Here is a 57,671-nt window from a genome sequence, read left to right as displayed (position 1 = left end):
TTGATCAAGGCGTTGGCTGCTCAAAAGTACCCGACATTAACCATATCGGGCTAATGGAAGACAGAGCAACACTGCGTATTTCAAGCCAACATATAGCTAATTGGTTGCTAAATGGCGTGTGTTCACAGGCGCAAATAAAATCAACAATGGCTAAAATGGCCAAAGTAGTTGATGGTCAAAACGAGCATGACACTGCGTATACACCCATGGCAATAAACGAAGAAACCCTTAATAACAGCATTGCGTTTCAAGCTGCACTTGCACTGGTTTTGGAGGGTGTAACACAACCTAGTGGTTACACTGAACCACTGCTACATAGCTACCGTATAAAATATAAAGCACAAAAAACGAATACGCTTTAACCGCTTAAGCAAAGTTCAGATTAAGTGCTAAACCAGCTTTTAAGCTGGTTTTTTATCGCCTAAAATTAGAATAACATCACTTTTAAGGCATTTTAAAGGTATATAGATAATACACATGAATATCTAACATTTATTCAAACGTAAAAAAGCGTGTTTTGCATACACAAAACACGCTTTTTAAAGCTTTAGCTAATTAAATCTAATTTTTTACAATGGCATTGTGATAAATATTTTGTACATCGTCACAATCTTCAAGCATATTTATAAACTTATCAAAGTTAGCAATAACTTCTTCGTCTTCAATTTCAATATTAACTTGAGGAATAAACGTAATTTCGTCTACTTCAAAGTTAATGCCTTCAAATGCGTTTTCAAGGGCTGTTTTAGCTTTAAAGTATTCTGTTGGTGGTGCAAATACCGATATTTTACCGTCCTCGGCTTCAACATCGCTAACATCAACATCAGCCATCATTAATGCTTCTAATACTATTTCGTCGTCATCGCCTGCAAAGCCAAGTACCGCATAATGATCAAACATATGTGCTACACAGCCCGGAGTACCAATTTTTGAGTCTGTTTTAGTAAATGGCAAACGTACATCTTTAATTGTACGGTTCGGATTGTCAGTTAAACAGTCAACAATAACCATGCAATTACCTGGGCCATAGCCTTCGTAACGGGCAACAGAGTAATCTTCCCCTGCGCCACCGGCTGCTTTTTCAATTGCTTTATCGATAACGTGTGCGGGTACTTGGTCTTTTTTAGCTTTTTCGATTAGACGGCGTAGTGTTTGATTTACTTCGGGATCGGGATCGCCACTTTTTGCTGCAACGTAAATCTCTTTACCATACTTTGAGTTTACTTTTGTTTTTGCATTGGCTGTTTTGATCATAGAACTTTGACGAACTACAAATGCTCTGCCCATTTTGTGCCCCTAATGAATACGTTACGTTTTGCGGTATTTTACCAATTCAAAACGTATTGGGCTAGCTCCGCAATGGGCAAACTTGATTAATAAAAACTTTTATAACTACATACTCATTTCAGAATAAATGAAATAGCACGCTATTTAACATAACTCTATTTTTTCAGAATAACTCTCAACTAATGTCACTAATTCAACAAAGTCATGTAAAACGTAATCTGCCTGATCGGCATAAGCAGGCGTTGACTCTGGAGCGTATAAACACGCGCGCATATTTGCATTGTGCGCAGCTTGAATGTCGTAAAGGTAATCGCCTACATAAAGTAAATTTCTGGCGTTAATGTTCCAAAGTGTAGCAATGGCATTTAAAGCGCTGGGATCTGGCTTTGCTGGGGCATCGCTTCGCGTTAAAACTGTGCTGATAGGGAGTGGATTATTTTGTAATTTAATTGCCGCTGCTTTATCAAAATTGCGAGTAACAATCGCCATCGGAATATTTTTAGACTTTAAAGCATGAATAGCTTCACTCACACCAGGTAATATACTGGCATGTTGTGCATCTATTAATTCGTGTTGGTGAACTATATTCATTGCCTCTTCACGCATATACGGTGAGGGCAACTGAGCAATGTAATCAAGTAAGTCTTGCTCGCAAGGGCAACCTATTTGGGCCTTTATTAATGCAAAATCTAATTCTGATGAAACCAATGTTCCATCTAAATCAAAAATCACTCCAAAAATAGCCTCAACCTGAGTAGTCATATCATTCCCTGAATTTAGTTATTACTAAATGAAATTTAAACATAAAATTCTCTACTGCTTATGCCCTAGGCCGGTAAATACAAAGGGATAAATGAAACTAACTATATTTAAATATTAATACGCAACATTATCAATCTATTGATAACAAAGTAATTTAAGTGCTTGATATATCATGCGCAAAAAAAGGTAAATATACAAATTGAACTCACAAATTTTACGTAAATTTACAAATAACAGATCAAACATGAACGCAGTTTAAACGTATGAAGAAAACGCGCACATAAACAACTGCTGTGCGCGTCGGTTGGGGAAGTTTTAAATATTAATTTTGCTCAAAGTGGGCTTCGAGCCAAGTATCATCTTGAGCAAAGTTTAAAGTTTTAATCTTACCTTTGCCCTCAACGTTTACCATATTTACCTGAGATGGCCATAAATCACGAAGTGCGCCATTACTCATTTTAATTCCTTCAATGTTTTCAGGAATTGGTGCTTCTTGGTAAACCCAAAAAAACTTACCATCAACTTGTGCCCCTACAAAGCTAAGTGGTAAAGGTTCGCCACTTAACGTTTGTAGAGCAACATGCGATTCAACATACTTAGCAAAACGTTGTTGGTCGGCTTTATTACTAATAATATCAATTTTGCCTTTAAACAATGTTCCTACGGCGTGTTCGGTATCATGTAAATAAAAGCGATGCATTAATTCAACATTATGCGTTCGTTTATTAAAAAGCACGGTTGTAACTGACGACTTTAGTTGATGCGCCATACTTGGCGCAGCAACTAAAAGGCAAACAATAATAAGCAAAAAGCGCATTATTGCTGCTCCTCACCGTCATCCTTTTCGTCTTTCTTCTCATCAGTTTTAAGCTCAGTTTTAATATCTTGCATGATATCGCGACTAACTTTAGCTTTACTCTTTTCCTTTTTAAACACTTCAATACGTGAAGGAATAATACGACGAGGGTAGTTATTGTTTTCAACATCTACGTCAGCTGTTTCCCAGCCTGGGTCAACAGTAACTGATACAAGCGGTTTGTTTTTATCGGTAACAATCAGCTTTTGAACGTTTTTATAATTACGACGCCAAATTTCAGCAGGAATATAGCGCTCTTCTTTAGTGCCATCTTCATATGTTAGCTCTAATAAAATAGGCATTACCAAACCACCAAGGTTTGAAAATTCCATAACGTAATAGTTTTTATCTTCTTCTAAAGCACGCTCAAGCGTTTTACGCTCCCACGGCTCTAAGCCTTTTAAAAACTTATTGTACGAGTTACGTTCTTTATTGGTTACAGTAAAACGGTCGTTTTCGTCATAAAAATCGGTAACATCAGAGTTTTTCTCAACCCATGTTTTTTTACCTTGTGCGCGGTTACGCTCAACAAATAATGAAGTAGGTTTGTCTGCTTCAATATCACGTAAACGGCTGTAATCAATATCAGGGTTTTTAGTGTCTAAACGTAGTTGATATACTTTATCTAAAGAGATATCTACATGGTCTGTGGTGTAAAACCAGCCACGCCAAAACCAATCTAAATCAACACCAGAGGCTTCTTCCATTGTACGGAAAAAATCAGCTGGAGTAGGGCGCTTGTATTTCCAGCGTTGAGCATACTCTTTAAATGCAAAGTCGAATAAGTCACGACCTAAAATTACTTCACGTAAAATATTAAGGGCTGCTGCAGGTTTAGTATAAGCATTAGGACCTAAGCGTAATACACTGTCTGACTGAGTCATAACAGGTACTTGGTTTTCAGACTTCATGTAGCTCACTATATCGCGAGGCTCAACACCCCAAGGAATAGTAGGATCCCATTCACGACCAGCAACGCCATCTAAAAAGCTATTTAAGCCTTCATCCATCCACGTCCATTGGCGCTCATCTGAGTTAACAATCATTGGAAAGTAAATATGACCCACTTCATGAATAACTACGCCAAGTAAAAAGCGCTTTTCAGCTTGAGAATAAGTACGTGTACCATCATCTTGTAACTTAGTACGCGGGCCGTTAAAGGTAATCATTGGGTATTCCATACCGCCAACAGGGCCATTTACCGATTGCGCAGTTGGGTATGGGTAGTCAAAAGAATACTTAGAGTACACTTCCATTGTGTGTACTACCGCTTCAGTTGAGTACTTCTCCCATAAGTCACCACCTTCTTTAGGGAAGAACGACATTGCCATAACTAAAGGCTGAACGTCACCACCTTGCTGATAACCCTTTGCATCCCACATAAACTTACGAGACGACGCCCAAGCAAAGTCACGTACGTTTTGCGCTTTAAAGTGCCACGTTTTAGTTTTGTCGGTGCCTTCTTTTTCGTTTTCTAGCGCTTCTTCTGCGTTAACAATAAACACAGGACGCTTAGATGTTTCGGCTTGCTTTAAACGTTTACGCTGAGTACTTGTAAGTACTTTGCTCGCGTTATCAAGTTTACCTGTTGCCGATACAATGTGATCTGCCGGAACAGTAATCTCAACATCGTAATCACCAAACTCAAGCGTAAACTCACCAGAGCCTAAAAATGGCTTGTTTGTCCATGCTTCGTAATCGGTATAAGCGGCTAAACGAGGAAACCACTGAGCAATTAAGAATATGTCGTTGCCGTCTTCTTCAAAGTGCTCGTAACCAGAACGTGCACCCACTGCATCCTCTTCAACAATGTTGAAGGCAAAGTTCATGCTAAATTCTACTTCTTTACCTGGTTTTAATGGCTCGTTTAAATCGATGCGCATTAAGGTATCAACTACAGTTACGCGTAGCTCTTTACCATCGTCATCCTTTACGCCACTGATTGTATAACCCAGTTCGTTGTCGCTCATAAATTGCTGACGACGTAATTCACCTAAACTTAATTTAGCGGGCTTTTGAGCTGGTAGGCTTTCTAAAGTGCTTTTAAACGTTTTAGTTGTTTCGGCAATTGAATCGCTTTTAAAAATATTTTGATCTAACTGTAACCATAAATATTTAAGCGTATGTGGTGAGTTATTTTTATATTCAATGCTTTGGCTACCGGTAATGCGGTGCTTTTTTTCATCTAGCTTCACATCAATATCGTAATTTACACGTTGCTGCCAGTATTTTTCACCTGGTTCGCCAGCGGCACTACGATATACATTGGGTGTAGGAAGTGCTTCGTCTAATTGACGAAATTTATCAACAAAAGAACCTTTTGTTTGCTCAACCGAAGACGCCATAGCTGCACTCGATATTGCGAACGGCAATACAAAAGCACTTAGCGTAAGACCTATTTTTTTCATTGTTAGTCCTAATATAATTTTGTGAGCGTACTTTGACAAATATACCAGTTAGCTTCAATAAATTAGCGACCAAGTACCGTATTTTTAGGGTGATGTTCACTTAGTTTTTTAGATTGAAAAATACAATTATTTTGTAACAAAATACGAATAGATAAAAACTGTAAAGGGGGTTTACAAAATTGGGTTTTAATAATGGTTTTGATCAGTTAAATACAAAGTCCCAGAACTTAAAAAAATATCATTCACTTTATATATATTGCTAAAAAAGTATTGCTTTGGCATTACTAGGTAGACCATTAATCCTACGTATAAGTATTGCTAATTCGCAACAAGTAAAATGGCCTAAAAGCCCTTTCTACTGAACAAAAACACAGTGAAACGAGTAAATAATTGGCTCAAATATTGCCGAACTTCATTAATATTCGCTATTTGTACGATAAATGACAAATAGTGTAATTTTAGGTTGATCTTTAGTGCTGTTTATATTTAAAATCGCCAACCTTTTTATTTGAGGCAAATAAATTCGTCACATTTATCCTCAAATTAATATCGATTACTAGCAAGAAATGCGGTGGGCTTATGGATTTTTACATCCTAAAAAAACAACAAGAACTAATTGCGATTCCAGCAAGTGAGAATAACTGTAAGCAGTATCTCGATTCGGGTTATTTTTATATCGATAAAGTAGCAGCGTGCAACGAAACTAATGCACTAAAGGCGCTACACGCAAAACAAACTAAAACGTTAAAAATTCCATTATTAATGGCACTTTTAGCATTACCGGTTGTTTTTTCAGCTTGGTACAGTTTAACCTAACGTAATGCATGCCTTAGGCTTGCATCTTTAACAGCCTTGGGTATATTGGCGCTCTTACGGTTTTATTAAGAGCGCGACATGAAAGTCCTCCACACCTCAGATTGGCACCTTGGCCAACAATTTTACGAACACGATCGCCGTGTTGAACATCAAGCTTTTTTTACATGGTTATTAGCCACTCTTGTTGAACAACAAATAGACTTACTTTTAGTTGCTGGCGACATTTATCATACAGCGACTCCAAGTGCTAGCGCTGAAAATCAGCTTTATCAATTTATTAAAGACGCCAAAAAAGCATGCCCACTATTACACGTAGTGATTATTGCGGGTAACCACGACTCTGCAAATCGTATTTTGGCAGCTCAGCCATTACTTGCACAGTTTGATACTCACGTAGTAGGGCGCTTTGATGTCGCAACACCCGATGAAACTGTTATTACCATAAATACCAATGGTAAACGCGCTGTAATCGTCGCTATGCCATTTTTACGCGCAAGTGATGTAAGTTTACTTAGCCAAACCGAAAACGGTCCTAGTTATGCTCAAGGCGTTTCAAAAGCTTACGAACTTGCACTAGAGCAAGCTACTAATATAAACGAGCAAAACTCATCATTAATAGTTATGGGGCATTTACACGCAAAGGGCGGGGACATCTCAAGTGATTCTGAGCGTAACTTAGTAATAGGTGGTGAAGAGTCTATTTCAGCCAATGTATTTGGTAAACAAGCCAACTACGTTGCCCTTGGGCACTTACACAAAGCGCAACAAGTCGCTAAAAGTGATGTTATTCGCTACAGCGGCACACCTATCCCTATGTCGTTTTCAGAACGTAACTACACGCACCAAGTAAATGTTGTTGAGTTTATTATTGATGAAAAACAACATATTAGTACAACTGTAAACCCCCTTTACATTCCGCGCTCTGCCGATGTAATTATTTTACCAAAAGGGGAGTGTGTACCATTAAGCGAACTATGCGAGCAAATTAAAGCGCTCGACACTGCACAAAATACAATAGCGCCTTATTTACGTGTAAAGCTTAAATCAAGCGATACCGACACCACCTTCAGAGAACAAATAGAACAAGCACTTGAAGGTAAGCATATTAAATTTTGTGGTATTGAACGTGTACGTGAGCAATCAGCGCAAAATGACGACAACACCGTATTTGAAGATTTAAGCGAAGTTGAAATGCTCAATCCACTAAACCTATTAGAACAAGCGTTCGCAAACGATAAAGACATGGCAGGGCAAAGCGTACCCGATGAGCTAAAAGCACTTTTAAGTGATGTGATAAACGAGCTTACGGAGCAAGAACAACTATGAAAATAACCGCAGTTCGTATTCATAATTTAGCCTCAATAGTTGACGCTGAAATAGATTTTACTAAAGCCCCATTAAAAGATGCAGGATTGTTTGCGATAACAGGCGATACTGGCGCTGGTAAAAGTACCTTTTTAGATGCCATTTGTTTAGCCCTTTATACAAAAACAGCGAGGCTGCGCGGTGATAAAGGTAACTTAATTGAGTTTAACGGCGACAGCATTAAGCTTAATGATGCGCGAAACTTGCTACGCAGAGGTACATGGGAAGGCTACGCCGAGGTCGACTTTTTAGGACAAGATAAACAGCTTTATCGTGCGCGCTATACAATTGCACGAACCCATAAAAAAGTAACAGGCAAACTTAAAGTAGCAGAGCACACTTTAGTAACCCTGCCAGACGAAACCCTTATAGCTGACAAAAGCCACACAATAAAAGAAGTCGAGAGCAAAATAGGGCTTAACTTTGAGCAGTTCTCCCGTGCCGTACTTTTAGCGCAACATGAGTTTGCTGCGTTTTTAAAAGCCACTGGCGATGAGCGAGCGCAACTTTTAGAGTGCTTAACAGGTACCGATAAATTTAGCCGTATTGGCGTGCGTATTTTTGAACGTCATAAAGAGCAAGTAGCAAAGCTTGAAGCGCTTAAAGCTGGTCTTGAAAGCTATACTTTGTTAACGAGCGATGAACTTGAGCTACAACAAACCAAGTTAACCGATTTAAAAGCGCAAACCGAACACACTAAAAAAGAGCTATCCAAAACCGAAAAAGCACTTAACTGGTATCAGCAAGCTACAGTGCTTGAGCAAAACTTACTGCAAGCACAGCAAACACAAAAACAAGCAAGCTCAGCGCTTGAAAGTATCGTTGAGCAAAGCGAGCAGGCAAAACAAGCCAAGCAAGCGCTTGAAATAAAAGATAACCGCAGCCGCTTTACTCAGTTAACTGATCAAAATACGGCGCAAAACCAGCAAGTTTCATCGCTTAAAAGTGTTGATCATTTAGCGGTAATTAACGAGCGTAATACCGCGCTTACTAAGCATACCGAGCTGCTTAATAACGCCAATGAGCAAAAACAAAATGCAGCGCCCGTTATAGCTAAAGCGCGAGAGCTCGACAGCAACATTGCCTTGCAAACTCAAGCTGTAAAAGGTACTGAGTCGCAAATAACCAAAGAGCAATCTCAGTTTGATGAGTTCACACAGCAGCTTAAACAAAGCAATAGCGAGCTTGAACTTGCTAATACCGACTCAGCTAAAAGCCAGCAATGGCTTAATGAGCATGCACAGCTGCATGTTTTAGCAAAAGACTGGAGCTACTATCAGCAAAGCTTTAATACTTACTTAAATGCACAGCAGCAATTAACCGCAAACCTTGCACAAAGCCAAACTCTTAATAGCGAGCTTGCAAGTCAGAGCGATCTTTTAAATGCGCAAAATAATAAAGTGCAGCAGTGCGAGGTAGCACTTAGTGGTGAGCAATCAACTTTACAGGCATTAAATACTCAGCTTAATGAATTTAATGCAGAGCACTGCGACGCGCAGCTAAAAAGTATTGATTACTTAAAAGAGCAGCGAGAGCGCTACGGGCAATTTAACGCAGAACTAAAACAAAGTACTCAACGCCAACAAGTGCTTAATCAGCAGTTAAATGAAAGCCAGCAAGCCCATGCTTTACTTAATCAGCATTTAATAACCAGCGAGCAAGCGCTTAAAGGCAACGAGTACGCACTTAACCAAGCGCGCTTAAGAGCCAGCGAGAACGTAGAGCATTTACGCACTGAGCTTCGCCCTAATGAACCTTGTTTAGTGTGCGGTGCAACTGAGCACCCGTATGCGGTAAATCAAAATCAGCAATTAAATAACTTAATTACTGATTTTGAAAATGATTTTAATATAGCTAAAAAGCAATTTGACCATGCACAAAGCGAGCTGCATAAGCACCAAACTCAACATGCCGTATTAACTGCTGAACACGGACAACTTGAGCAAATAATACAAACAGCAAAAGCCAAACAGCTCGACATTAAAAATACCATGCAAGGCGCACGCACAGAGCTTAATGACTTAACGCCTGATCAGCTTGAAGTAACTTATAAGCAGTTAACGGAGCAAAAAGCGCAATACTTTGAGCAGCAAAAACGCCAGCGTACACTGCAAACTAAAGTAAATGAGCTACTAGCAGCACTTAAAGCAGAGCAGCAAGTACAGCAGCAACTTAGTAATAAACACCTTGAGTTTACACATCAGCAAAACCAGTTAACGAGTAAGCATAGCGAACTAAGTGCGCAAATTAACGAGCTTGGTACAACGCTCAATAATCAATTTGAAAACAGTGATTTTTGGCAGCAACTACAAGCCAATACGCTTGAACTTAGCGAGCTGAACGAGCAGGTTACGCAGTATCAGCAAACTCAAACGCAGCTTGAGCAAAGCCAAAAACGTCAAGACACAGCTAATGAACAAATAAAGCAGCTTACCCCGCTTTTAAGTAACAACGATCAATCGTTAAAAGTACTTAATGAAGAGTTTGTAAAAGCTAAAGCGCTATTAAACGCTACGCAAAGTGAGCGCTTAGCTTTATTTAATAACGAGCAAATAAGCGCAGACGACTACCAAGCAAAACTTACAAGTGCGCAAGAGCAAATGCAATCGCAGGTTCAAGCGAGTCAAAAAGCATATGACGACGCTATAAAACAACGAGATGAGCACGCCATAACGCTTAAAAATGTAGAGCAACGCTTGCTTGAAAACAGCCAAGAGCTAGCAACGCTTGAGGCACGTTATAACCAGTGGTTTACTGACTTTAAAGCGCAATACAGCAATACAACGCACGAACAGGTCAAAATTTTACTAACGCTTAGTAGCGAGACTATTAAAGCGCATTTAACTCAGCACGAGCAGTTAACTCAAGCGCTAACAGATGCAAATGCCGCATTAAAACAGCAGCAACTTACGCTTGAAAAACACAACAGTAGCGATAAACCAACACAAAGTGCAGAGGCTTTAAGTACGCAATTAAGCAGCTTAAATGAGCAACAAACGCAGCTGCAAAATTCATTACTAGCAACTAATACCGCTATTGAGCAACACAACCAAAACGCAAAGGCGCTTGAAGGCAAACAAGCCGAGTTAACTAAACTTAAAACGCTGGTTGAACAGTGGCATTTGCTTAATAAAGTCTTGGGTGATGCAACGGGTAAAACCATGCGTAACTTAGCACAAACGCAAACGTTAAAAATATTACTGCACTATGCCAACAGCCATTTAAAAACACTCAACAAACGCTACGAATTAACCGCCATAGCGCAAACGCTCGACATTGCGATTATCGATCGCGACATGGCCGACGAGCAACGCTCTGTTAATACACTCTCAGGCGGGGAGTCATTTTTAGTATCGCTCGCACTTGCACTTGGTTTAGCATCGCTTTCGTCAAACAAAGTACAAATCAATTCTTTGTTTATTGACGAAGGGTTTGGTACGTTAGACAGCGAAACCCTAAGCATTGCAATGGACGCTTTGGATTCTTTGCAAGCACAAGGCAGAAAAGTAGGCGTTATATCGCACGTAACACAAATGAGCGAGCGTGTAGCCACTCAAGTGCATGTAGCCAAAAAGCCAGGTGGATATTCCACAGTTGAAGTTTTATAAGCAACATTACTGAAAACAAGGAGATACAATGCCAACGTTTACAGGCGAGCAAGCAACACAATACGATAGCCGTATAACCCGTTTAGTTCCTGGTTATGAATTATTACATCAGCTCACTAACGCGCAGCTAAAAGCAACGCTAAGCGATAATGCGCATATTTTAGTAGTAGGGGCAGGCACAGGCAAAGAAGTGCTTGCACTGGCTGCACTAAACCCTACATGGCAATTTACCGCGCAAGATACATCAGCCGATATGCTTGCTATCGCGAAGCAGCAATTTGATGAGCAAGGCATAGCAAGCCGCGTTAATATTCATAGTGGACCTGTTAATAAATTATCGGTTAAAGCCGATGCCGTTTTATGTTTATTGGTAATGCATTTTGTACAAGATAACGGCGATAAAAAAGAGTTACTAAAAGCGATTAAAGGAAGCCTTAAAAAAGACGCCAACCTTTATATTGCAGATTTAATGCGCCCTGAAACTTCATTTGAGCGCGAAGCCCAGCTTACAACGTGCGCGCAATTGGGTTTAACCGAAACAGGTAAAACACAAACAGGGCACGACTTAGAAAATGAGTTTTACCCGCTTGATAGAATGCGCTTTAGCGAACTGCTAAATGAGTGCAAATTTGGCATTCCGAAGCTGTATTTTAAAGCTCTAGGTTTTAGCGGATATGTAGTTTAAGTTTTACAAGCTAAACAAGCACCCGCTATTTAGCACCAATAAAAACACCGAGTGAACAAACTCGGTGTTTTTATACGTAGGTCGGTTAAGCGAAGCGCCACCCGACGATCTAATATCCACATCACTCAAATCGTTGCTGTGCCAGCAATCCTAACCAATCTCTCCAAGTGCTTTAATTGCAGCTTGTGCTTTATCTGTTTGTACAAAAATATGATCGTGATAAAACGCAGCAACCACATTAGCGCTAATGCCATGCTCAGTTAGCTTTGCAGATACCGCAGCAGTTAGCCCAACGGCCTCTAAACTTGAATGTACGTTAAGAGTGATTAAATTATATTTACCCTCGTAAGTAATACCTGCTTTATCGGCGGTTTCAGCTTTTAAAATAAGGGTTAGCCCTTCCTCTTCAACATAAGTGGCAAGTGGCTCTAAATGAACATAATCGGCAAGTGAGCCTGCTAAGCAACAAAAAATATACTCGCCTTGCTTAAGCGCTGGCTGCATTGATTTTAATAATTCGTTTAACTCTAAAATTCCGGCCATGGTCGTTCCCTACAATGTGTTATTTAGTGATTTTTAGCTGCGCGACTAGCTCGCTTAATCTCGCAATTTTTATATTACTTAGTTGCCTGTAATCAAAATATGGGCACACAATAATGTTGTTACTGGTGTCTATTGCAAACTCGTCGTCAAGCCAATCAAACTGAGCATGTAACTTACCTTGTTGTAATAAGTTTTTAGTGTGCGTACGACCGGCAATTATGTGTAACTGGTTTTTATTGCTAGTAGCTTTATTTGCGCACGTAATAGTAGTGTTAGGCGCGCTAAATAGCAGGGCAGTTTTACTGTTTTTTTGCAGTAAATACTCATCGCGATATTGTTGCCAAGTAGGGGCTTGTTTAGCAAATGAATAATGCTCACTTGGCAGGGCAAATAGCACTTTTGCGTACACGTTAAACACTTTGCGCCAACCATTACCACAGTGCTGGTTTATGGTATTTATTTGCTCATTTATAACCGGTTCTAGGCATTCAAGTGTTTCAAAAAACGGCATTGGCGGCGCTTTTGCTACGTATACTGCCACGCTAAATTGCGTATCACCTAAGCCAACTAATTGGGTATTCAAGTTAGTTAGCCTTGTTTTGCGCTAAAATACGGTCGAGGTTATTTGCAAAGTTTTGGCGATCGGTTTGGCTAAGTGGCGGTGGCCCACCACTCATTTCTACGCCACTTGAGCGCATGGTATCCATAAAGTCGCGCACGTTAAGTATTGAGCGGATATTCTCGGTGGTATAAAGCTCGCCACGCGGGTTGAGTGCTTGCCCGCCGTTATCAATTACTTCACTTGCTAGCGGAATATCGCCCGTAATAACTAAATCGCCTTTTTCAATACGTTTTACTATTTCGTCGTCGGCTACATCAAACCCCGACGATACTTGAACGCGGCTTATGTATTTTGACGGCGGAATACGCATTGCGTGATTAGCCACTAAAATAGTCTCGATTTTCATACGCTCTGCAGCTCTAAAAAGTATTTCTTTTATAACAACAGGACACGCGTCTGCATCTACCCAAATTTTCATGCTATGGTCATTTTTATTGCTTTAGAATTAATATGATCCTATAGCAAAATTTTTTAATCGGCTAGCAAACTTTATATCCATCTATATTTAGATAATACGTACTATTTATGTAATTTAAAAAGGAGCTTACATGAAGGCTATTAAATACGGTTTACTTATTACAGGGCTATTTTTTCTTAGTGCTTGCACCAGCCCTCCTGAGGGAATAACACCCGTTAAAAACTTTGATATACAAAAATATAAAGGAAAATGGTTTGAAATAGCGCGGCTCAATCACTCATTCGAAGAAGGTATGGAGCAAGTTACCGCTACTTATTCAATTAACGACGACGGCACAGTAAAGGTCCTTAACAAAGGGTATTTAACGGATGATAAAAAATGGGATGACGCCGAAGGCTTGGCCAAGTTTGTTGAGGGCACTGACACCGGGCATTTTAAAGTTTCGTTTTTTGGTCCATTTTATGGCGCTTACGTGATTTTTGAACTTGACCAACCCGATTATCAATATGCATTTATAACCAGTTACAACAAAGATTACTTGTGGTTTTTGTCGCGTACACCAACGGTTAGCAAAGAGCTTAAAGAACACTTTTTAACTAAAGCTAAAGAGTTGGGCTTTGCTACTGATGAAATAATTTGGGTTAAGCAATAAACAATGTAAAGCCCCTTTACAGTAGTAATAAAACAGTCACCTAACTGTAAAGTAACTTAAATATATTATGGTTATATTGTGTGTACTTGCCGTGAGACAGTAAGTATTGGAAACACTGAATATCCCCTATTGTTGGCAAGCTATATAGCTTGCCATTTTTTTGCCTAATCTATGGGAAAGTAACGGATCACGTTTTTACTAACTAAGGCTAGTTTAATGCTAAAAACAACCCACTTAGTACAACTAACACGCTATTTAAAACACTAAACCACTTTACGTAGCCTACTAAAAAATTATAAAAAACCATTATAATTAAGACACTTAGGCTCATAAACCCGCAAAATAGTAATGTTCCATATCCACCTTGAGTAACTATACAAAGCACCAAGCTTAGTAAAATACTGATCCAAGCAGCTAATAGCAGCTTTTTACGTTGGGATTCTGTAGGGCGTTTTTTAAATACATCTTTAAAATGATTATACTTAGCCAGCGCAAAACAGTTAAAACTGAGCAGGCATAGGCTAAACCCAAGTAAATCAATCATGGTTTTTGCCTTTTAAGGTTATTAGATTGACTAGGGCTGATTATTTTTGAGTTGTTTTTAGCAGTACGTAATTTTTCGGTTTGTATAAAAAATAATATACTAAATAACAAAAACAGTGCATCAAAAGTAAATAAAGCCCACTGTTTGTGCATCAAATAGCTAACTATATTACCGTTAGTTGTAAGTGCATTAATAACCGGTACGCTTAAACATGCAACAGCATTTATAGCTGCCATAACTCGCCATTGCAGTGTGTCGCGCTTTATAAGTGCTAAAAGAGCAACCGCTAGCCATGTTAAAAAGAACGCGAGTATTTCTTTATCGGCGCGCTCTGCGGTAGTTGGGCTAAGTAGTCTGTTAGCAATAAAAAATGCACACGTTGCCAGTGGAAGTCCCATAATAGTGGCTAGGTTTAACCCTTCAACTAGTTTTAAACCAAACGAAGGTTTAACGTTATTTTTAGTTCGCTCGCGAATTCGCTTAGCCCACATAATACAGCCAGAGCCAATCATTACACAGCCTGCAATACCGCCTAATACGTATAACCAACGCAGTAACCACGTAGCTAAACGCCCTGTATGCATTGAATTAAGTGATTCGTAAAGCGCTTTGCTGCTAGTTAGCTCGTCATCAGTTTTAGCAACCATTTGCCCTGTAGCACCACTAAATATTAAGCGTGGTGCTTGGTCACGCAGTGTTTTACCTGCGCTTACCAATACGGTAATTGTTGAAGCTGCCATATTTGGTTGGTTAACTTGTACGCGAGTAATATCTGCATGAGGCCACTTAGTATAAACCTGATCCAAAATGCTTTGAATCGGCACCATTGACGATTCGCCTTGGGCTTTATCGGTCATGGTGTTGCGAGGGGTTACATCGTTAAAAAAGCCACGCATGCCGTTATCGTAAGACGTTTGCGCAGGGTAGGGAAACAACATAAATATGAGCGTAATCATGCCCGTGTAAGTAATCATTAAATGAAAAGGCAGGGCAAGCACAGAGCTTAAATTGTGGGCATCTAACCACGTACGACTACCTTTATTACGTCTAAAACTAAACATATCTTTAAAAATACGCTTATGAATAACCACGCCCGATATAATAGCAATTAGCATAAAAAAGCTAGCAAAGCACACAATCCAGCGTGCGGTTATTGCATCCATGTAATGTAAATCATAGTGCAGCCGATAAAAAAAGTTACCACCTTTAGTATCTACAAAGGGTTCAAGCTCTTTCATGGTATTAGGGTTTAACTGTGTGTTTTTAAACTGGTTGCGGCGCTGGCCTGGCTCTTTTGGCTTTGCATAACCATAAATTAAATAAGGAATACGCGGCTCAGGTAATGTAATACGCCAGCTTGATGAGTTAGCTCCATGGTTAGCTAAGTAATCGAACCCTGTAATTATTTGTTGTTTTTGCGCTTCTATACGCTGTGTTTGGGCTTGTACATTATGTATGGCAGGTTGATTCCACAGCGTTATTTCGTCTCTAAAAAAGCTAAGTGTTCCTGCAAAAAATATTAAATATAATAACCAACAAACGAGTAACCCTACCCAAGTGTGTAACCAAGTCATCGATCTAAAAAAGCTGTCTTTCATACCCAACCCTTTAGTAATACAAGCAATCCGATAAACGCACCTGTACTTAGTAAAATACTGATCCAAACTTTTCTTAATGATTTAACGCTAAAGGCATAAATAAATACTACGGCATAAATTAAAATGCTGATTGAAACACTAAACAGTACAGCGTCTTGCTTAGCTATTGGCAATACAAAACTTAATAACGCAGTACTTGCAGAGGTAAAGGCATAGCCACCAATTATGGCAATAAAAAAACGTAAAAATACCAAAACTCGATAACTGCTTACGCTTTTTACTATAAGCGCAATTACGTTAACCTTATCGAATGGCGCACTGTGCAAAGGTGCCTGCATAGTTAATTAATCCCTTTATTTAAAGCTGAGGATAAAACAAAGGCGCTATTATATATGTTACAAATACAAAAGATAGCTATTCTCATTTACGGCGACTAACTTTTAGTAAATTATCCTTCTTACTTAACCTGAACCTTGGTTAAGAGGTTTTATACGTATTGAATTATGGTGATATTTAAATTTATTTTCTCTAGCGCTGAAAATAGCTGCTCGAGATAGATTTATTATCCAGAGTTCAGATTACTTAGTAAAATACTGATCTGTTATTGTTTAATGATATTGCACAGGCTGCATGTAAAGCTTAAGGTTAATAAACTGAGTAAAAATAAAGAGTGAAATAACGATGAGCGATCACGAAAAACTAAATTACGTAGAGTTTCCTGCATGCGACTTACCCGCAACTAAGGCCTTTTTTAGTCATGTATTTAATTGGCAGTTTACTGACTACGGCCCAGAATACACGGCGTTTAGTGGGCAGGGGTTAGATGGTGGGATTTTTCAGGCTCCATTAAAATCACTAACTCAGCATGGGGCAGCATTACTTATTTTTTATAGCGACGACATACACGCAACCTTTAAAAAAGTAGAGACATTTGGCGGAGTAATATTAAAACCTATTTTTGAGTTTCCTGGCGGTTGTCGGTTTCACTTTACAGAACCAAGTGGTAACGAATTTGCGGTATGGGCGAAAGAACACTAGGTACTATAAGGGCTGTAGGGCATTTAGGCTTAAAGATCAGGATTTTACTAACTAATCGCCATTTTAGATAAAATAAACCGATTTTTTACCAACTCATTTATCCTAAATGGCCATTTAGGATAAAAATTAAGCATTTAAGGCCAAATAAACATGAATAGTCACCAATTAATAGACCAAGTTAGTAAATGCGTGATCTGTGATCCTCATTTACCTTTAGGGGCTCGACCTGTAATACAATTTAACCCAAACGCACGTATTTTAATCGCGGGCCAAGCACCGGGTATAAAAGTTCACGAAACAGGCGTGCCGTTTAACGATGCAAGCGGAAACCGCCTACGAGAATGGCTTGGGCTAACAAGGGATGAATTTTACGATGCTAATAATATAGCAATTTTACCTATGGGCTTTTGCTACCCGGGTAGGGGTAAGTCGGGTGATTTACCACCGAGAAAAGAATGTGCCCCAGCATGGCGCGAGCAATTATTGGCTGCACTACCAAATATTGAGCTGACAATAGTATTAGGTAAATACGCGCAGGCGTACCATTTACCGGAGACTAAAAAAATGCCACTTACGGAGTTAGTAAAATCGTGGCGTGAGTATTGGCCAAATTATTTAGTGCTTCCACACCCCAGTCCGCGCAATAATATATGGCTTAAAAAGAACCCATGGTTTGAACAAGATGTACTTCCAGAACTGGGTAAACGCATTGCTACTATTTTAAATAAGTAATGCTTCTAGCACTAGGATTTATTGTAAAGGGGCGTTATACCAATCCGCAATAATACTTAATCATTTTGCGGGGCTAAACGTGTCGCTACCTGTGTTAAAAAATTCTCATTTAGAACAACTAAATAGCGAATTTTTTGCCTAGCTATCAACACGTTTTTCCATCCTCAAAATAGATCACTTAATTAAGCGAATTGGTATACAGTTAACTTAAAAATTAACACTCCAATTAAAAACAATAACAAACGAGGCTGTCTAATTTGAATGCATCTATATTAACCGAAGTAATACTTCCGCTCGCTCTTGCACTTATTATGTTTGGTATGGGTCTTGGGCTCACAACAAACGATTTTACTCGTCTATTTAAAAGCCCGCTTGCCATTGTTATGGGTTTAATAGGCCAACTTGTAGCAATGCCTTTATTAGCATTAGGGCTGTGTTATTTACTTAACCTACCAACGCCTATCGCTATTGGTTTAATGATATTAGCTGCCTGCCCAGGCGGTACTATGTCAAATGTAGTAAGCCAGCTTGCTAAAGCTAATTTAGCGCTTTCGGTAAGTTTAACCGCTGCCTCTACCGCAATTAGTATAATAACCACACCGTTTATTATTGGCTTTGCTATGAGTCAGTTTGCCCCAGCAGACGATGCTACTTTCTCTATTTTAATTACTTCATTAGGGCTATTTTTTATTACCTTAGTGCCAGTTGCTATAGGCATTTGGTTACGTCACTTTAAAAGTGATTTTGCCATTAAAGCAGAGCCGTTTTTTAGACGCTTCTCGTTGTTTTTTATGCTTATGATGATTGCAGCACTAGTAATAAAAGAGCGCGATTTATTAGTTAGCTCATTTAACGATGTATTTTGGGCGTGCATAGCACTTAATATTGGTTCAATGGTTGTTGGTTGGTTAATTGCTAAGTGTTCAAAATTAAATTTAACTGATTCGCTGACGCTTTCAATTGAGGTTGGAATTCAAAATGCATCGTTAGCTATTTTAATTGCTATTAGCTTTTTGAATAAACCAGAATACGCGGTTACCGGTGGCGTGTATGGACTTGCTATGTTTATAGGGCCACTGCTATTAATTGGCGGGTTAAAGCTTAAAAATAAACGTACCGCTAGGGCTGTTAACTAGGACTTTTAATTAGGGCATGTTGACCAAGTTACTTTAATTTATGGCTGCGGATAACGTAGCCGTAAACTCCAGTCTAAAAATACCACCTGTTAAATGTATGCTCAGCACCCATCGCGTCAACAAATTGTAGGCTCACAAAAGACTCTCAAGCTTGAATATTGCACTAGGCGCTGAGCTTGCTCGCGCACGAAGCGAAGCTTCTAATTACTAAGGCGCATTTTAGGATGGGATAAGAGTGTAAGTAATACGGTGAAAAGCAGTTAATTATTTGGTTACGAAAATAGCGCCTCACAATATGAAGCGTTATTTTAAAACTTACTACTTGGTTTGCATGTTTTTAGCGCGTTCTTCTGCATCTATTAAAGCTTGTGATTTAGGTGCGCGTTTTTTCTCTTCTATTTTTGGCTTTTCAGTCGAGTCTGGATCCCAGCTTGAGTCTAACGATAAGTTAGCAAATGGATTGTTACTGTCCGCTTTTTTAGGCTCAATTACTGGCTCATCAACTAGCGGTGTTGTTTGTGCTTGCTCAGGTATCGCGTCTTCTTTTTTAGGCATCGGCTTTTCACCAGATAATAGTGCATCTGGGTTAAATGTACGCACCTCTGGTTCTTTAAAGTCTTGCTCGGTTGTATACGTAGTCGATTGGGCGTCAGATATTTGCTCTGGAGCGTGTAAATCTATAACCGGCTCACTCGCTGTTACTGGCTCGGGAGTACTAATAACCGGCTCTACAGTGTTATGTTCAGCTTCTATTGGCGCAGATTCCGTTACTTGCGCTGTATGGTGCTTACGTTGTTTTTTTACTGGCTTTGCATCTGGGTCAAAGTCGCGTACCTCTGGCTCATTAAAGCTGCTGGCATTTTTAATGCGCTCTAAGGTTGTTTTAGCGGCGGCTTCAAACTCGGCGGTATTAGGCTCTGGTTTTTGTTTTACTTCGTTAAACGTAGCGGTACTTGTTTGCTCTAAAGTATCTGCTGGCTCCATTTGTGCAGACTCAATTTCACTTGTTTGCGATGGAGTAACTACGTTGTTTTGCTCATCTGAGATCTGCGCTGTGTTAGTAGGTTCCACTGGCTCTTCATTTGTCGCTACGCTGCTCTCAACTGCTTTATTATTTTGAGTTGCTTCGTTGATGGCGACAGGCTCAATCTCTGGCTCTTTTGTTGTTTGTACTGGCTTTGTTGCTTTAATTTCAGGTTTAGCTGGCGTAGCAATTTTTTCTGATTTAACTTCAGGTGGAGCCGCTATAGTCGGTTCTGCCATCGCTTTACTTTGTTTTGCACGGCGCAGGCGCACGACTACCATAGCGCCAATAAGTACCACTATAACAAGTATTAAAGTGGGTAAAAGTAACGAGCTTGGGCTCTGCGCTACAGGTTGCGGCGCAATTACTGGCGCTGGTTTAGTTAACACAGGTGCAGGTTTTACAGGTACAGACTTTTCAGGCGTAGGTTGAACGTTTTGCTCTGGCGTTGCCGGTTTTACTTGCTCTATCACAGCTTCGTTTATTTGTTGTTTTTGATCATTAGTTAAATTAAGGGTTTGCTCGTTGATGCTTTCTTTAACAGCTTCTTCAGTAGGTTTAATTACAGGGGCAGGTTCAACAGTTTTAGGTTGTGGCTGAGTAATAATAGTCGGCTCAGGCTCTATTATTTGGGGCTTAGGTTGTGCTTGAATTTCTTTTGGCTTATTACAGTTATTTTTGTAATCACGCGCAGCTTTACGATATTTTTGACTCGCTTTATTATTACTATTTTGCTGCATTTTTTGTTTAATTAAAATGCACATAGCTTCGTTGTATGCAGCACTTTGCGCACTATAAAATAAGGCAAAGCAAAGGGTAAATCTAATTAGTTTTGATATCATGAAGTTATGCGCGCTTAAATATTAATAGTTTGATTTTAAGCGCAAAATTAAAAATTATCCAGAGTAATAGAACTAATCAATCACCATAAGGCTACGATATTCATCGTAAGCAAATTGGTCGGTCATACCGCTTATATAATCTTGGATTAATCTACAACGATAATAAAACTCGTATGCCGCAAAGTGATCGGGCTCTTCTTGCATCGCATCTATTGCGTGTTGGTAACTATTTAAGTGCTTTTTAGAGAGCTTTTTAACAAGTCGCGACTCTATTAATAAACGTGAATCGCCATTTAGTGCACGCTTAAAGTCATCCTTGTTTAGTAGCAGTAATGGTTTATAGCAATCGAGCAAACCATTAATTATGCGATACCCTTGTAGCTCTAATTTTTCGACTTCTTTGTTTGAAAATACATGCTCAAGCGCTACCTGCTTTAGTGTTTTAGTTACTGCATGTAGATGGCTTCTATCTTCTAAAAGCGCTTGGTTAAAATCGCCATGATAAATAGGTTCTATATTTTCGATAAAGCGTTTTGCGGCGTGATTTACTAGCGGATGTAGCAATGCAACCCGCAGGTATATAAAAAATTCACTATTAAAATTATAGGGTTGTGCTTGTGCACGCTCTAGTGCGTAGTCTACGGCTTTGTCTACAAAATTTTGATGTTGAGCGTCGTCGATTAACAGATTTATTAATACTTTTTTGTAACTACTTTTAAGTTTTTCGCACAGCAACTCAGTGCTTATTATGTCTTTTTCTACGGCGTCTTCTATGTCGGCTAGGCAATACGAAATGTCGTCGGCGGCTTCCATTATGTAACTTGCAGGATGGCGGCAGTAAGGCTCAATAGTGAGCTCTTTTTGTAGCGCTTCAACAAAGTTTTTTTCGCTGTAGTAGTAACCTACTTTTTTCATTAAATAGTTTTTATTTTGCGGAATGTCTTTTACATCAAGCCCAGCAGGGCGAGTGTATTTTAAAATACCAGCACTTTGGCTGTAGGTTAAATTAAGCGTTTGCAAAGAATGAATTATACGTATGCCTTGGGCGTTGCCCTCAAAGTTACAAATATCAAGCGCAAGGTGTTTAAAAACAACACCTATACCGGTGTTTGGTTCTTTACAGCGCTCGGGTGTTACGCTTGCTAGGTTGTTATTAAACCAGTGGTTAATAGCAGCTTCGCCAAAATGCCCAAACGGTGGGTTGCCTATGTCGTGCATTAGGCAGGCCATTTCTACTAGGCTTTCTAGCGGGCGCTCTAGCTCGGTTAAGCCATAATCTTTTTGTTGTTGATAGCTTAAATTAGCAAAAATACGTTGCACTATAAAACGACCAACCTGTTGTACCTCAAGCGAGTGGGTAAGGCGAGATCGTACAGCTGCGTTGCGCTCAAGCGGAAACACTTGGGTTTTTTGCTGCAGCCTGCGAATAGCGGCACTGTTAATAATACGGCCACGGTCGCTTTCTAGCGCCATCTGTAAGTTAGAGGTTGTGCGGTACATTCGTGCTGGCGTTATTTTTTTACTAAAATCTATGGTCATCTTTATACTTGTCCTTTTTTACAATTGATGACTGGCATAGTTTTTAGCACATAGTCATTTGTCTTTAATATACAGGGTTTAATCTATCAGTTTGTATCATAAAGTAACAACTTGCTTTAAAATAATTTTTTGAGTAATTGTTGTGCATTTATAGGTGTTTATAATGAAACAGTGGATTTTAAAGGCAGTATCAATTTGCCTAATGTTAGGAATGAACAGCGCATTTGCTGCAAAAGAGCAAACTGTGGTGCTTGTATCAATTGATGGCCTGCGTTGGGATTATATTGAAAAACACGGCGCGCCAAATTTAAAAGCAATGGCCGAGCGCGGTGTTCGCGCACAAAAGCTAATACCTGTTTATCCAACTAAAACGTTTCCTAATCATATTTCTATTATTACGGGCTTACTGCCGGTAAACCATGGCATTGTTGATAATAGCTTTTGTGATAAAGCGCGTAAAAACGACTGTTACAGCATGGGCAAAGCATTAGGCGATAGCACATGGGTAAAGGGTATTCCGCTTTGGAATTTAGCAAAAATGCAGGGGCTTAAATCGGCTACTTATTTTTGGCCTGAGTCAGATGCATTATTTAACGGCATGACACCAGATTACTTTTATCACTATTCTAAATACAGCGATTACCAAAGCCGTGTTGATCAAATTATTCAGTGGTTAAGCTTACCAAAAGCACAGCGCCCACGCTTTATTGCGAGTTACTTTTCGCTAGTTGACAGCATGGGCCATGAATTTGGGCCAGACGCACCACAAACGCGTGATGCAGTTAAACAGCTTGATGAATTAATGGGGCAATTACAAACTCGCTTAAGTAAATTAGAGCAAGAGGTAAACTTAGTTATTGTGTCGGATCACGGTATGACGAGTATAGATCCAGATAAAAGCATTGATGTAACCACACTACCTCAAGATGAAAACTTTTTAGTTAAAAATACTGGCCCACGTTTACTTATTTATACTCAGCCTGATGCTAAAAACGCTGATATTGAAGGTTACAAAGCACGTTTACGAGATGCGTCAAACGGTCGTTATACAGTATTAACTGACGAGCAATTAGCAGCGTATCATTACAATAAAGGCACTCGCGTAGGCGATATTGTGGTGCAAACTACAGCGCCAGCGGTATTTACCAATGGTAAAAAACCAACCTATCTAGGGACTCACGGTTATGCATATACCGAGGATATGGCAGCATCATTTATTGCTGTAGGCCCTGCATTTAAACAAGGTGTAAGCCTTAAAGAAGTAAATAACCTTGATATTTACCCCGTACTTGCAAAAGTGATGGGACTTAAATTGTTAAACAAAGTAGATGGCAATGGTAAAACATTAATGCCAGCAATTAAGCAAAAAATCGTTGTGCATTAGCTTAATCTAAAAGAGCGCGTAAGCGCTCTGCAGGGAAGAACATGTTAAAACTTTAAAGTGGGCTATTTAGCCCACTTTTTTATTGGGCAGCTTATTTAAAGTTAGCAATACTTGTTTTTGTAGCAGTAACTGTGCGAATTGCATGCGCTTGGTTTGTAATACCAAATGCAATACCGTTTACGCTCCAGCCAGGGTTAGAGAAGTAATCGTACTGAGTAGCGCTACCGTAAACGTGCGGGTAAGCCATTATACTTGCAAACTCGTTTTGTACGCCGTGACCCATGCCATCTACATATACACCGCCAGACGTATCACCTTGTTTGCGTGAATGCGCTAAACCTTGGTTATGACCAAGTTCGTGTACAAATGTAGTTGCACCACAATCAATTGCAGTGATTGAGTACATACGGCTGCTCATTGAGCTGTATAGATTGCCATTAGTGCCTTGGCCAACCCATGCTAAACCGCATGAAATAAGCCCATTGCCAGCACTTTGACCAGTACCTAATACGGCAATCATGTCGGCTTTCCAATCGCTGCGTAAACCATCTACGTAGCTGCTATTTGTAACCGAATCTAACCAATCCTCAGACGGCGTTACTGCATAGTCACCTAAGTTTTGTTTGCCAGCTAAGCGTAGTGTTATATCAACGCCATTTTGGCTATATACCTGATTACTAAAAGCAATTAGTTGATTTATTTTAGTGTCAATATTGCTAGTTGCAGCAGCTGATTGGTCGGTATATAAAATACCGATATCGATTGTTTCTGCTTGTGCAACACTTGCTGCACATAATGCCGCAGCCAGTGCGGTTGTTGTGATTACTTTTTTCATTATTGTATTTCCTTACTCTTGTTGTGGTTGGAACTTGTTTTTAACTTGGTTGAGCTCATAAAAAGCAGACACACTAAAGTTGCCTTATAGTGCGGCTTTAGTTGTTTTTTATATTTTGATTATTGGTTAGCCATCAATTTTTGGTGCAAATATATCGATGCTTTTATCTGATTTGGGTTTTGGTGCGGTTACATCATGCTCTATGTGGCTTTTATATAAATCGCGTTTTGCTGCAATCCATCCGTACTTACCTTTACTTTCGAATACATAATTGCCAGAAGGCGCAGTAAATTGACCATATACGGCATCTTTACCTACCGTTAAAACGGTATTATGCATGCGGCCATCAACACCCACTATTTTGCCAAATATGCTCTTATCGCCATTTTCAGACTCAATCACATTAGTCACTTCTGCGGTGAATGTTTCGGCTGTTTGCGGAATAGCTAAATCAAAATTTTCGCCAGTTTCTAAAGCCTGTAAAGAATTTAAATCAAACTCAATGTAGGCTTCGTTATGTAAGTCGGTAGGTAAAACTTTTGCGTTTATAAGCACTTGCTTTGCTTTGTCGGATAGGCGATTTACGGCATCAAATTCTTCAAACGGTAAGCTGTTGTCAGGGGCAACAATAGGTTTAACGGTAATTGGATCTTTACTCATATCAATAGGTGCAGGGGGATGTGTATTGCGCGTTTTTTGTAAATCAATAGGAACAAAATCAATAGCAACAGGCGCGATAGGTTCGCCCGTTTCATCTGCATTAAAAAATAGCCCATAAACTGCAAATGCCGATAATGGTATAGCAATTAGTAAGACGACAGATCTCTTCATTTGTTTCTCTTTTAGTGTTTTTGGTTAACTGTTTGTTACGTTTTATATTATTAAATGGATTAGATCAAGATAATAAATGTAACCGAAAAGAATTAATTCTAAATTTCATAATTCCTTATAAAATATAAGGATATTTATTTTTGGTATGTTTTTCACTCTTTTTAGTATTGGTTTTTTGTAGGGTTTATGCGGCCTTTGGCGCGTTTGTGGGTACTTGTTTGTTTAGTTAAATACAATGGTTAAAAGTGACTTTTTGACGTTAATTACAATGAAAAATAAAAAGTGAATTTTTTTCACTCTTTGTAAACTAATCGCTAATTGCAATGCATTTATCGGGCACGTATGTTGTGTGCTGCATAAATGGCATTACGAGGGATTTATGAAGGTGTCTGATCAGTTGCTTAACCGAATTACAGCAGGGCTTGTGGCTGTAATTATTGGTTTTTCGAGTTCCATTGCATTGATTTATCAGGTGGTGATAACCCTTGGAGGCACGCCCGATTTAGTAGCTAGTTGGATTTTAATGCTTGGTTTAGTGATGGGCACAACGTCAATAGGTTTGTCGTACTATTACAAAGTGCCTGTTTTAATTGCGTGGTCTACCACGGGGGCTGCATTACTGATTTCAAGTGCACAAGGGTATAACTTAAACGAGGCTATTGGCGCGTTTATGCTCAGTGCATTGCTCGTTTTTTTGTCGGGGGTGACGGGCTGGTTTGAAAAAATAATGAACCGTATTCCAAGTGAGCTTGCGTGCGCCATGTTGGCCGGCGTACTTGTTACCTTTGGTATTGATGTTTTTAATTTTATGAACGATATACCTTTAGTGATTGGTTTAATGGTTGTTATGTACTTTATTGGTAAACGCTTTTTTGCCCGCTTTGCTATGTTAAGTGTGCTTATTATAGGTGTATTACTCGCTTGGCAAATGGGCCATATTGATACCAGTGCACTGCACTGGAAAATGAGCGAATTTGCTTATATTGAACCCGTTTTTCACTTGCAAGCATGCATTAGCATAGGTTTACCACTTTATATAGTTACCATGACATCGCAAAATTTACCGGGTATTGCTGTTTTAAAAGCGCATAAATATAAAGCGCCTATATCTGCGTCTCTTAATGTGACTGGTTTTGTAAATATGCTTACCGCCCCGTTTGGAGCTTACTCTATTAATTTAGCCGCTATTACCGCTGCTATTTGTATGAGTGATGAAGCGGATAAAAATCATGATAAACGTTATTGGGCGAGTATAGCGGCGGGCGCATTTTATATTTTAATGGCGCTGTGCGCAGCTACATTAGTTGGGTTGGTAGCAAGTTTACCGCAGGCACTTATTTTAGCTTTGGCGGGCATTGCGCTATTTGGCACCATTGCTAATAGTTTGCAGCAAGCCCTTAGTAGTACTAAATATACTGAGGCCGCAATTGTTACTTTTTTAGTAACAGCATCTAACTTAACATTACTCTCAGTGGGGTCTGCTTTTTGGGGAATTATAGCGGGTGTGCTTACGCTCCTTATCACCCAAAAAGACTAAAAACTTTATTGTGTACAAAGAGATGCTGGTGAGTATTTAAAACAAAATTATAGTTTATTTATATCATTAAAATAGCTTAACTAAGCTTATAAAAAAGGCTGCAATTGCAGCCTTTTGTTTTATAAAACAAGATTTACCTAATCAAAAGTATGATGGCGAGTTACACTAAACCGATTAAGTATATGGTGCATAACATATACAACGCACAGGCTTAATATTATAGCCACCGATACCGAGCTAAACCGGTACATTGCGCTATAAACAAGATCTTGGCCTGGCCCGAGTGAGTTCCCAAATAAAATACCGAATGTAGTCAGCACACCAAAACCAATACCAGGTATGCCTCCGCCTAAAATATGAAAACGCGCAAAAAGAAACGAAAGTATCCATAAAATAGCCATCGGAAAAAGTAAAAAATCAGAGTGACTATACAAAAATAGTTGCGATAGTAACGCTGCATTACACCCTATAAGCGTTCCAATTGCTCGCTGCCAACCAGCCATACCTGCGGCTTTCCAGCACAATGAAAACAAAATAAGCACAGAAGCTGCCTGCGCAGATATTGAGTCTTGTAAATCAAGAACCTGAAAAACCACAAAAGAGAGCGTAGCCACGGTTGAGCATAACAATACCTCATGGCGAATACTTTCTTTTGCTTTAGCTGGCATTACTCGCCCGGGCCTTGCGGTTACATCAGGAAATAGGCCATGCATTAATGCTCCAATAACAACGGTTAAAAATATAGCCAAACCATTAGTTAAAATTAACGGATAAATACTACTTCCTTCATCAACATAGCTCGAAAAATGTAGCTGAATAGAAAGGCTGATCACGCCTAAAGCGCCAAATAAAAAGGCGCTGCCGCTACTCATTTGGTGAAATAAAAAGCAGAAAACACCAAACACTAACAATGTCATAACGACTGGCAAGTGAGAAAATAATCCCTGCATTATTAGCACTATAAGCGCGCTAAATGCAGCAGATGCTATAAATTGATTTATAAGCCCACGACTTAACGTAGGTACCATGCCCAATATCAACATAGGATAAACGGTAAAAAATATACCATTTGGCCAGTTCATTAATTTACTAATAGTAAAGCCAAGGGTGCATCCACCTGCAATGCGTAGTGCTTGGCGAAGGCCATTAGAGTCTAATTGTGGGCCTTGGCTAACAATTTGAGTCATAAAACCTCCATTAATAAATGTAGTGTAACCAGCTAATAAACCTAATTTGTGCAGAGCCAAACCATTGCCCAATTGTCGATTCGGGTAATAATTGTACTGTTGCACGTGACCCGCTTGGCATGTTTGCTATTAAGTCTTGATGATTTACGAGCTTTAAATGAATGCGTTGACGTTGTGCATCGCGTACCCAACGATTGCTGGTTTCTGTTGTACTTAGTAAACCATTTGCACTAAGTTGACCATTGCTAACACCTGCTTCAAATGTTTCTAGTATTGCGTCGTAAACTTCACCTGGGCGGCTATCAAATACTACGCGCGCTTGAGTGCCTTGCTTCATATTTGAGAGTGACTTTTCTCTAAAGTCAGCAACTAAATCGGCTTTCTTAGCGACAATAGCTAATAATGGGCTGCCTGCAACAGCGTACGCGCCGTCTAATAATTGTAAGTTAGCAACTACGCCGTCACTTAGTGCACGTACTTGCGTGTAGGATAAATTTAACTCAGCTTGCGCTAACTGGTTAGCAGCGTGGCGCATAGCTAAGTTTTTATTACCTGAGTCACCTCTAGCTAAAACTGCTTCAGCTAACTGCGCTTCTAGAGCCGCAACATTTGCTTTACTGGCTTCAAAATTAGCACGAATGCTTTCAAGCTCTTGCTCCGATATAGACTTTTGAGTATAGAGTTTTTCGCCTCTGCTTTTTAATAGCTTTTGCTCATGCTGCTTAGCATTTGCGGCACTAATTTGTGCTTCAAGGGCTTTAACATTGGTATCAAGACGCTTGTTTTGTAATTTGGCATCATCAAGCGCGAGTTGAGCTTGCTCTTTGGCTAAATTATATGGGCCTTCATCGATACTAAATAATATATCGCCCGCTTTAACTGATTGGTTATTATTAACTTGCACACTAGTGACTCGGCCACTAATTTGCGGTGATATTTGCACAACAGGGTGGTATACACGTGCCTGTGGTGTTACAGGCAAAACCATATCGGCCACTAAATAGTAAATAAATACTAAAATAAACCCTATGAGAGAAAACCTTACATAGCGTGCAAACTTTTGATCCGGTGTCATTTTTAGCCTTACTTATTAACTTGAATACATTTAAGGGCGTTTTGCTCTATTTTGATCAAACCAAATGCAATGGCATCTAGCTGCTCAACAGATAAACCGCTGTATAACTGATTTTTTATATCGGAAATGGTCTCTTGCAATGAATGTAAAATGGCATCACTTTGCTCAGTAAAATAGAGTCTTTTACTGCGCTTATCATGTTTGTCTACACGGCGAACGATTAACGATTGCTCCTCTAATTGCTTAAGCGTACGAGTCAGTGAAGGCATTTCTATCCCTAAGCTATTAGCAAGTTCAAGTTGTGTTAGTCCCTCACCACGCATATTTATATGCATTAGTGCAGTCCAGCGCGACTGAGTAAGCCCCAAAGGCTCAACAGCAATGGTTACTGCTTCGCGGCATAAGCGATGAACTCGGCCCATATTACCGATAACTGTTAAATCGAGTGTCTCGTGAAAAGGTTTTTGTGTAGGCATAGCCATCCCAACATAGTTAGCAAGCTAACTATTTTATCATTACTTAGCTTGCTAAGTAAATATGCGTAAGTGCGAGAAGTGGCAAAATATTTGCTAAACCTCACCTGTAAAAAAATGGTGAGGTTTAGGGGATTTTAAAAGTTAAGTAAATTAGCTGGGGAGTATTGATCTGTAAGTACTTTTGTATCTGCAGGCCAATCTTGGCCGTCTTTAGTAAAGTGCATAAGTTGGCTAATCGCTTTTATATCTACACCGTATTTTACTAATTTAGGGGCGAGAGCATTAACACGCGTGTTAATTTGGGCTTCGCTCGGTATTGATTTAAGTCCCGCTAAAATAATACGGTTGCTGCGATTTTCGCGGCTTACATTTATAAAGTCGCCAAATACAGCGTGGTAAGTTGCCGACTCATGCTCATAAAGTTTACTACTTGAAAACGTATTTGCGGCAATAACGCCACCATCGGCTAATACGCTTTGTACTTCTTCAAAAAACTCTTTAGTGAGCAAATGCTCCGGAATATAGTCACCGTTAAACGCATCCAAAATAATCCAATCGTACTTTTGCTTTTTAATAGCGGCGCGCTTTATAAAAATACGGCCATCTTGCACGCTTGATGTCACTAAGTCGTTTTCTATAAAGTTAAAGTAATCGCGTGCAACTTTAGTTACTGCAGGATCTATTTCAACATTATGAATATTTGCAGTGGGGTATAGCTCATGAATAACGTTAGAAAGTGTACCGCCACCCAATCCTATAATAAGTACACTTTTAGGGTTGTCGGCTACTAAAAGGCTCGCAAACGTCAATTTTGTGTAATTAAAAACAAGTTTGTCGGGATTGCTTTTATACATGCAACTTTGGCTTGTTTGGCTACTTTTAGTATTAAATTTAAGGCAACGTAAGTCGCTTGTTTCTTCAACAATAATATTGCGATAAAGCGAGCGTTCTTCATGAATAACCTTACTAAACGCAGAACCTGACAATACAATTAATGGCAGTAGCAAATATTTAAGCATGAGCAAGCCCCTTATTATTAACCAAGGTATTAATAACAATCGCGACTAAACCCAGTGCCCCAAGTGTTAAAGCAAAGGCGCTAATAATTGTATTTACGTCAAACGCGAGCACAAAGTAAAACGAGGTAATAATAGTACCCAGGGCACTGCCAAGCGTACTTACAAAGTATAAACGCCCAGCAACTTGGCCGCTTTTATCGCTATCTGTTACCAGTAAGCGCACAGAGTAGGGCGAGATCATTCCTAAAATAACGGTAGGTATAAAAAATAAAGCAGTTGACGCTAAGAGCGAGCCGTAGCGGCTATCTTCAATATGGGTAAATATAAATTCCATTATAGGCTGCGAAAATAATGTAATAGGCACAACCATAATGCTGGCAATTAAAAATATTAAACCATATTTGGTAAGGGATGCATTTTTAGTGCTGAGTTTACCACCAAGTAAATACCCAAAAGATAAACTAAGCATAAACACAGTAATTATACTGCCCCAAATATGCACGCTACTGCCAAAAAAGGGGGCAAGGATTCTCCCACCTAAAAGCTCAATGCCCATTATGCAAAAGCCGCTGCAAAAAGCTAAAAAGTAAATTAACGCGTTTGTTTTTATGCTCATGTAATTATCGTTATGTAACTTAAGTAGAACACTATACTAACGTGATGAATACAAAGCTGCTAGGGTAATAATTAACCTAAGTTTAATTTTAAAAAAGAAGTTTTGTTATAGCAATTTGTTAGTTAGTTGAATTCTGATCTATTTAGCCTGCCTAGGCCCTCGCGATTTAACACTTAAGACGCTTTTTCATTTAAATTAAATTTCTTAAGTTTTCTTTAAGTTTCACTCGTTAAGTTTAAACCCTGAAATATAAACAGGTTTAAATGAGCGAGCTTATGCAATTAGCCCACACTTCTACATCATTAGGTTTAACACAAAATAACAGTCAGTTTATTAGTGCTCGTATTGATGATGTGCATCGAAAAAATCTCGAAAATACAGTGAAAGAAGGTTTTTTAGTTGCGTATAACGCTAAGCTTACTTCTTTTATGCCACTACTTTGCCAATACGTTACCGAGCAAGGAAAGTGCACGTTAGGGCTAAGGCAAGCAACTTCGCCATTGTTTATTGAGCAATATTTAGCATCACCCGTTGAAGATTTTTTAGATGAGAGCATTTCTCGCAATAAAATTTTTGAACTTGGTAATCTCTGCTCTACAAATCGAAGAGCAACACTTGCACATTTTATTATTGTTAACGAAGCTCTGCAAAGTGTGGGGGCAAAACATTTAGTGTTTTGTGCAACCAACAAAGTGCGTGCTTTATTGCGCTTACTTGGTGTTACGTGTACTGAAATTGCACTTGCGAGCAGTTTTGTAGTTGAGAACCCATTAAAGTGGGGCAGCTATTACGCCAACCAACCAACAGTATGCATTGTGAGCCTAGAGCAAGCTCACCAACAAGTACTAAATACCCCAATGCTTTATAGTTTGATGCAGCAAAACCACTTAAATATCAATTCTTTGGTAAATGCATTGGTGAACGTATGAATTACTATAATACACATTCAGTATCGCCATTAATTATTGCCCATAATAAAGAGCAAACACTTGAAATTAACGGTGATGAGTTTAACCAGCAAATACAAAAAGTAGTAAAAATACTACAAAGCTTTAACGGCAAATGTGTCGCTTATAAGCTCGATAATACGCCAGCTTGGCTTGTTATTGATGCCGCTACTGCAGTTTCTAATAAAGTGGCTGTGCCAATTGCTCACTTTTTTAGTGAACAACAAACTCAATATGTACTAGCGCAATGCGGCGCACATTTATTTATTAGCGACACGCTAAACCCTTTACTTGGGGAGCCGACTGCATCGATTACTTTATTTGAGTTTTACACATTATATATTTACGAAATCGTTGTAGTTAAACCCGTCAGTTATTTTCCAGAAACTCAAAAAGTAACGTTTACATCAGGATCGACTGGGCAACCAAAAGGCGTGTGTTTATCTGCAAAGAGTCAAATGCAGGTAGCCCAATCTCTGTGCGATAAAATTAATATTAAAAAGCCTGTTCATTTATGTTTATTGCCGCTTGCTGTATTGCTTGAAAATATAGCCGGTGTGTATGCCCCTTTAAAAAGTGGCGGTACAGTGCATTTAATGCCGTTAAATGAATTAGGATTTGTTGGAACTGCATTAAAACAGCCCGCACAGCTTATAGCTGCTATTGATAAAGTTAAGCCAAATACGCTTATTTTAGTGCCTGAACTATTAGCATGCTTAGTTACTTTTGCAGAAGATGGGTGGCAACCGCCTAGTTCGTTACAGTTTATTGCAGTAGGTGGTGCGCTTGTCAGCGAAATGCTATTAACCAAAGCGCGTAGCTTAAATTTACCGGTATACCAAGGTTATGGTCTTTCTGAGGCGGCATCTGTAGTTAGTTTAAATACGCCCACAAACGATAACCTTCACAGTGCAGGCTCTGTGTTACCTCATATTCAAACCAAAATTGAAAATGACCAGCTTTTTATAAAAGGCGATTTGTTTTTAGGTTACTTAAATCATCAACCACACGACAAAAACCAGTGGTATGCAACCGGTGATCTAGTCGAGCAGCATCAAAATACCTTATTTATTAAAGGCCGCCTAAAAAACCTAATTATTACCAGCATGGGTCGCAACATCAGTGCCGAGTGGCCTGAATCACTATTACTAAGTCAAAGCGGAATTTTACAAGCGGTTGTGTTTGGTGAAGGTCGACCTTTTTTAACCGCCATTATTTATGCCGATTCAAAGCTATGTAACCCCGTGTTAGCTCAATACATTAACGCAATTAATAAACAACTACCCGACTATTCACGAATTCAAAAATGGCATCGTTTAACTGCCCCATTAAGTGTGCAACAAGGATTATTAACCACAAATAATCGCCCAAAACGAGATGCCATAAGTAAGCAGTACCATGCTGTGTTTGAGCAATTTTACCGACTTGGAGAAGTAATTAATGAGTGATTTTTTTAACACCCTCAAAGAGCAAACTAAACAAGAGCAAAACTATCTGCTTGCAGCGCCTATTATTCAGCGTGTTTTTAAAGGCGAAGCATCACTTGAAGAATACGCCTCGTTTTTAGCGCAAGCGTATCACCATGTTAAGCACACTGTGCCATTAATGATGTCGGTTGGTGCGCGATTAACCGACGATCAAGAGTGGCTGCGCGAAGCGGTCGCAGAATACATTGAAGAAGAGATAGGTCATCAAGAGTGGGTACTTAATGATATTGCAGCCTGTGGTTTTGACAAAGAAACAGTACGGTGTAGTCAGCCGCAATTTGCTACCGAAATGATGGTGTCGTATGCGTACGACTCCATTACACGTAAAAATCCATTGAGCTTTTTTGGCATGGTGCATGTGCTTGAAGGCACTTCTATAGCGCTTGCTGATGGCGCAGCTTCAAATATTGCAAATGCTGTGGGCTTACCTAAAAAAGCATTTAGTTATTTAACCTCTCACGGCGCACTTGATATAGAGCATGTAAAGTTTTTTGAAAACCTAATGAACCAAATAACAGATGAGGCGGATCAGCAAGCCATACTCCATGGTGCAAAGCGCTTTTATCGTTTATACGGCGATATATTTCGTGGGCTCGATGACGAACCGTTTTTTAAAGCAAGTGCACAAGGCAAATTGGCATGAGTAGCTCTTTATGTGTGCTCACTGGCGCAACAGGCGGAATAGGGCAAGCGATTGCTAAAGCCCTATATGCAAAAGGGTGGAAGTTACTGCTTGTAGGGCGAAATACGCAAGCCCTTGAGGAGCTCAGTAGTGCATGCCCAGACAGTGAAATATTTACGGGCGACTTAACCGACGATACAACACGCATTAACTTAGCAATAAAAGCCAAGCAACTCGGTGGCGTTAAGTTACTTATTAACAATGCCGGTATAAATACAATGCAAAGCTTAGAGCACACAAGTAATGAGCAAATAGACAATATGCTCGTTACTAATTTGTCGGTGCCTATTAAATTATGCCAGCTATTTTTAGGGCAGTTACAGTATACCAAAGGCACCATTGTTAACGTGGGCTCATCGTTTGGCAGTATTGGCTACCCGTTTCAAACACTTTATTGCGCCAGTAAATTTGGTTTACGTGGTTTTACAGAAGCGCTCTCGCGTGAGTTGAATGGTTCAGGCGTTAAAGTGACCTATTTAGCACCAAGAGCAACAGATACATCTATTAATAGCAGTAAAGCGCGTGCAATGAATAAAGAACTCGGTAATAAAATGGACTCGCCAGAATTAGTTGCTCAAGAGTTATTAGTGCTTATAAATTCGAATCAAACAAGGCGTTTTATTGGTTTTCCTGAAAAATTATTTGCACGCATAAATGGCGCATTCCCAAGCGTTGTTGATAACGCTATTGCAAAACAACTTCCTAAAATTAAACGTTTTTTAAGTTAACAAACACACAAGGGCAAAATTATGTATAAATTTATACTCGCATTTTATTTAGTATTAACAACTGTATTTGCAACCGCAGTACACGCAGATGAAACACAAGACTTAACCTCTATTCAACAAAAGTGGGCAATTGCTAATTACGAACTTGAAGATGATGCGCAAATAGACGCGTTTACGCAACTAAGTGAGCAAAGCGCATTATTTGTTCAAAACTATCCAGGTTCGGCGCAAACACATATTTGGAATGGCATTGTGTTAGCCAGTTTTGCAGGCGCAAAAGGCGGGTTGGGTGCACTTGGTTTAGCAAAAGAGGCAAAAACGTCACTCGAAAATGCACTCTCAATAGATGGCAGTGCATTAAATGGCTCAGCTTACGCAAGCCTTGCAACGCTTTATAGCAAAGTACCCGGTTGGCCAATTGGTTTTGGTGATGACGACAAAGCTGAAAAATTATTTAAACAAGCGCTCGCTTTTAATCTCGAAGGCATTGATACTAATTACTTATACGGTGAATATTTGTATGACGAAGGCGATTATAAACAAGCTAAAGCACGACTACTTGTAGCACAAGCTGCGGGCATTCGTGATACTCGTGCAAAAGCAGATAAATATCGCCAACAAGCAATAAGCCAGCTATTGGTAAAAGTAGATAAAAAACTAAAAAGATAAACACATAATGCATTTATTACTCGTTGAGGACGATCATTTAGTGGCGCAAGGGCTTATTCGCTCTTTGCGTCAAGAGGGCTACAGCGTAGAGCATAGTGGCACAGTTAAGCATGCCTTAGAGTGCCTTTCTAGTGGTGAGATTGAGCTTGTTATTCTCGATTTAGGATTACCTGATGGCGACGGCTCGCAAGTTTTAAAGCATATTAAAGCACAAAAAAAAGTTATTCCGGTGGTTATTTTAACTGCTCGCGGCAGTATTGATGACAAAGTCCAAGGGCTTGACATGGGCGCTGACGATTACCTTGCAAAGCCGTTTGATCCTGCTGAGCTATTTGCCCGTTTACGTGTAGCAAGTCGGCGCATTAACCAAACACAATCAAGCTTATTGCGCTGTGGTGATGTGGTAATGGATACATCTGCTCATACAGTTACACTAAGTGGGCAGTCACTTACACTGCCGCGAAAAGAATACATGCTTTTAAAAGCGCTGATGGAAAATCAGGGAAGGGTGCAATCAAAACAACAGCTCGAAAACAAACTTTACCAATGGGGTGAAGAAGTTGGCTCTAATGCCATAGAGGTCCATATTCATCATCTTCGTAAAAAATTCCCTAGCGATTTTATTAAAACCTTACGTGGCATTGGCTACGTAGTTGGTAAGCGTTAGAGTGTGTTTGTTTTTCGAGGTTGAAAATGTCTATTCGTAAACGCCTGACCTTAATTTTACTTTCAATGATGGTGCTAACTTGCTTTTTAGCTTTAGTAAAAGGCTACCAAAAAAGCATGCACCACGGCGAAAACTTGCTTGATAATGAACTTAAAATAGTGGCTGGCGTTTTAATTGAGCAACCATTAGCACTAAGCACAAATGCAGTACAGGTAAGCAATAATAGTGCTCAGTTGTTGTATCAAATCTGGCAAAACAATAGTTTACTTAGCGGCTCATCGAGTTTAACGAATAACCAAATTAGTTTTAGCGAGGGCTTTCAAACTGCCAATGTAGCAGGGCAGCGTATGCGAGTGTTTGTGATGAGAAAAAATACTCGTAAAGTCATCGTTGCTGAGCCTATGTCAAAGCGGTTTGAATTAGCTGAAGCCGTTATTTTATCTGCAATGTTACCTATGCTATGGGCAGTCCCTTTGCTTGCTATTTTTATTAGCTTTTTTGTTAAATACGCATTAGCCCCTCTTACTCGATTATCTAAGCAGCTGGCTACTCGCCAAGCAAACGACTTTACGCCAATTAACTGGCAGGTAACCGACGAGGAAATTAAACCTGTTATTAATCGTTTAAACGATTTATTTAAACGAGTAGAAACCGCTTACTTACGAGAGCGCTTTTTTGCTTCAGATGCAGCTCACGAATTACGTACCCCGCTCAGTAGCTTAAAAATTAATGTACACAATTTAGCTAGTAAGCAAAACAACTCGCAAAACCATCAAGAATTACAAGCCATGTCGCAGGGCATTAATCGCTTAAGTAATATTGTTGAACAAATGCTAATTTTAGGGCGCACTCAGCCTGAACAATGGCAGAGGCAGTTTAGCGAACAATCATTGCTAACGATTACTCAACAAGTCGTATCGGAGCAATACGACAAAATAGACGAAAAAAATCAAACGATTAGCCTCGAAGGTGATGATTTTATTATTAATGGTGATGAGTTTACATTAACCACACTCATCGCTAATTTACTTAGCAATGCCATAAAATACACCCCCAATAATGGTCAAATAATAATTAAATTAGCATCAAATAATAACAGCTATAGTTGGCAAATTGATGATTCTGGTGCGGGCATGACTGAAGAGCAAAAAGAGCGAATATTTAATCGCTTTTATCGCGTGGGTGGCGATCAACATCCATCAGGCGAGCAAGGTGCTGGTTTAGGTATGGCGATTGTTCAACACATAATTGCTATTTATGGCGCAAGTATTCATTTAGCGAATAGCCCTTTAGGTGGACTAACCGTTAGGGTTACTTTTACAGGAGTAAAAAGTGACTAAACGTTTATTTAATCAATGTCTTTGTTGTTTGCTATTTTTGTCGTTTAACGCGGCGAGTAAAGAGTACCTTATTATTTTAAAAGATCATTTGTTTTATCCCTCGCAAATAATTATTCCCGCAAATAAAAAAGTAAAACTATTGATAGAAAACCAAGACAGCACACCAGAAGAGTTTGATAGCTTTGATCTAAACAGAGAAAAAGTACTCTACCCAAATCGTAAAAGCATTATTTATATAGGGCCACTAAGTAAAGGGCATTACGAGTTTTTTGGTGAGTTTTCGCCAAATACAGCAAGGGGCGTTGTTATAGTTAGCGATGAAGGGGCACAGCATGCTAATAACTAGTTTAGTCATGAGCCTTAACCAATTACTACCAGTGGCTATTTTATTAGTGCTACTACAAGTAGTTAAAAAACAAAGCTCTTTAAAAATAGGCTCTGTTTTAGTAATAGGCGCGGTAATGTCGTTTTTGTACATGCAAAGTGCGTCGTGGGTGAGCCAGTGGTTTGAACACCAAGGGTTAGAGTACTCACAAATAGGGCTATGTATCACTATATTTATTGCTGTATTGGTATTTGCACTAAAGCAAAAGTCAGCGGCATTTTATATCGCAGTTATAAGCACAATAACGCTCTATTTAAGCCATTATATTATTTACCTCACCAGTTTTTGGCAAAATAATGATGCAGGGCAAAGCTTATTTATTGGCACTTTATTAGGTGTTGGAATTTGTTTAAGTTTTAGCGTATTGCTGTACTTTTTAATGAATGCAATTAAGCACCGTTTTGGTATGTATCCGCTTTTTACTTTGCTTGCTTTTAACAGCGCGGCTAAGTTATTAGTTGCACTGGATTTGGCAAGCCAAATAGATTTAATTACAAACACCTCAACGGTGTGGGATTTACGTGATTTGTTAAACGAAAACTCTGAGCTAGGCCGCGTATTGCGTGCTCTTGTTGGTTACGAGGCCACTCCTGATTTAATGAGTGTACTTATATATAGTACAAGCAGCGTGTTATTTTTATTACTTTGTTATGTTATTTCGGCTTCAATAACTAAGGAACGTGTATGAAAGCACTCAACCTATATTTAGCGCTTAGTTTTACCGCTCTTTGTTTGTTGGTATTCTCAATCCAAGTAAAGGCTGATGGTATTGTTGTTGATAAGGTATATCACCCCTATGTTTTGCCTTTTGAGCGTGAGTTTGAGTGGCGATTAGTGTCGCACCAAACAGATAGTGGCAACATACTAGCGCAGCGTTTGGGTGGCGGTGGTGCTATTAACGATACAATGGCACTGGAAGGCTATTTAGTTGGTGAGCGAGACGATAACGGCGATTTTGGTTTAGAAGCTTATGAGCTTGAGCTACGTTGGCAATTAATTGAGCAAGGTAAATTATGGGCTGATTGGGGCGCGTTATTTGAGCTTGAAAAAAAGCATAACGAAGATGTGTATGAGGCAACTTCGGGTTTTGTGATCGAAAAAGAATTTGGAAAAACAAGTCTTACGCTAAACGCTTTTTTGGTTTATGAGTGGGGGCAAGACATTAAAAACGAATGGGAAAGTGAGTTTAGAGCACAATATCGCTATCGATATCGCTCTGCTTTCCAGCCTTCTATAGAGGTTTACGTAGGTGAAGACTTTATTGGTATAGGGCCTGGCTTTATAGGTTTACAGCGCTTTGATGGGCAAAAGCAATTAAAATGGGAAGCGGGTTTCATCACTGAGATAAGCCAATCAGAAAAAAACCATAGTTTTAGGCTCGCATTAGAATTTGAATTTTAATAACAACTAAAAGTAGTTTTGGTTGTTTATTATTCTGATTATAGATAGGTACTTGACATATTATTTAAACTCTATATAGTGGGCCGCAGCTAGAAAGAAAGCATGTAAGCTATAAATCTCCATTTCGATATAAGTAATACTTGTAGTACCGTCCTGAAGTTTTTAAAGTACCATCTCATTTTTTGCTACACCCGCTCTTATGAGCATATTTTTATTTTTATTTCAGGATATTACAATGTCTAACATCGTATCAGGTACAGTTAAGTGGTTTAACGAGTCTAAAGGTTTTGGTTTCATCGAGCAAGAAAATGGTCCAGACGTTTTCGCACATTTCTCAGCAATCAAAAGCGAAGGTTTCAAAACTTTAGCTGAAGGCCAACGTGTAGAGTTTACTCTTTCACAAGGTCAAAAAGGTCCACAAGCTGATAACATCACAGCTGTATAATTTTACTTTTTAAGTAAAATGAAAAAAAGCGCTTAAGGCGCTTTTTTTGTGTCTGAAATTTGACTCAAACCAAGCAACGCCCATTATCAATGTAAATTAACTAAATGATATTGCTATTATTTAGCCCCTCCTAATATTCGTTTTTCTATTCTTCTAAGCCATTGTGCTAATGCAAGTGAGTTTAAGCTTGTAATTTATACCGAACATTTCTCCCTTATAATTTCAAAACGACAAATTCAAAACGACAAAGACCAGCTTGTTAGTAGTACTCTCAATATTGTAAAAGATATTTGCACAGCTATTGATATAACCTGCGAGTTTAAATTGCTACTTTGGAAGTGTGCTTATAACTTAGTTTAAAAGCCCCTTACTTTGGCATTGTTTCAATAATTAAAAACATCGAACGTGACCCATCATTTTATTGGGCTGGGCCGCTGGCGCGAGTCAAACTTTCTTTTATAAGCTCAAAGCTGATAAGTAAGTTATAACAATTCCATTAAGTATGCGGTCTAAATTTTACGCCGAAAAAACAATTCAGCTCTAGGCGTATATAAAATTGGTTTTAAAGCGGGTAAAAACTTACTAATGTTTGGAGGCGAAAACAATATATGGATTTGTTTTTAAAAAGAAAAATAGATCTAATTTTGGGCTCATAATGACAATAATGCATCAGCTGGAACCTTTGACTATAAAGTGGGGAAGGTGCTGAAAGGCTGCAAAAATTACATCTTTGTGCGCTTGCTAGCAATTGCATCGCATTTAATAAGTAAGTAGTTGTGTGTGCCATAAAGCGATTTAACAAAGAATATAAAAAGTTAAAAATGAAAGATGATTTTGCCGCCTATAAGCATACTTACCTTCAATGATTTATCTTTCGTAAGGCAGCCCTTTATTTTGCTTTATTTTTAAAAATGCAGCTTGCAGTGCTTCTATTAAATGCATATCTGTTTTTTTATTTGCAGCTAAATAAGCATCAATTGTTAGCTCATCTATTTTATAAATAAACTTTAAGTGTGCTGGTTTGAGCTTTAGATAATCACTCATCTGCTGCATATATAAAGGATCGTCTACAATTAAATCTACTTTTTTAGCTAATAGTAAAGAGTATGATTTTTGAATATCAGAGGTTAAAACAACTTCAAATCCAAGTTTCGTGAGGGTTTGTGTTGAAAAGTCATTGCGTTGCATTGCAATTTTATACAATTTTGCTTGTTCAGTATTATTTATAATAAGATCATTTCGTTCTGATAGGCCGATAAAGCCCAGCTCAAATCGTCCAACTGGTCCAATCCAATAAAATTTATTTTCTCGCTCTACAGTGCGTGCAAGGCTGTATATAAAGGTGTTTTTTAACTCATCTGCAATTTTATAAGCACGTGCCCAAGGATACATTTGAATGTTAGGTGTTAGATCAGCCTCAGCAAATATATCTCTAATAAATTGAGTACCTTCACCTGCTACCTCGCCATTAATCAATACTTGGTTTGGTGGTGCTAACTCTGTAACAACAAGCAGGGCTTCCTTTGCTTGAACATACACAGAGCAAATTAAAAAAAGAGAATAAAGAATATATTTCACAATAGCGAATCGTCATTCGGTTAGCTTAAGTAATAATAAGTGTGGCTGAAAATATGAAAAACACAAAAAATTATTTATGTGAACTTGTTACTAAGATATTGGTTTATTTGAGTTATGTATAACTATAAAGGAGGCTAGATAGATAAGTGGCTTGAAGTTTGAAGTAGGTGAGGCTAAAAAATTAAGGCCTAAAACGATAAAAGGGCCTTGCGGCCCTTGGTGAAGTATCGTTCAAGTCAGATAGAGCTTTAACCCCTTAAAGCGCTATCCTCTTGTTTTGCAACACCGGTGTTCATCTCAATAAGTTTCTAAGCTAGCGAGAGGAAAAACCCAGCAATTGCTGCGCTCATAAGGTTAGCCATAGATCCTGCTAACACTGCTCTGAGCCCTAAGCGTGCGATATCCTTCCGCCGACTAGGCGCCATACCGCCTAACCCACCTAGTAAAATGGCTATCGATGATAAGTTAGCAAACCCACATAAAGCAAAAGTAACAATTGCTTGTGTGTGCGCACTTAACGTATCGCGATAATTTATAAAGTCTAAGTAAGCAACAAACTCGTTCACTACTATCTTTTGACCAATAAAGCTGCCGGCTATAATCGCTTCATCCCATGGCACACCTAGTAACCATGCAACTGGAGCAAATACATAACCTAATATTTCTTGAAGCGTTAATGTTGGGTAATCAAACCACCCGCCAATACCGCCTAATAAACCATTTAATAGTGCAATTAGCGCTACAAAAGCGAGTAACATTGCACCTACATTAAGTGCTAAATGCATACCGTTTGCAGCACCTGATGCAGCTGCATCAATTACATTTACAGGCTTATCTTCGTCATCTAAATCTAAATCAGCTAAGTTATCTCTAGGCGTTTCAGTTTCTGGCACAATCATTTTTGCCATTAAGAAACCACCTGGTGCAGCCATAAAGCTTGCAGCAATAAGATACTTAAGATCTACGCCAATAATTACGTAACCGGCCATTACAGAGCCTGCTACAGTGGCTAAGCCACCTACCATTACTGCAAACAATTCCGACTTTGTCATCGTTGCTATAAATGGCTTAACTATTAACGGTGCTTCAGTTTGGCCTACAAAAATATTTGCAGTTGCTGAAAGCGATTCTGTGCGAGAGGTCTTCAATAATTTTTGTAAACCGCCGCCTAAAATCCTAATTATCCAATCCATAATGCCAAGGTGATATAACACAGCAACAAGCGCTGAGAAAAACACGATAACTGGCAAAACTTGAATTGCAAAAATAAAACCTAATGTGTCTTGTGAGGCGAGTGGACCAAATAAAAACCCAATACCATCATTAGCATAACCAATAACCGACGATACGGCTGATGACATGCTAGTTAACACATTTTTTCCTGCTTCGAAAAACAGAACAAAACCGCCTATAACAATTTGCATTGCAAATGCTATACCAACGGTTCTTAAATTAATTGCCTTGCGATTAGTTGACGCAGCAAAGGCAATGCTTAGTAGCACACACATGCCTACTAAGCTCATAAATGTTGTCATACAAATGTTTCCCGTTGTTATTCTTGTAGTAAATATTTAATTTTACTTTTTATTATATCAATCGCAACGCGGTTCATGCCGCCTCGAGTCACAACTAAATCAGCGTTATGCTTAGAAGGCTCAATGAATTGATAAAACATCGGTCTAACAGTTGCCTGATATTGCTCAACAACAGATTGTAATGTTCTGCCTCGTTGCTCCATATCACGTTGCATACGACGCATTAAACAAATATCTAAAGGTGTGTCTATAAACACCTTAATATCAAATTCTTTATTAAGCGCTTTATCACTCAGTAGTAAAATACCTTCAACAATGAGTATTTTAGCAGCTGGCACTCGGCGTGTGGTTGCGCTACGCGTGTGCTGAGCATAATCATACGTTGGTACTTCTACTGAGTTACCACAACGAAGTTGCGTTAAATGCTCAAGCATTAATGCGTGTTCAAATGCATCTGGATGGTCGTAATTTGTTTGCGTACGATGAGCCATCGGCAAATGCGACTGATCCTTGTAATAAGCATCTTCTTCAATAATGGCGATAGCGCCTGGTTCAAGCTCATTAACCAATTCATTGTAAATTGTTTGGCTAAAAAGAGATTTGCCCGACGCTGATGCGCCTGCAATGGCTATAATAGTAGTTCGTGTCACTAAAGTTCTCATCCACACAGAAAGATATATTGTTGGTAGATCACAATAGCAAAAAAGACACGATTAATCTCTTTTGCTTCGCTCAAGGGTGCAAATTTATAATGTTTAGGTTTTATGAAACAGGACTTTTGTCCTGTACGGAAAATTCGATCAGCGGATAAAGTAACCACCTAGAATCAAAGTGAGGTCAAAATGGCAAGAGCAATTATTTTAATGGCAGATAGCCTAGGAATCGGTGCAGCACCAGATGCAGATAAATTCGGCGATCTTGGGGCTAATACATTCGCTCACTTACTAAAAGCATATTACGACGAAACAGGCAGTGCACTGTCGCTTCCTAACCTATCAAAACTTGGGTTAGTGGATGCATGCGAAGCTGCCGGTGGCGAACCGTGTTTAATTTCAGACCGCCAAGCTCCTCAAGGTGCATGGGGTTACGCTAAAGAAATCTCTAGCGGAAAAGACACGCCATCAGGTCATTGGGAAATGGCAGGCGTACCTGTGTTATTTGATTGGGGATATTTCCCAAAAACACAGCCAAGTTTCCCACAAGAATTTATAGACGAGTTTATTGCTCGTACAGGTATTCCAGGCATTTTAGGCAATTGCCATGCATCAGGAACTACCATTTTAGAACAGCTAGGTGAAGAGCACGTAAAAACAGGTAAACCAATCTGTTACACCTCAGCTGATAGCGTGTTTCAAATAGCCGCGCATGAAGAGTCATTCGGCCTAGAGAAGCTTTATCAAGTTTGCGAAATCGCACGGGCGCTACTTGATGAAATGAATATAGGACGAGTGATTGCGCGGCCATTTTTGGGTTCAAATAGCCAAGACTTTGCTCGAACGGGTAATCGTCGTGACTATTCAGTACTTCCGCCTGCACCAACATTGCTAGATGTACTAGCAAAAGACGGCGGCGAAGTAATTAGTATTGGTAAAATTTCAGATATTTACGCGCATCAGGGCATAACCCAAAAGCATAAAGCACCTGGACTTATGAACTTGCTAGAAAAAACCAGCGAAGTAATGGAAAGCGCGCCAGATCGTAGCTTAATCTTTACTAACCTAGTTGATTTTGATGAAAAATTTGGTCATCGCCGTAATCCAGTAGGATACGCAAAAGCATTAAAAGAATTTGATGACTATTTACCAACTATACTAAATCAGTTAAAAGCAGATGACGTATTAATGATCACTGCAGATCATGGCTGTGACCCAACCTTTCCAGGTTCTGAGCACACTCGTGAATACGTACCTGTTATTGCATACCAACCAGGTATGAGTAACACACCATTAGGTGAACGCAACAGCTTTGCAGATATAGGTCAAACACTGGCACAGTGGTTTAGCTTATCTGCGCTTGATTACGGCGACAGCTTTTTAAATGAGCTAAAAACGCCAAATAAAAAGGAAAACAATTAATGAGTACTCCGCATATCAGTGCAAACGTTGGTGATTTCGCCGAAACAGTATTAATGCCAGGCGATCCGCTACGTGCGCAATATATTGCTGAAAACTTTTTAGATGATGCAGTACAAGTTACAGGCGTTCGTAACATGTACGGTTTCACTGGTACTTACAAAGGTAAGCCAGTAAGTATCATGGGTTCAGGCATGGGCATTCCATCAATGTCTATTTATGCACGTGAGCTAATTGTAAGCTTTGGCGTTAAAAATATTATACGTATTGGTACGTGTGGCGGTATTGGCACAGATATCAAAATTCGTGACGTAATTTTTGCACAAGGTGCAAGCACAGATTCAAACGTAAACCGTGCACGCGTACGTGGCTACGATTTTGCTGCTATTGCTAACTTTGACCTACTTTTAAACGGCGTAAACGCTGCTAAAGAGCTAGGAATTAAAGCAAAAGTAGGTAACGTATTTACGACAGATACATTCTATCAAGCAGATGACTCGTTCTATAAAGACTTAGACAAGTTAGGCATGCTAGCAGTAGATATGGAAACAGCAGGTTTATACGGCGTTGCAGCTGAATACGGCGCAAACGCAATGGCATTATTTACAGTGAGTGACCACGTAATCACTGGCGAAGCAACACCTGCTGATGAGCGTCAAAGCACGTTTAACGAAATGGTTAAAATTGCATTAGAGTCAATAGCTTAAATAATACATAACAGTTCCTTGGTAACGTATTCACTAAGTTTTGGAGACACGCCCAAAGTGAAGTGAGACTAAACCTCCAAAGCCGCATTTTATGCGGTTTTTTTTATGCCTGAAGAAAATGGGTAGCAGCTTCTAATTACTTATACCAATTCGCTTAATTAAGTGATCTATTTTGAGGATGGAAAAACGTGTTGATAGCTAGGCAAAAAATTCGCTATTTAGTTGTTCTAAATGAGAATTTTTTAACGCAGGTAGCGACACGTTTAGCCCCTAAAAATGATTAAGTATTATTGCGGGTTGGTATTAATTCAACCATCTAAAAACTGCGTTTTTAAACGCCTGCAAGCAGCGCGTCTACAGGTGGATTTTAGCCACCGCGTTAAGTTTTCCACGTAGGCGCAGAGCTTGCTCGCGCGAGAAGCGCAGCTTCTAATTACTTAATCACCCATCCTAAAAACTACGTTTTTAAACGCCTGCAAGCAGCGCGTCTACAGGTGGATTTTAGCCACCGCGTTAAGTTTTCCACGTAGGCGCAGAGCATGCTCGCGCGAGAAGCGCAGCTTCTAATTACTTAATCACCCATCCTAAAAACTACGTTTTCAAACACCCGCAAGCAGCGCGTCTACAAGTGAATTTTAACCACCTGTTAAGTTTTCCACGTAGGCGCTAAGCTTGCTCGCGCGCGAAGCACAGCTTCTAATTACTTAAGCTAACTACTCTAAAAGCGCAGCATCTCTAAACCTATTTGTGTATAACAGCCCTAAAAAACAATATGCACGCAGAGAAGAAAAGGAGGAGCAAATGAGAAGAGCAAAACCAATGCTGACTCGGCATTATAAAAGTACAAGCGTTGCTTTAAAAGCTTGTAACCTGCGCGAATAGAAGTGTTTATACCAAGTTTAGAGTATGACTTGTTGCTCATGTTAGAAGCACAGTTTCTGATTGTTTTTATTATTTTAACTTCTAAGCTCTTCTCTAAAAGCGCAGCGTCTCTAAACCTCTTTGTGAATTAATCACTTTAGGTCTTAACTCTACGGTAGAGCAGAGTTTGTAGAGCGCAGTAAAGCTTCTAATTACACAACAAACTTAACCTTTAAAAACAAAAAAAAGGGCCAAGGCCCTTTTTTATGATGTTGCGCCTAATCATACAGGCCAAATACTGAGTGCTTAAACAACTTCACCAGCTACTATAGTATTAAAGCTGTCGTTGTCATGTAAGCTTGCAAATGCGCTCTCATGTAATAGCTCATTACGTAAATTTGGAGAGTATTCAAGTGCCATTTTAATGTCGGCTAATGCATCAGCATGCTTATGTGTTAGCGCATAAGCACATGCTCGTTGCCAATAGGCATAACCATAGACACTATCTATATCAATGGCTTGATTACACAACTCAATGGCTTGCGCTGTTTCATTTATTTCTAATAACGCATCGGCCTTATAAGCAATGGCTTCAACATCCTCTGGTTTACGTTTTAAAATCTCATCAAATATTTCAATTTTATTAGCAAAATCACTTTCTAAATTGGCGCGCATCCATAACGAATGAACCTCGTTGGTAACCGATATGCGCTCTTGGTTACTGAGTATTTCTTCTGAGCGTACGCGTAGTTTTTCTTCAAGGATTTTTAATCGGTCTTCATACTCGTCAGTAATTACACTTACACGTGTATTTACAATATCTTCTACTTTGTTTTTAACATCGCGTAGTGAGTTCCAGCCCACTAAAACCAAAATAGAAGCCGTAGCGGTAATTATAAAAAATACATTATTAATAGTATCGGTAGTGTATGTTAATGCGCGATCTGCAGTATCAAGCTGTGCATGAGTAACTTGCTTAGTTACGTCCTCACGGAGTTTTTGTTGATCTTGCCTTACGGCTTTTAGCTCGTCGAGTATGTAGCGCTCCATTAGCGGTTTAAACATAGACTCTTTAAGTTGTTTGAGGGCTTGTTGCTCTTGTTGTGCTGTAGGGGCTGCTGGTTTTTGTTCAGCAGAATTTACTATGCCCGAAAAAAAAGTTAAACAAACAAAAAGTGTAGATAGGTAATAACGCATCGGTACGCCTAATTAAATTAATTACTGTAATAACTTTAACATGCAGGGCTGAATGGCACTAGGGCGCGTTGACTTTTCAGGATTAAAATTGACCTAATTTAGATAGGAGCAATAGTTGTAAGAATTTTTTAACCCAGTGAGCTTAGCAATAACAGGTTAAAGCATGAGCATTTTGCTAATACTTAGGTGGTTTTAAGAAAAAATAGGCAAAAAAACCAGCTCAATATGAGCTGGCAAAAACTGCTTAAAACAACAATATGTCGTAGGGATTCACAGGAGAACAACTTCATACTAACTGAATCTTTATGAACAAATACTTAATTCAATTCAATTAGTTAAAAAATAAGAATACTCAAAGTATTCGGTTTATAAAGTAAAGGTGCATTGGGCTTAAGTAATGCACCTTTATAATTATAACTATATAACTACAATTTCATGGTGAAGGGGGGTATTCCAATGTGCGCTTTAAATAAATTAAAGCCACTTTCAAACCCTTCACATACCATTACGCCGAAATTTTTCAATTCGATCACAGGTCTAGTAAAAAGGTTAAGGTTAATTCACTAATTTGTTTTTTTATCTTACGTAATACCTTACAAGAGCGTCATCAGATTTATTTTTACTATTATTTTGAACGTAATTACAAAGCTATTGTTAAATACATCATTAGCAAAAGGCCAATCAAAAATATAAATTGGAGCAATCGTTTTAAATAGTATGTTGAGGCTGGCGTAGCATAATTTATGCGCCTATATTAAGGATACGTAAGTGTTTAGGCAGGCACACTAAATAATAAGTAAGCCGATTAAATAAAAATAACCGTTACTTTTTAAAAAGTTATAAATACATAAACAACAATACTGATTGATTAAGTATTTTACTTTTCTATTATAAGGATTCCAGAATGAGCAACCCTAAAGCAGGCCAATGTCCGGTCATGCACGGCAGTAATACTAAAACGTCTAATCCCAATACTGATTGGTGGCCAAATGCCCTAAACTTAGACATTCTTCATCAGCACGACACCAAATCAAATCCATACAATAGCGACTTTAATTACGCTGAAGCATTTAAATCAATCGATCTTGACGCGCTAAAAACAGACGTAAAAAGCTTAATGACCGATAGCCAAGATTGGTGGCCAGCCGATTGGGGACATTACGGCGGTTTAATGATTCGTTTAGCATGGCACTCAGCGGGTTCATACCGTTTAGCCGATGGTAGAGGGGGCGGTGGTACAGGTAATCAACGTTTTGCGCCACTAAATTCATGGCCAGATAACGGTAACCTCGACAAAGCGCGCCGTTTACTTTGGCCAATAAAGAAAAAATACGGTAACAAGCTTTCATGGGCCGACTTAATTATTTTAGCGGGCAACATGGCATACGAATCAATGGGTTTAAAAACCTTTGGTTTTGCCGGCGGCCGAGAAGATATTTGGCATCCTGAAAAAGACGTTTACTGGGGAGCTGAAAAAGAATGGTTAGCGCCAAGTGATGGTCGTTACGAAAGTGTAGATAAACCAGACACCATGGAAAATCCATTAGCCGCAGTACAAATGGGCTTAATTTATGTAAACCCTGAAGGTGTAAATGGTATACCTGATCCGCTTAAAACAGCGGCCCAAATTCGCGAAACTTTTGCGCGTATGGCAATGGATGACGAAGAAACCGCTGCATTAACGGTAGGCGGGCACACAGTAGGTAAAGCACATGGTAATGGCAAAGCAGAAAACTTAGGCCCAGAGCCAGAAGCTGCTGACGTACACGAGCAAGGCCTTGGTTGGAATAACACTACAACCCGTGGGATTGGCCGCGATACAGTTACATCAGGTGTAGAGGGCGCATGGACTACGCACCCAACACAATGGGATAACGAATACTGTAAGCTTTTATTAACCTACGAATGGGAACTCACTAAAAGCCCTGCAGGCGCTCATCAGTGGGAGCCTATTAATATTAAAGAAGAAGACAAGCCTGTCGATGTAGAAGATTCATCAATTCGTTTGAATCCAATGATGACAGATGCTGATATGGCCATGAAAGTGGACCCAACGTACCGTAAAATTATTGAGCGCTTTTATAACGACTTTGACTACTTTTCAGACGTGTTTGCACGTGCCTGGTTTAAACTAACTCACCGCGATTTAGGTCCTAAATCATGTTACTTAGGTGCCGACGTACCAAGCGAAGACTTAATTTGGCAAGATCCAATTCCAGCCGTTGATTACACATTAACAGACGACGAAATTAGCAATCTAAAAACCACATTATTAAATTGTGGTGTTAGTGCCGCTGATTTAATAAATACAGCTTGGGATAGCGCACGTACTTATCGTGGTTCTGATAAACGTGGCGGCGCAAATGGTGCACGCATTCGTTTAGCACCGCAAAAAGATTGGCAAGGTAATGAGCCAGAACGTTTAGCATCAGTACTTAGTGCGCTTGAAAAAGTGCAGGCTGGCTTGAGTAAACCTGTTAGCATCGCCGACTTAATTATTTTAGGTGGTACAGCAGCCGTAGAACAAGCTGCAAAACAAGCTGGTGTTGATGTAAACGTGCCGTTTGCTCCAGGACGTGGAGATGCAACAGATGAAATGACTGATGCAGAATCGTTTGATGTACTAGAACCCATTCACGATGGTTTTAGAAACTGGCTGAAAAAAGATTACGCAGTATCAGCTGAAGAGTTATTACTAGAGCGCAGCCAACTAATGGGGTTAAGTGCACTAGAAATGTCGGTACTTATTGGTGGGATGCGAGTACTAGGTACTAACTATGCTGGCAGCGAACACGGCGTATTTACAAATAGTGTAGGCTTATTAACCAATGACTTCTTTGTAAACTTAACTGACATGTCAAACCGTTGGGAGCCAACTCAAAAAGGTTTATACAATATAGTAGACCGTAAAAGTGGCACTACTAAATGGACTGCAACACGCGTTGATTTAGTATTTGGATCAAACTCTATATTGCGCGCACTTGCTGAGTTTTATGCACAAGACGACAACAAAGAGCGCTTTGTACATGACTTTGTAAACGCATGGGTAAAAATAATGAACGCAGACAGATTCGATCTTAAATAATCTGTACGCTAAATAAAAACGGGGGAGTAATAATTTACTCCCCCGTTTTTGCATATAGTCCCGGTCAGTATTACTTATAAAATATTGTAATTTATCTAAGTCATATAAAAATTAGGCATTAAAAAAGGCGGCAAAAGCCACCTTCTTATAAAACAATAAAACAATAAAACAATAAAACTTATAGAAGTGCAAAAAGCTTTTGTAGTTGTGGCATATATTCGCTCACAAGTTCAAGGTTACTTTCGCTTACTAAAGACTCTGTAGACTCCTCAGCTGCGCTTGACGATTTACCAAACGAACCCATTAACGAACTAGCGCCTTTATCTTTAGCACTTTTCATGCTTTGAAAACCGCCCATTACTTTATTCGCTGTTTCTTGATTATCAGCAGATAAACCCGATTTAAGGTTTTCGATATAAGCCATTGATACTTCAGAACCTACAGTTACTAGTTGCTCTGGTGTAAAGCCGTAGCGGCCTGTAACACCCGCGAAGCTTTTGTATAGGTCTTGCTCTTTAATCATGCTTAGTGCGCTATTAGCTAGAGAGCTTTGCTCGTCAACACTTTGATCTGCAGAACCACCTAACATACTTGCTAAGTCTAAGTCTTTTAAAGACTCTTGGCTGCTTGCCCAGCTCGTTACAGCTGGCAGTGCTTTCATATAGCTTTGAAGTTGACCTTCGTTAATATCTACTGCAAGGCTTGAGAAACTCATTGCTAATAAGCTAAGTGATACAAGTATTTTTTTCATTGAGCATTTCCTAGTATTAAAGTTGTGCCAATTAGAAACTAATAAGCAACACTTGCCAACACAAAATAATATATTGGCTGATTTTATAGTACAATTTATGAGAATTTATTTAAGTTCTAAGAATTTAGTTCATTCACCACAAGCTAATGTACTGATGATATAATACATTTTTGACAAATAGAGCTGAACACAATGTTAACAATTTCAAATACTGTCACTATCGATGAATGGGAACTAGAGCTTACGGCTATTCGTTCGCAAGGTGCCGGTGGTCAAAATGTTAACAAAGTAGCCAGTGCCATTCATTTACGCTTTGATATTAATCGCTCTAAATTACCTGATTTTTATAAAGAGCGTTTGCTAGCCTTAAATGATACAAGAATTACCAAAGAGGGCGTTTTAATAATTAAAGCGCAAAGCCACCGTACGCAAGAGCTAAACCGAGAAGATGCCCTTAAGCGCTTAAAAGATTTAATTCTTAGTGCTACCGTTGTTAATAAAGCGCGTCGTGCCACCAAGCCTAGCCGTAATTCACAGCGAAAGCGCATGGACAAAAAAACTAAACACGGGCAAAACAAAGCGCTACGCGGCAACATAAAGTTTTAGTTTTAAACGGTATTAATAAAGTATAGAAGAGACTTGATGCCTACATGCAGGCACCATTTTTACATCGTATTGTACGTATAAAAATATAAGTGAGGGGTAGCCTCACTTATATTTAATAACTATTAATACCTACTTAGCCATTTCTAAATCAGATTCTGCATTTGCCAACATTGCAAACTCTTCATCAGCGCTTTTAGCAACTAAGTGTTTTGAGCTATAGCCAAAGTAATATGCGGCGCCCACAATAAACAGCACCATAGTGTATAAAAATGCACGAGGGTCAAACGCATACACACCCGTTAATGCTATAAGCGAAAGTACTAAAGCAATACTTGACGTAACTACGCCACCTGGAGTTTTGTACGGGCGAGGTAAATCAGGTTGTTTAACGCGAAGTAAAATATGGCTCAGCGCCATTAATGCATACGAGAGCGTTGCACCTACTACTGCCATTGCAAGTATTAAGTCACCCTCACCACTGAGTGATACTAAAAAGCCAAATACTGCCGGTACAATCAACGCACGTGCTGGCACTTTGCGATTAGTCGTAATCGACAACGAACGTGGTAAATAACCGGCTCTAGATAAAGCAAACACTAAGCGACTATAACCATAAATAATAGAGAAAAACGAAGCGACTAAACCCGCAAGCCCTAATATATTTACAACGGTTGCTAAGCCCTCACTACCCGATGCATTTAATGCATCAACTAAAGGTACAGCACTTGCCCCCATTGCAGCAGCACCGCCAGCACCAGGTACTAAAACAACAACTAAAAAAGCAGTAAATAACAAAAAGATCATTGCACCAATAATGCCTTTTGGCACATCTTTAGCGGGATCTTTTGCTTCTTCTGCAGCAAGCGGTACACCTTCAACCGCTAAAAATAACCACATGGCAAACGGTAATGCAGCCCAAACCCCGTACCAACCTAAAGGTAAAAACTCACTGGCTCCCACTGCATCGGTTACGGGGACGTCAAATAAGCGCGATGCATCAAAATTTGTGATTAAAACAAAAGCCGTTGCAATAATAGCTAATACCGCTAAACCACTTATTACCATCATTACTTTAAGCGCTTCTCCTACGCCTGCTAAATGAATTCCCACAAATAGTAAGTAAAATAATGCATATACCCATGGGCCATTAAACCCGGTGAGGGCTTCAACTGCCGAGCCAATAAAAATAACAATAGCAGCGGGTGCTAAGGCATATTCAATTAATACGGCAAGCCCGGTTAAATAGCCTCCCGCTGGCCCCATAGCTTGACGCGCAAAACTATAACCACCGCCTGCAGCAGGTATTGCAGCTGACATTTCAGCAAGTGATAGTACAAGCGCTAAATACATAACTGCCATTAATACTGCAGCAATGGCAAAACCACCCCAACCGGCTTCGGCGATACCAAAGTTCCAGCCTGCAAAGTCACCCGATATTACATACGACACACCCAAACCTGCGAGCAATAACCACCCCGCAGTACCACGTTTTAACTGTCTTTTAGCAAGGTACTCTGTATTATTATTAGTAGACATAACCTTTCTCCGTTGATGTTTAGTTTTTATTTTTTTATTTCATGTGTTTTTAATTAAAATTACTCAGCAATTAAAAAGTTAGTGGTTGAAACCTGATGCTCAATTACATCATCTTGTGTGCGGTCTTTTAAATTAACCCCAGTTAGTTTCAGTTTTTTAGCTTCACGTAATAAGTACAGTGCGCGTCTCGCCGCTTCTGTATAAGGTAGGCCTGCAGGGCGAATATTCGATATGCAATTACGACATGCATCGTTAAGTCCTGTTTTGGGCTCCCATGTTAAATACAAGCCAAGGCTATCTGGCGAACTAAGTCCTGGGCGCTCTCCTATTAACACCATAACCACCTGCGCATTTAGCAACTCACCTATGTCGTCGCCAATCGCTACTCGCCCTTGCTCAACCAAAGTAATGGGAGCAATTTTAAATTGCTTGTCTGTTATAAGATGCGTTAATAGCTCTGTTATAAATGGGTATGCATTTTTTTGTACCGCCAACGACGAAAGTCCATCAACCACTACAATTGCTAAATCGTATTTAGCCTGCGCAGTGTGCTTTTGTTTATTCATATAGCTGAGAAGTACTTGCCTACCATTTTCATCAAGTTTGCGGCCTAAATCGGGTCGCTGAAGGTAAGTAACCCTGTCAACGGCTTGGCTGTGTAAATGCAGGGGAGGGGCAACCTCTTTTAGAGCACTAATACTGCCTAGTTGCTCAGTCATTTCGTTAATATCAAGCGGAAAACTCACCGCATCACGCGCTTGTGCATGAGATAGCTGAAAAGCCAGCATTTCTGAGGTTGGTAAACTTATACCGGCGCGACCAAGCCCAATACGGGCGTCGGTAAAGCGCCGTAAATCACTCCAAGGGTTGTGCACTACATTACCGTTATTTTTATGCTCATTTACTGAGTTATCTAATGGAGTGGTCGGTTTTGAACGTGATTTCATGAGCCACCTCCAGTAATTGCACCCAGAGGTTTAGCAAAAGCGGGAGGCAAGGTATCTGAAAGTGTGATGTCGGTAGTGCTTTGCATAATTTTCATTTTGCTTAGCCATGCTTCAAACTCAGGGGCGGGTCTAGAGCCAAGAACTCGACGCACATATAATGCATCATGAAACGACGTAGTTTGGTAGTTAAGCATAATATCGTCAGAGCCAGGTATTCCCATTACAAACGAGCAACCTGCCACACCTAATAGCGTTAGCAAATTATCCATATCGTTTTGATCGGCCTCTGCATGATTGGTGTAACACACGTCGCACCCCATCGGTATGCCTAGTAACTTAGCGCAAAAGTGATCCTCAAGTCCTGCTCGGGTAATTTCTTTACCATCAAACAAATATTCAGGGCCAATAAACCCCACCACGGTATTAACCAGTAACGGATCAAACTTACGAGCAACTGCATAAGCGCGAGCTTCACACGTTTGCTGATCAAGCCCATGATGCGCATTTGCTGAAAGCGAACTGCCTTGTCCAGTTTCAAAATACATCACATTATTGCCAACAGTGCCGCGCTTTAAACTCAAAGCGGCATCTTGCGCTTCAGCTAAGGTATTTAAATTAAAACCAAAACTTGAGTTAGTAGCCTCCGTGCCGCCAATCGACTGAAATACCAAATCAACCGGTGCGCCAGCTTCTATACATTCAATAGTGTTAGTAACATGGGTTAGTACGCAGCTTTGCGTCGGTATGGCGTATTTTTGAATAACACCATCCATTAATGTCATTAATTTAATGGCTTGGGCAACGTTATCGGTTGCTGGGTTTATACCTATTACGGCATCGCCATTACCGTATAGCAGCCCATCAAGCATGCATGCAGCAATACCGTTAATATCGTCAGTTGGATGATTTGGTTGTAAACGTGTAGATAAATGCCCAGGGAGGCCAATAGTGTTTCTAAAAGCACTTGTAACATGGCACTTTTTAGCAATTAATATGAGATCTTGATTGCGCATTATTTTGCTAACAGCAGCAGCCATTTCAGGCGTAATACCTTGCCTTATACTTGCAAGTACAGCGGGTGTTGCAAAGTCGCTTAAAAGCCAATTACGAAAATCACCTACGGTTAAATGTGCAATAGCCATAAAGGCATTGGCATCGTGCTCGTCAATAATTAAGCGTGTAATTTCGTCATCTTCGTAGGGAATAAGTGCCTCATTTAAAAATGTTTTAAGAGGTACATCGGCCAATGTCATTTGAGCCACAGCACGTTCTTGTGCTGATTGTGCAATGACACCCGCTAAGCGATCACCCGAACGTTGCGGCGTTGCTTTAGCCATTAACTGGGCTAAGTTCTTGAATTTATAAGTGTGTGTACCTAAAGTGTAACTGTACGCTTGCCCCATGATTTACTCCACATAACTAATATGATAAACCTTGGTATAGGTTTTGCTGCATCTTTAGCTATAAATCAATTTTCAATAGTTACAAGACAGCTTATTTTGTACCAAGTAACTATCGAATTTCGGCAAAAGATTATTTATTAATCCAATTCAATTGGTTACATACGCAAAGCGGTGTTAACTTAACCATAATAAAAGTGTAACGAAAAAGAGCATCCCCTATATGGCGCAGCAAAGTAGCTACAACGCACCACTAAAGAGCAAGGTGCAAACACACGATATAGACGAGCAAGCGCATAGCCTTACTCAATGGGAGCAAAAATACGATCAAATGAGCGACGGCAGCTTTTATGGTTTTATTGAAGAAACAGATTACGTCAATATTCATGTGTTTAAAGAATACACCGAGCGAGCGCTTCGTCAGCAATGTAACATCGCCCCCAATTCGGTTTGGCTTGGCATTCCTTGTCAGTCGCAGCAAAGTAAGATTAATGGTCTAAGTGTGGCAAGTAATCAATTTATGTGCCGTACAAGTGATAATGACTTTGAGCTGATAACCCCTGAGCAATTTAATATTTATGGTTTGGTAATCGATTGGAATTCAATTGAATATATGGCGCAGCTACAAGGCGTAACATTGAAAAACCTATCATCTGCCCAATCAGCTCGCTTATCGGTAAGCAACTCATCATTGCAAACGGCAAGGCAAATAATTAATAGCATGGTTGTAGGCAAGGGCTTTGGACTTAAAACCGAATCGCAACAAGATATGCTAAACATGTTGGCACTACATTTATTACAAGCAGACAATCCACAACAAAATATTGCGCCAAGTTATAAACATCGAAAAGCCGTAGTAGATAAAGTAAAAGATTACGTGGCCACAAATCCACAAAACCCAATAACCATAACCGAGCTGTGCGAGCTTGCCTTTGTAAGTAGGCGCACACTTCAATATAGCTTTGAGAGTATTTTAGGAATTAACCCTTTGCGGTTTTTACGTTTAACACGCTTAAATAATGTAAGGCGGGAACTAAAAAAACCAAACCAAGATAAGCCAATTTCAGTAATAGCAGCCAATTGGGGATTTTGGCATGCGGGACAATTTGCTAAAGATTACACGCAACTATTTGGTGAAAACCCATCACAAACAGTTAAAAATAATAGTTTTAAAGGTTAGAAACTACACTTCCAACGTGAGTGAAAACAC

54 protein-coding genes (1 of these 54 running past the window's edge) are annotated in these 57,671 nt (G+C 39.5%); 27 read left to right on the top strand and 27 right to left on the bottom strand.

The window, feature by feature from the left end:
* Positions 1 to 362 carry the final stretch of a malate synthase G gene (locus tag CXF64_RS00705; protein ID WP_101216043.1) on the top strand. Its footprint begins 1,828 nt before the window's first position, so 362 of the gene's 2,190 nt are visible here — the last part of the coding sequence; the start codon falls outside the window, past its left edge; its stop codon occupies positions 360 to 362.
* Between the two features lie 199 nt (positions 363 to 561).
* Here the strand turns inward: CXF64_RS00705 and CXF64_RS00700 are convergent, their stop codons facing one another.
* From CXF64_RS00700 to CXF64_RS00685, 4 genes are all read right to left on the bottom strand, one after another.
* Positions 562 to 1,287, bottom strand: a complete 726-nt coding sequence (locus CXF64_RS00700; RefSeq protein ID WP_101216042.1) for a YebC/PmpR family DNA-binding transcriptional regulator — start codon at positions 1,285 to 1,287, stop codon at positions 562 to 564.
* Positions 1,288 to 1,431: 144 nt separating this feature from the next.
* A complete protein-coding gene (locus CXF64_RS00695) occupies positions 1,432 to 2,049 on the bottom strand; it encodes an HAD family hydrolase (protein WP_007583617.1) in 618 nt (205 codons plus the stop codon).
* Positions 2,050 to 2,371: 322 nt separating this feature from the next.
* Positions 2,372 to 2,866: a DUF6702 family protein gene (locus CXF64_RS00690; protein WP_101216041.1), complete on the bottom strand. Its 495-nt coding sequence runs from the start codon at positions 2,864 to 2,866 to the stop codon at positions 2,372 to 2,374.
* Positions 2,866 to 5,313: a M1 family metallopeptidase gene (locus tag CXF64_RS00685; protein ID WP_024592705.1), complete on the bottom strand. Its 2,448-nt coding sequence runs from the start codon at positions 5,311 to 5,313 to the stop codon at positions 2,866 to 2,868. The genes CXF64_RS00690 and CXF64_RS00685 overlap by 1 nt, the downstream gene beginning before the upstream one ends.
* Positions 5,314 to 5,892: 579 nt before the next feature.
* Between CXF64_RS00685 and CXF64_RS00680 the strand changes: the two genes are divergently transcribed.
* The 4 genes from CXF64_RS00680 (at position 5,893) to CXF64_RS00665 (ending at position 11,787) form a co-directional block, all read left to right on the top strand.
* Positions 5,893 to 6,129: a hypothetical protein gene (locus tag CXF64_RS00680; protein ID WP_002959190.1), complete on the top strand. Its 237-nt coding sequence runs from the start codon at positions 5,893 to 5,895 to the stop codon at positions 6,127 to 6,129.
* Between the two features lie 78 nt (positions 6,130 to 6,207).
* Complete coding sequence (locus tag CXF64_RS00675) at positions 6,208 to 7,455, top strand: exonuclease SbcCD subunit D C-terminal domain-containing protein (protein ID WP_101216040.1); 1,248 nt, start codon at positions 6,208 to 6,210, stop codon at positions 7,453 to 7,455.
* A complete protein-coding gene (locus CXF64_RS00670) occupies positions 7,452 to 11,102 on the top strand; it encodes an AAA family ATPase (RefSeq protein ID WP_101216039.1) in 3,651 nt (1,216 codons plus the stop codon). Before CXF64_RS00675 ends, CXF64_RS00670 begins: the two co-directional genes overlap by 4 nt.
* Positions 11,103 to 11,130: 28 nt before the next feature.
* Complete coding sequence (locus CXF64_RS00665) at positions 11,131 to 11,787, top strand: class I SAM-dependent methyltransferase (RefSeq protein WP_024592702.1); 657 nt, start codon at positions 11,131 to 11,133, stop codon at positions 11,785 to 11,787.
* 150 nt (positions 11,788 to 11,937) lie between these two features.
* Here CXF64_RS00665 and CXF64_RS00660 read toward each other — a convergent pair whose 3' ends face one another.
* From CXF64_RS00660 to CXF64_RS00650, 3 genes are read right to left on the bottom strand one after another with little or no spacing between them, the layout of a single operon-like run.
* Positions 11,938 to 12,330: an ACT domain-containing protein gene (locus tag CXF64_RS00660; protein WP_010552876.1), complete on the bottom strand. Its 393-nt coding sequence runs from the start codon at positions 12,328 to 12,330 to the stop codon at positions 11,938 to 11,940.
* Between the two features lie 19 nt (positions 12,331 to 12,349).
* Positions 12,350 to 12,913, bottom strand: a complete 564-nt coding sequence (locus CXF64_RS00655; RefSeq protein WP_101216038.1) for a DUF6942 family protein — start codon at positions 12,911 to 12,913, stop codon at positions 12,350 to 12,352.
* Position 12,914: 1 nt separating this feature from the next.
* Positions 12,915 to 13,370 (bottom strand): YaiI/YqxD family protein, encoded by a 456-nt coding sequence (locus CXF64_RS00650; RefSeq protein ID WP_007376692.1) that lies wholly within the window; start codon positions 13,368 to 13,370, stop codon positions 12,915 to 12,917.
* A gap of 130 nt (positions 13,371 to 13,500) precedes the next feature.
* Here CXF64_RS00650 and CXF64_RS00645 point away from each other — a divergent pair, with 130 nt between their 5' ends.
* The gene (locus CXF64_RS00645) at positions 13,501 to 14,022 is read left to right on the top strand and encodes a lipocalin family protein (RefSeq protein ID WP_007583597.1); all 522 of its coding nucleotides are present in this window, start codon (positions 13,501 to 13,503) and stop codon (positions 14,020 to 14,022) included.
* Between the two features lie 208 nt (positions 14,023 to 14,230).
* Here CXF64_RS00645 and CXF64_RS00640 read toward each other — a convergent pair whose 3' ends face one another.
* The 3 genes from CXF64_RS00640 to CXF64_RS00630 are packed head-to-tail and all read right to left on the bottom strand — an operon-like array spanning position 14,231 to position 16,502.
* On the bottom strand, positions 14,231 to 14,566 hold the full coding sequence (locus CXF64_RS00640; protein ID WP_007583595.1) for a DUF3325 domain-containing protein: 336 nt from the start codon (positions 14,564 to 14,566) through the stop codon (positions 14,231 to 14,233).
* Positions 14,563 to 16,164, bottom strand: coding sequence for a PepSY-associated TM helix domain-containing protein (locus CXF64_RS00635; protein WP_101216037.1), 1,602 nt, complete (start codon positions 16,162 to 16,164; stop codon positions 14,563 to 14,565). The genes CXF64_RS00640 and CXF64_RS00635 overlap by 4 nt, the downstream gene beginning before the upstream one ends.
* A complete protein-coding gene (locus CXF64_RS00630) occupies positions 16,161 to 16,502 on the bottom strand; it encodes a hypothetical protein (RefSeq protein ID WP_007583591.1) in 342 nt (113 codons plus the stop codon). The genes CXF64_RS00635 and CXF64_RS00630 overlap by 4 nt, the downstream gene beginning before the upstream one ends.
* A 343-nt stretch (positions 16,503 to 16,845) precedes the next feature.
* Here CXF64_RS00630 and CXF64_RS00625 point away from each other — a divergent pair, with 343 nt between their 5' ends.
* The 3 genes from CXF64_RS00625 (at position 16,846) to CXF64_RS00615 (ending at position 19,070) form a co-directional block, all read left to right on the top strand.
* Positions 16,846 to 17,202 (top strand): VOC family protein, encoded by a 357-nt coding sequence (locus CXF64_RS00625; protein ID WP_007583589.1) that lies wholly within the window; start codon positions 16,846 to 16,848, stop codon positions 17,200 to 17,202.
* A gap of 150 nt (positions 17,203 to 17,352) precedes the next feature.
* Entirely contained in the window at positions 17,353 to 17,934 is a 582-nt protein-coding gene (locus CXF64_RS00620) for a uracil-DNA glycosylase family protein (protein WP_024591552.1), read from the top strand.
* 257 nt (positions 17,935 to 18,191) lie between these two features.
* Positions 18,192 to 19,070, top strand: a complete 879-nt coding sequence (locus CXF64_RS00615; protein ID WP_101216036.1) for a bile acid:sodium symporter family protein — start codon at positions 18,192 to 18,194, stop codon at positions 19,068 to 19,070.
* Positions 19,071 to 19,388: 318 nt separating this feature from the next.
* On the opposite strand, the gene CXF64_RS00610 is transcribed toward CXF64_RS00615, so the two are convergent.
* Positions 19,389 to 20,936: a cell surface protein gene (locus CXF64_RS00610; RefSeq protein WP_101216035.1), complete on the bottom strand. Its 1,548-nt coding sequence runs from the start codon at positions 20,934 to 20,936 to the stop codon at positions 19,389 to 19,391.
* 72 nt (positions 20,937 to 21,008) lie between these two features.
* A complete protein-coding gene (gene dgt, locus CXF64_RS00605) occupies positions 21,009 to 22,475 on the bottom strand; it encodes a dGTPase (RefSeq protein ID WP_101216034.1) in 1,467 nt (488 codons plus the stop codon).
* Positions 22,476 to 22,638: 163 nt separating this feature from the next.
* Here dgt and CXF64_RS00600 point away from each other — a divergent pair, with 163 nt between their 5' ends.
* Positions 22,639 to 23,859 carry an alkaline phosphatase family protein gene (locus CXF64_RS00600; protein WP_024591549.1) on the top strand — a complete coding sequence of 407 codons (1,221 nt, stop codon included), beginning with the start codon at positions 22,639 to 22,641 and terminating at the stop codon, positions 23,857 to 23,859.
* 91 nt (positions 23,860 to 23,950) lie between these two features.
* Here the strand turns inward: CXF64_RS00600 and CXF64_RS00595 are convergent, their stop codons facing one another.
* Complete coding sequence (locus CXF64_RS00595; protein ID WP_007583576.1) at positions 23,951 to 24,694, bottom strand: zinc-dependent metalloprotease family protein; 744 nt, start codon at positions 24,692 to 24,694, stop codon at positions 23,951 to 23,953.
* A 126-nt stretch (positions 24,695 to 24,820) separates the two neighbouring features.
* The gene (locus CXF64_RS00590) at positions 24,821 to 25,525 is read right to left on the bottom strand and encodes a hypothetical protein (RefSeq protein WP_024591510.1); all 705 of its coding nucleotides are present in this window, start codon (positions 25,523 to 25,525) and stop codon (positions 24,821 to 24,823) included.
* Positions 25,526 to 25,904: 379 nt separating this feature from the next.
* On the opposite strand from CXF64_RS00590, the gene CXF64_RS00585 reads away from it, so the two are divergent.
* The gene (locus CXF64_RS00585) at positions 25,905 to 27,062 is read left to right on the top strand and encodes a benzoate/H(+) symporter BenE family transporter (RefSeq protein WP_101216033.1); all 1,158 of its coding nucleotides are present in this window, start codon (positions 25,905 to 25,907) and stop codon (positions 27,060 to 27,062) included.
* A gap of 137 nt (positions 27,063 to 27,199) precedes the next feature.
* On the opposite strand, the gene CXF64_RS00580 is transcribed toward CXF64_RS00585, so the two are convergent.
* The 5 genes from CXF64_RS00580 to CXF64_RS00560 all read right to left on the bottom strand — a co-directional run bounded on the left by CXF64_RS00580 (position 27,200) and on the right by CXF64_RS00560 (position 31,435).
* Positions 27,200 to 28,249 carry a DUF2955 domain-containing protein gene (locus CXF64_RS00580; protein ID WP_024591512.1) on the bottom strand — a complete coding sequence of 350 codons (1,050 nt, stop codon included), beginning with the start codon at positions 28,247 to 28,249 and terminating at the stop codon, positions 27,200 to 27,202.
* A gap of 10 nt (positions 28,250 to 28,259) precedes the next feature.
* Positions 28,260 to 29,324 (bottom strand): HlyD family secretion protein, encoded by a 1,065-nt coding sequence (locus CXF64_RS00575; protein ID WP_024591513.1) that lies wholly within the window; start codon positions 29,322 to 29,324, stop codon positions 28,260 to 28,262.
* A gap of 8 nt (positions 29,325 to 29,332) precedes the next feature.
* Positions 29,333 to 29,800: a MarR family transcriptional regulator gene (locus CXF64_RS00570; RefSeq protein ID WP_007583567.1), complete on the bottom strand. Its 468-nt coding sequence runs from the start codon at positions 29,798 to 29,800 to the stop codon at positions 29,333 to 29,335.
* Positions 29,801 to 29,934: 134 nt separating this feature from the next.
* A complete protein-coding gene (locus tag CXF64_RS00565) occupies positions 29,935 to 30,819 on the bottom strand; it encodes a spermidine synthase (protein ID WP_101216032.1) in 885 nt (294 codons plus the stop codon).
* Positions 30,812 to 31,435, bottom strand: a complete 624-nt coding sequence (locus CXF64_RS00560; protein WP_007583564.1) for a fused MFS/spermidine synthase — start codon at positions 31,433 to 31,435, stop codon at positions 30,812 to 30,814. The genes CXF64_RS00565 and CXF64_RS00560 overlap by 8 nt, the downstream gene beginning before the upstream one ends.
* A gap of 275 nt (positions 31,436 to 31,710) precedes the next feature.
* On the opposite strand from CXF64_RS00560, the gene CXF64_RS00555 reads away from it, so the two are divergent.
* The 11 genes from CXF64_RS00555 (at position 31,711) to CXF64_RS00505 (ending at position 40,186) form a co-directional block, all read left to right on the top strand.
* Positions 31,711 to 32,364: a thermostable hemolysin gene (locus tag CXF64_RS00555; protein WP_101216062.1), complete on the top strand. Its 654-nt coding sequence runs from the start codon at positions 31,711 to 31,713 to the stop codon at positions 32,362 to 32,364.
* Positions 32,361 to 33,830 (top strand): AMP-binding protein, encoded by a 1,470-nt coding sequence (locus CXF64_RS00550; protein ID WP_101216031.1) that lies wholly within the window; start codon positions 32,361 to 32,363, stop codon positions 33,828 to 33,830. Before CXF64_RS00555 ends, CXF64_RS00550 begins: the two co-directional genes overlap by 4 nt.
* Positions 33,823 to 34,512: a TenA family transcriptional regulator gene (locus CXF64_RS00545; protein ID WP_101216030.1), complete on the top strand. Its 690-nt coding sequence runs from the start codon at positions 33,823 to 33,825 to the stop codon at positions 34,510 to 34,512. The genes CXF64_RS00550 and CXF64_RS00545 overlap by 8 nt, the downstream gene beginning before the upstream one ends.
* Entirely contained in the window at positions 34,509 to 35,279 is a 771-nt protein-coding gene (locus tag CXF64_RS00540) for an SDR family oxidoreductase (protein ID WP_101216029.1), read from the top strand. Before CXF64_RS00545 ends, CXF64_RS00540 begins: the two co-directional genes overlap by 4 nt.
* A 21-nt stretch (positions 35,280 to 35,300) precedes the next feature.
* Entirely contained in the window at positions 35,301 to 35,948 is a 648-nt protein-coding gene (locus CXF64_RS00535; RefSeq protein WP_101216028.1) for a tetratricopeptide repeat protein, read from the top strand.
* 7 nt (positions 35,949 to 35,955) lie between these two features.
* The gene (locus tag CXF64_RS00530) at positions 35,956 to 36,615 is read left to right on the top strand and encodes a response regulator (protein WP_024592427.1); all 660 of its coding nucleotides are present in this window, start codon (positions 35,956 to 35,958) and stop codon (positions 36,613 to 36,615) included.
* 26 nt (positions 36,616 to 36,641) lie between these two features.
* A complete protein-coding gene (locus CXF64_RS00525; RefSeq protein ID WP_101216027.1) occupies positions 36,642 to 37,955 on the top strand; it encodes an ATP-binding protein in 1,314 nt (437 codons plus the stop codon).
* Complete coding sequence (locus CXF64_RS00520) at positions 37,948 to 38,301, top strand: cupredoxin domain-containing protein (RefSeq protein WP_024591521.1); 354 nt, start codon at positions 37,948 to 37,950, stop codon at positions 38,299 to 38,301. The genes CXF64_RS00525 and CXF64_RS00520 overlap by 8 nt, the downstream gene beginning before the upstream one ends.
* Entirely contained in the window at positions 38,288 to 39,028 is a 741-nt protein-coding gene (locus CXF64_RS00515) for an iron transporter (RefSeq protein WP_101216026.1), read from the top strand. Before CXF64_RS00520 ends, CXF64_RS00515 begins: the two co-directional genes overlap by 14 nt.
* Positions 39,025 to 39,741: a hypothetical protein gene (locus CXF64_RS00510; protein ID WP_024607818.1), complete on the top strand. Its 717-nt coding sequence runs from the start codon at positions 39,025 to 39,027 to the stop codon at positions 39,739 to 39,741. The genes CXF64_RS00515 and CXF64_RS00510 overlap by 4 nt, the downstream gene beginning before the upstream one ends.
* 235 nt (positions 39,742 to 39,976) lie before the next feature.
* A complete protein-coding gene (locus CXF64_RS00505) occupies positions 39,977 to 40,186 on the top strand; it encodes a cold-shock protein (protein ID WP_002959120.1) in 210 nt (69 codons plus the stop codon).
* 867 nt (positions 40,187 to 41,053) lie between these two features.
* Here CXF64_RS00505 and CXF64_RS00500 read toward each other — a convergent pair.
* The 3 genes from CXF64_RS00500 to udk all read right to left on the bottom strand — a co-directional run bounded on the left by CXF64_RS00500 (position 41,054) and on the right by udk (position 43,949).
* Positions 41,054 to 41,764, bottom strand: a complete 711-nt coding sequence (locus tag CXF64_RS00500; protein WP_101216025.1) for a substrate-binding periplasmic protein — start codon at positions 41,762 to 41,764, stop codon at positions 41,054 to 41,056.
* 308 nt (positions 41,765 to 42,072) lie between these two features.
* Entirely contained in the window at positions 42,073 to 43,299 is a 1,227-nt protein-coding gene (locus CXF64_RS00495; RefSeq protein WP_007583535.1) for a NupC/NupG family nucleoside CNT transporter, read from the bottom strand.
* Between the two features lie 17 nt (positions 43,300 to 43,316).
* Positions 43,317 to 43,949 (bottom strand): uridine kinase, encoded by a 633-nt coding sequence (udk, locus tag CXF64_RS00490; RefSeq protein ID WP_007583533.1) that lies wholly within the window; start codon positions 43,947 to 43,949, stop codon positions 43,317 to 43,319.
* 192 nt (positions 43,950 to 44,141) lie between these two features.
* On the opposite strand from udk, the gene CXF64_RS00485 reads away from it, so the two are divergent.
* Both CXF64_RS00485 and deoD read left to right on the top strand, forming a co-directional pair.
* Positions 44,142 to 45,374 (top strand): phosphopentomutase, encoded by a 1,233-nt coding sequence (locus tag CXF64_RS00485; protein ID WP_010555228.1) that lies wholly within the window; start codon positions 44,142 to 44,144, stop codon positions 45,372 to 45,374.
* The gene (gene deoD / locus CXF64_RS00480; RefSeq protein WP_002959109.1) at positions 45,374 to 46,078 is read left to right on the top strand and encodes a purine-nucleoside phosphorylase; all 705 of its coding nucleotides are present in this window, start codon (positions 45,374 to 45,376) and stop codon (positions 46,076 to 46,078) included. Before CXF64_RS00485 ends, deoD begins: the two co-directional genes overlap by 1 nt.
* A gap of 1,167 nt (positions 46,079 to 47,245) precedes the next feature.
* On the opposite strand, the gene CXF64_RS00475 is transcribed toward deoD, so the two are convergent.
* Positions 47,246 to 48,136, bottom strand: coding sequence for a tetratricopeptide repeat protein (locus CXF64_RS00475; protein WP_007583526.1), 891 nt, complete (start codon positions 48,134 to 48,136; stop codon positions 47,246 to 47,248).
* Between the two features lie 904 nt (positions 48,137 to 49,040).
* On the opposite strand from CXF64_RS00475, the gene katG reads away from it, so the two are divergent.
* Complete coding sequence (gene katG, locus CXF64_RS00470) at positions 49,041 to 51,221, top strand: catalase/peroxidase HPI (RefSeq protein ID WP_101216024.1); 2,181 nt, start codon at positions 49,041 to 49,043, stop codon at positions 51,219 to 51,221.
* Between the two features lie 178 nt (positions 51,222 to 51,399).
* On the opposite strand, the gene CXF64_RS00465 is transcribed toward katG, so the two are convergent.
* Positions 51,400 to 51,972 (bottom strand): hypothetical protein, encoded by a 573-nt coding sequence (locus CXF64_RS00465; protein WP_010555231.1) that lies wholly within the window; start codon positions 51,970 to 51,972, stop codon positions 51,400 to 51,402.
* A 192-nt stretch (positions 51,973 to 52,164) separates the two neighbouring features.
* Between CXF64_RS00465 and arfB the strand changes: the two genes are divergently transcribed.
* Positions 52,165 to 52,578 (top strand): alternative ribosome rescue aminoacyl-tRNA hydrolase ArfB, encoded by a 414-nt coding sequence (gene arfB, locus CXF64_RS00460; RefSeq protein WP_007583522.1) that lies wholly within the window; start codon positions 52,165 to 52,167, stop codon positions 52,576 to 52,578.
* Positions 52,579 to 52,707: 129 nt separating this feature from the next.
* On the opposite strand, the gene eat is transcribed toward arfB, so the two are convergent.
* The 3 genes from eat to CXF64_RS00445 are packed head-to-tail and all read right to left on the bottom strand — an operon-like array spanning position 52,708 to position 56,464.
* The gene (gene eat / locus CXF64_RS00455; protein WP_024594010.1) at positions 52,708 to 54,114 is read right to left on the bottom strand and encodes an ethanolamine permease; all 1,407 of its coding nucleotides are present in this window, start codon (positions 54,112 to 54,114) and stop codon (positions 52,708 to 52,710) included.
* A 59-nt stretch (positions 54,115 to 54,173) separates the two neighbouring features.
* Entirely contained in the window at positions 54,174 to 55,061 is an 888-nt protein-coding gene (eutC, locus tag CXF64_RS00450) for an ethanolamine ammonia-lyase subunit EutC (protein WP_101216023.1), read from the bottom strand.
* Positions 55,058 to 56,464 carry an ethanolamine ammonia-lyase subunit EutB gene (locus CXF64_RS00445; RefSeq protein ID WP_101216022.1) on the bottom strand — a complete coding sequence of 469 codons (1,407 nt, stop codon included), beginning with the start codon at positions 56,462 to 56,464 and terminating at the stop codon, positions 55,058 to 55,060. The genes eutC and CXF64_RS00445 overlap by 4 nt, the downstream gene beginning before the upstream one ends.
* 220 nt (positions 56,465 to 56,684) lie before the next feature.
* Between CXF64_RS00445 and CXF64_RS00440 the strand changes: the two genes are divergently transcribed.
* Positions 56,685 to 57,641 carry a helix-turn-helix domain-containing protein gene (locus tag CXF64_RS00440; protein ID WP_101216021.1) on the top strand — a complete coding sequence of 319 codons (957 nt, stop codon included), beginning with the start codon at positions 56,685 to 56,687 and terminating at the stop codon, positions 57,639 to 57,641.
* The last annotated feature ends 30 nt before the right edge of the window (positions 57,642 to 57,671 follow it).

Source organism: Pseudoalteromonas sp. GutCa3, from assembly GCF_002836155.1.
GTDB classification, from domain to species: Bacteria; Pseudomonadota; Gammaproteobacteria; order Enterobacterales; family Alteromonadaceae; genus Pseudoalteromonas; species Pseudoalteromonas arctica.
Note: the sequence above shows the minus strand (reverse complement) of the source record. Positions and strands in the feature narration are given on the sequence as shown.

Excerpts from the sequence above, each read along its gene's own strand:
- CXF64_RS00625 (WP_007583589.1), top strand. The coding sequence starts at position 16,846 with ATGAGCGATCACGAAAAACTAAATTACGTAGAGTTTCCTGCATGCGAC.
- CXF64_RS00585 (WP_101216033.1), top strand. The coding sequence starts at position 25,905 with ATGAAGGTGTCTGATCAGTTGCTTAACCGAATTACAGCAGGGCTTGTG.
- katG (WP_101216024.1), top strand. The coding sequence starts at position 49,041 with ATGAGCAACCCTAAAGCAGGCCAATGTCCGGTCATGCACGGCAGTAAT.
- CXF64_RS00630 (WP_007583591.1), bottom strand. The coding sequence starts at position 16,502 with ATGCAGGCACCTTTGCACAGTGCGCCATTCGATAAGGTTAACGTAATT.
- CXF64_RS00475 (WP_007583526.1), bottom strand. The coding sequence starts at position 48,136 with ATGCGTTATTACCTATCTACACTTTTTGTTTGTTTAACTTTTTTTTCG.
- CXF64_RS00590 (WP_024591510.1), bottom strand. The coding sequence starts at position 25,525 with ATGAAGAGATCTGTCGTCTTACTAATTGCTATACCATTATCGGCATTT.
- CXF64_RS00495 (WP_007583535.1), bottom strand. The coding sequence starts at position 43,299 with ATGACAACATTTATGAGCTTAGTAGGCATGTGTGTGCTACTAAGCATT.
- dgt (WP_101216034.1), bottom strand. The coding sequence starts at position 22,475 with ATGACCATAGATTTTAGTAAAAAAATAACGCCAGCACGAATGTACCGC.
- CXF64_RS00570 (WP_007583567.1), bottom strand. The coding sequence starts at position 29,800 with ATGCCTACACAAAAACCTTTTCACGAGACACTCGATTTAACAGTTATC.
- CXF64_RS00650 (WP_007376692.1), bottom strand. The coding sequence starts at position 13,370 with ATGAAAATTTGGGTAGATGCAGACGCGTGTCCTGTTGTTATAAAAGAA.
- CXF64_RS00635 (WP_101216037.1), bottom strand. The coding sequence starts at position 16,164 with ATGAAAGACAGCTTTTTTAGATCGATGACTTGGTTACACACTTGGGTA.
- CXF64_RS00595 (WP_007583576.1), bottom strand. The coding sequence starts at position 24,694 with ATGAAAAAAGTAATCACAACAACCGCACTGGCTGCGGCATTATGTGCA.
- CXF64_RS00610 (WP_101216035.1), bottom strand. The coding sequence starts at position 20,936 with ATGATATCAAAACTAATTAGATTTACCCTTTGCTTTGCCTTATTTTAT.
- CXF64_RS00505 (WP_002959120.1), top strand. The coding sequence starts at position 39,977 with ATGTCTAACATCGTATCAGGTACAGTTAAGTGGTTTAACGAGTCTAAA.
- CXF64_RS00660 (WP_010552876.1), bottom strand. The coding sequence starts at position 12,330 with ATGGCCGGAATTTTAGAGTTAAACGAATTATTAAAATCAATGCAGCCA.
- CXF64_RS00540 (WP_101216029.1), top strand. The coding sequence starts at position 34,509 with ATGAGTAGCTCTTTATGTGTGCTCACTGGCGCAACAGGCGGAATAGGG.
- CXF64_RS00640 (WP_007583595.1), bottom strand. The coding sequence starts at position 14,566 with ATGATTGATTTACTTGGGTTTAGCCTATGCCTGCTCAGTTTTAACTGT.
- CXF64_RS00560 (WP_007583564.1), bottom strand. The coding sequence starts at position 31,435 with ATGAGCATAAAAACAAACGCGTTAATTTACTTTTTAGCTTTTTGCAGC.
- CXF64_RS00695 (WP_007583617.1), bottom strand. The coding sequence starts at position 2,049 with ATGACTACTCAGGTTGAGGCTATTTTTGGAGTGATTTTTGATTTAGAT.
- eutC (WP_101216023.1), bottom strand. The coding sequence starts at position 55,061 with ATGAAATCACGTTCAAAACCGACCACTCCATTAGATAACTCAGTAAAT.
- CXF64_RS00485 (WP_010555228.1), top strand. The coding sequence starts at position 44,142 with ATGGCAAGAGCAATTATTTTAATGGCAGATAGCCTAGGAATCGGTGCA.
- CXF64_RS00665 (WP_024592702.1), top strand. The coding sequence starts at position 11,131 with ATGCCAACGTTTACAGGCGAGCAAGCAACACAATACGATAGCCGTATA.
- eat (WP_024594010.1), bottom strand. The coding sequence starts at position 54,114 with ATGTCTACTAATAATAATACAGAGTACCTTGCTAAAAGACAGTTAAAA.
- CXF64_RS00530 (WP_024592427.1), top strand. The coding sequence starts at position 35,956 with ATGCATTTATTACTCGTTGAGGACGATCATTTAGTGGCGCAAGGGCTT.
- CXF64_RS00465 (WP_010555231.1), bottom strand. The coding sequence starts at position 51,972 with ATGAAAAAAATACTTGTATCACTTAGCTTATTAGCAATGAGTTTCTCA.
- CXF64_RS00550 (WP_101216031.1), top strand. The coding sequence starts at position 32,361 with ATGAATTACTATAATACACATTCAGTATCGCCATTAATTATTGCCCAT.
- arfB (WP_007583522.1), top strand. The coding sequence starts at position 52,165 with ATGTTAACAATTTCAAATACTGTCACTATCGATGAATGGGAACTAGAG.
- deoD (WP_002959109.1), top strand. The coding sequence starts at position 45,374 with ATGAGTACTCCGCATATCAGTGCAAACGTTGGTGATTTCGCCGAAACA.
- CXF64_RS00675 (WP_101216040.1), top strand. The coding sequence starts at position 6,208 with ATGAAAGTCCTCCACACCTCAGATTGGCACCTTGGCCAACAATTTTAC.
- CXF64_RS00445 (WP_101216022.1), bottom strand. The coding sequence starts at position 56,464 with ATGGGGCAAGCGTACAGTTACACTTTAGGTACACACACTTATAAATTC.
- CXF64_RS00620 (WP_024591552.1), top strand. The coding sequence starts at position 17,353 with ATGAATAGTCACCAATTAATAGACCAAGTTAGTAAATGCGTGATCTGT.
- CXF64_RS00555 (WP_101216062.1), top strand. The coding sequence starts at position 31,711 with ATGCAATTAGCCCACACTTCTACATCATTAGGTTTAACACAAAATAAC.
- CXF64_RS00645 (WP_007583597.1), top strand. The coding sequence starts at position 13,501 with ATGAAGGCTATTAAATACGGTTTACTTATTACAGGGCTATTTTTTCTT.
- CXF64_RS00600 (WP_024591549.1), top strand. The coding sequence starts at position 22,639 with ATGAAACAGTGGATTTTAAAGGCAGTATCAATTTGCCTAATGTTAGGA.
- CXF64_RS00545 (WP_101216030.1), top strand. The coding sequence starts at position 33,823 with ATGAGTGATTTTTTTAACACCCTCAAAGAGCAAACTAAACAAGAGCAA.
- CXF64_RS00680 (WP_002959190.1), top strand. The coding sequence starts at position 5,893 with ATGGATTTTTACATCCTAAAAAAACAACAAGAACTAATTGCGATTCCA.
- CXF64_RS00525 (WP_101216027.1), top strand. The coding sequence starts at position 36,642 with ATGTCTATTCGTAAACGCCTGACCTTAATTTTACTTTCAATGATGGTG.
- CXF64_RS00685 (WP_024592705.1), bottom strand. The coding sequence starts at position 5,313 with ATGAAAAAAATAGGTCTTACGCTAAGTGCTTTTGTATTGCCGTTCGCA.
- CXF64_RS00700 (WP_101216042.1), bottom strand. The coding sequence starts at position 1,287 with ATGGGCAGAGCATTTGTAGTTCGTCAAAGTTCTATGATCAAAACAGCC.
- CXF64_RS00690 (WP_101216041.1), bottom strand. The coding sequence starts at position 2,866 with ATGCGCTTTTTGCTTATTATTGTTTGCCTTTTAGTTGCTGCGCCAAGT.
- CXF64_RS00535 (WP_101216028.1), top strand. The coding sequence starts at position 35,301 with ATGTATAAATTTATACTCGCATTTTATTTAGTATTAACAACTGTATTT.
- CXF64_RS00575 (WP_024591513.1), bottom strand. The coding sequence starts at position 29,324 with ATGACACCGGATCAAAAGTTTGCACGCTATGTAAGGTTTTCTCTCATA.
- CXF64_RS00580 (WP_024591512.1), bottom strand. The coding sequence starts at position 28,249 with ATGACTCAAATTGTTAGCCAAGGCCCACAATTAGACTCTAATGGCCTT.
- CXF64_RS00440 (WP_101216021.1), top strand. The coding sequence starts at position 56,685 with ATGGCGCAGCAAAGTAGCTACAACGCACCACTAAAGAGCAAGGTGCAA.
- CXF64_RS00510 (WP_024607818.1), top strand. The coding sequence starts at position 39,025 with ATGAAAGCACTCAACCTATATTTAGCGCTTAGTTTTACCGCTCTTTGT.
- CXF64_RS00515 (WP_101216026.1), top strand. The coding sequence starts at position 38,288 with ATGCTAATAACTAGTTTAGTCATGAGCCTTAACCAATTACTACCAGTG.
- CXF64_RS00670 (WP_101216039.1), top strand. The coding sequence starts at position 7,452 with ATGAAAATAACCGCAGTTCGTATTCATAATTTAGCCTCAATAGTTGAC.
- CXF64_RS00565 (WP_101216032.1), bottom strand. The coding sequence starts at position 30,819 with ATGCTTAAATATTTGCTACTGCCATTAATTGTATTGTCAGGTTCTGCG.